This is a genomic window from Rhodanobacter panaciterrae (assembly GCF_014651895.1).
Lineage (GTDB): Bacteria > Pseudomonadota > Gammaproteobacteria > Xanthomonadales > Rhodanobacteraceae > Rhodanobacter > Rhodanobacter panaciterrae.
Window position 1 is genome coordinate 801582 of record NZ_BMXT01000001.1, and the last position, 55260, is coordinate 856841.

A 55260-nucleotide genomic window follows, 5' to 3' on the forward strand; every position below is an offset into this window, starting at 1 on the left:
AGGCTCGATCAGCGCCACCTTGCGGCGTGCATCCTCGAACGGCGACTCCTTCGAGGTGGGCAGCATCTTGATGCCGTCGATCTCGAAGGTGGGTGCCCCCCAGTCGGTGGGCACCAGCTTGATCAGCGAGCCGGCATAGCGCGCCACCGGCGCGAGCTCGTCGCCGTCCCAGTAATAAAGCGTGCGGTCTTTCAGCGTGTGCGGATACGGATAACGCTGACCGCGCCACTGCCAGGCATCCGTCTCCAGCAGTGCGTTGCCGTTCGAGATCCCCAGGTCGAGCGAGCCAGTCCATTCGCCCGCACCGGCATCGCGCGCGGCCAGCAGTGCCTCGGCAATCGGGCGCGTGAGCAGGGGACCGGAATAATGCGACACGACGGGCAATCTCCAGGAACAACGGCGGTTGGCCGCAAGGCGACGAAAGGACGGCATCGTAACCCACGGGAGTGGCCGGGGCGGTGAGGTGCCATTCGGGACTGGGCTTGCCAAGCCTCTTCTCAGTGTCCGCCGGCTGTCGTGGCTCGACGCTCCCCTTTTTCGCTGGGAAGTACGGGCCTATGCTGTGTGGACTGCGGCGAATGCCGCGTTGTTCGGGAGTTGTGCCATGACGAAGAAAGTCATTCAGTGGTTACCGACGCTTCTGCTGGCGATCGCGCTGCCGATGGCCGCGCAAGCAGCGGGTTCCGACAGTGCGGCGGTATCGAAGCAGGTCAGCACGGCCAGCGCACACGCCGGCATGGCGCTCGGCGCGGCGGATCTGAAGATGGCGCATGCGCATCTGCAGCATGTCATCAACTGTCTGGTCGGGCCGTCCGGCAAAGGCTACGACGCCCAGGAAGCGAACCCGTGCAAAGGCCAGGGCCAGGGCGCCATTGTCGATGCCAAGGGCGATGCCGCCAGCGAGTCCAAATTGCATGCGGCGCTGACCCAGGCCGAGCATGGCGTGAAGGCCACGACGCTGGATGGCGCACACGCGGACGCACAGCAGGCCATGGCTACCCTGCAAGCGAAATAGAGGGCGTCACAAGCACGGGTGTCTGCCCCGCTTTGACCCTTTAACCCAGCGACTGGTCGTAGACTCGACCAAACGCCCAGGCCAACTGCCGCCGCCATGACACATCCCACGGCATGTGACGAGTACGCGCATCAGCAGCGCTCGCCATGGGGCGAGCGCGATGCGTCCGACCGGCGCGCGATGCTCACCGAGATCCTGGCGCAGGTATCGATGGAGGCATTGCAGGGCGATACGCTGGAAGCAGTGCTGCAGCGGATCGTCGATTGCGTGGCGCGGTGCCTGCCGGTGGCGATTGCCAGCATCATCCTGCTTAACGACGACGACACGCATTTCGTGCAGGAAGTCTGGTCGGGTGGCATTGGACTCGAGTTGCCGATCGAGCTGCCGTGGCCGGTGACGATAGGCGCGGCCGGCCGTTGTGCACGCAGCGGCGAGGCCCAGCTCATCACCGACGTGCAAGCCGATGCGGACTATGTGCCCGGCAATCGCGATGTGAAATCGGAGTACCTGGTGCCGATCCGGCATCGTGGACACCTGCACGGGGTACTCAACCTCGAAAGCACCTCCGCGGATTTCTTCACGGCGGAAGTGTGCGCGATGTTCGACGCGGTCGCGTTGCAGATCGCCGGCACCGTCCATCTCGCGCGCGTGGTGCGCGAACTGGAGCTGGCCAACCGCAAGCTGGAGCAGCTGTCGATGAGCGACGGTCTCACCGGCATCGCCAACCGGCGCAGCTTCGACCAGCGCCTCGTCGAGGAGTGGCAGCGGCATGCGCAGTCGGGCGAGTCGCTGGCTTTGCTGCTGGTCGATGTCGATTGCTTCAAGGCACTCAACGACGCTTGCGGCCATGTGTTCGGCGACGAATGCCTGCGCGAACTGGCTCGGTTGTGTGCCGAGATCGTCGATGGCATGCAGGCCCACGTCTCGCGCTACGGCGGCGAGGAGTTCGTGTTGCTGCTACCGGGATGTGACCTGGACACGGCGCAGCAGCTTGGCGTGGATTTGTGCCGTCGTGTTGAGGCGTTGGCGATCGGCCATCCTGCGTCGGTCATTGCCAATCATATCACCGTCAGCATCGGTGTCAGCGCGGGGCGCCCGGATCCGAGGCAGCCACCGGAATCCCTGATCGCCGTCGCCGATCGCGCGCTCTACCTGGCCAAGGCCGGGGGCCGCAATGCTGTCGTCGCACGGTCCTGCATGTAACCGCGGGCGGCTCTGGCGCGTAATGCATCAGTGAGCAGGTTGGGCTTCGCCCGGCCGCCCCAATCTATGCACTATTCCCAATCTATCGGCGACGTTGTCGGTCCGGATCAGGTTATCGGTTCATGCCGGGGACGGTTGTCTGCAGCAGGAGAGGCTCATGAGCACGTACAGCAAGAACCCCGATGCCATCGCGAAGCTAACGCCGGAGCAGTATCGCGTCACCCAGCAGAGCGCTACCGAGCGACCTGGTACCGGCGAATATCTGGACAACAAGCAGCCAGGCATCTACGTCGACATCGTCTCGGGCGAGCCGCTGTTTGCTTCGTCCGACAAATTCGAATCGGGCTGCGGTTGGCCGAGTTTCACCAGGCCGATCGAGCCCGCGAACGTCAACGAATTGCGCGACGGCACGCACGGCATGATTCGCACCGAGGTGCGTTCGGCCCACGGCGACAGCCATCTCGGGCACGTCTTTCCCGATGGCCCGCGGGATCGTGGCGGTTTGCGTTACTGCATCAACTCGGCCTCGCTGCGCTTCGTCCACCGCGATGACATGCAGGCCGAGGGTTACGGCGATTATCTGGGTCAGGTGGAGGACGTGCGATGAGCAACGAACGTGCGGTGCTGGCGGGTGGCTGCTTCTGGGGAGTGCAGGACTTGCTGCGCCGTTATCCCGGGGTGATCTCCACCCGCGTGGGTTACACCGGCGGTGACGTGCCGAACGCGACCTACCGCCATCACGGCAGCCATGCGGAAGGCGTCGAAATCATCTTCGATCCATCCGCGCTGAGTTATCGCACGCTGCTGGAATTCTTCTTCCAGATCCACGATCCGTCCACGCCGAACCAGCAAGGCAATGATCGCGGCACGGCTTATCGTTCGGCGATCTTCTACACGTCCGAGGAACAGAAGAGGGTGGCCGAAGACACCATCGCCGATGTGAACGCTTCTGGCCTGTGGCCCGGCAAGGTGGTGACCGAGCTGGCGCCCGCCGGCGACTTCTGGGAAGCCGAGCCAGAGCACCAGGATTACCTCGAGCATTATCCCAACGGCTATACCTGCCACTTCGTTCGACCGGGCTGGAAGCTGCCTCGGCGCGAAGCGGCTGGCTGAGGTTCAACGCAAGATCAGGTTGCATTCTTTGGGATGCAACCAGGTACGTGATCAGAGTGTGGTGACTGCCCCGCCATGTGTACGATTGACGCGGCATGAGTTTCCCCGGGGCGCGGCGCATGTCGATTTCGGGAGCGCTCGTTCGACGCTAGAGTGAGGCCGCCGATCAGGCGGCATGAACCCGTCATCCGCGAGATCCATGCATGAGCAAAGCACTTATCGACAGCCCAACTGCGACGCCGCCACGCAGGCATGCGCATCACGACCGGCGCTGGCTGGCGTTACTGGTGCTGTGTCTTGGCGTTTTGATGATCGTGCTCGACACCACGATCGTGAATGTCGCGTTGCCATCGATCCAGACGGATTTGAAGTTCTCCGCGACGTCGCTGGCCTGGGTGGTGAATGCGTACATGCTGACCTACGGCGGCTTCCTGCTGCTCGGTGGTCGGCTCGGTGATCTGTACGGGCATCGACGCCTGTTCCTGCTCGGCATCGTGGTGTTCACCCTGGCATCGCTGGCCTGCGGCCTGTCCACCACGCAAGCTGCCTTGGTCATTGCGCGCTGTGTGCAGGGGCTCGGCGGTGCCGTGGTCACGGCGGTGGCGTTGTCGCTGATCATGGATCTGTTCACCGAAGCTGCCGATCGCGCCAAGGCGATGGGTGTCTACGGTTTCGTCTGCGCCGGCGGCGGCAGTCTCGGTGCGATGCTGGGTGGTGTGCTGACCAGCAGCCTGAGCTGGCATTGGGTATTCCTGGTCAACCTGCCGATCGGCATCGGTGTGATCGTGCTCTCCTTGCGCCTGCTGCCGGCGGTGTCGAGCGAGGCGGCATCACGGCATCTGGATGTGCTCGGTGCCGTGACCGTGACCGCGGCGCTGATGCTGGCCGTCTATGCGATCGTCAACGGCAACGAACTGGGTTGGACCTCGCAGCGCACGCTCGGGCAACTGCTCATTGCGATCGCCTTGCTGGCGACGTTCCTGCTGATCGAAACGCGCGTGAGCACGCCACTGATGCCGCTGCGGCTGTTCAAACTGCGCAACCTGGCGGTGTCCAATATCGTCGGCGTGCTGTGGGCGGCGGCGATGTTTGCGTGGTTCTTCCTCTCCGCGCTCTATATGCAGCTGGTGCTGGGCTACAACCCGATGGAAGTTGGGCTGGCCTTTTTGCCGGCGAACCTGATCATGGCCGTGTTTTCGCTGGGCATCTCGGCGAAGCTGGTGATGCGCTTCGGTATACGTCGCCCGCTGGCGTTTGGCCTGCTGATGGCTGCGGCGGGGTTGTTGCTGTTCGCGCGTGCGCCGGTCGGTGGTCATTTCCTGATCGATATTCTGCCCGGCATGGTGTTGCTCGGCCTGGGCGCAGGCATCGCGTTCAATCCCGTGCTGCTGGCTGCCATGAGCGACGTGTCTGCCTCCGAATCCGGGCTTGCCTCGGGCGTGGTCAACACTTCCTTCATGATGGGCGGTGCGTTGGGTCTGGCTGTTCTTGCCAGTCTCGCGGCTTCACGTAGCGAAGGCCTGCTGACGAGTGGTCAGCCGCCGCTTGTCGCGCTCGCCAGCGGCTATCAAACCGCGTTCCTGGTTGGCGCCTGTTTCGCTGCGTTGGGTGCGTTGCTCGGTGCCGCGCTGCTGCGTACGACCTCGGGCGTGACGGAAAGCGATCAGGTCGCGTCGATGCCTTGAATTCCAGTACCCACCCGGGCGCATTCCGATGCCGGAATGCGCCCTTTGGGACGTCGCTGTTTAACGCACGCCGCCGCCAGCAAGCAACTGCTCGCCGGTGAGCCAATACGAATCATCGGAAGCCAGGAACACCGCGATGGAGGCGATGTCGTTCGGCTGGCCGATGCGGCCCAGTGGCGTTTGCGCAACGGCGCCAGCCTCGAAATCCGAACCGATGAAACCGGCGGTGTGAGTGCCTTCGGTTTCGACCATGCCCGGGTTCAATGCGTTGACACGGATCTTGCGCGGGCCCAGTTCGCGTGACAGCACGCCGGTGATGGCGTCCACGGCACCCTTGGTGCCGGTGTAGACCGCGCTGCCCGGCGGCGTGATGCGGGTGACGACGGAGCCGATGTTGATGATGCTGGAGCCTTCGCCCAGATGCTTGCTGGCGGCCTGGGTGGTCAGCAGCAAGCCGAGTACGTTGACGTTGAAGTGCCGGTGGAAGTCTTCCTCGGTGATGCTTTCGAGCGGGGAGAATCCGTAGACGCCGGAGTTGTTGACGAGGATATCCAGCCGGCCGAACTGCGCGATGGCGGCATCGACGATGGCTTGCGCATCGGCGGCCTTGGAGACATCGCCGCGTACGGCAACCGCCTTGCCGCCGGCCGCGCCGATCTCGGCGACGACGCTTTCGGCGCCAGTCTTGCTGGAGGCGTAATTGACGACCACGGACGCGCCGGCGGCGGCCAGTGATTTGGCAATGGCCGCGCCAATGCCTTTGGATGCGCCAGTGACGATGGCGACTTTACCGGTGAGCTTGCTCATGACATTTCCTTTGGTGCGGGTTGAGAAAGGTTCTGTACTTCAATAGTTCGTAACTTATGAACTATAGAACTAGATGTCAAGGGCTGTTACCATCAAAACCATGAGGCCGCTGACTCACCCATCGATCGAAGACATCACCGTGGAGGGCATCCTGCATGCCCTGTCCGATCCGGTACGAGTGGCGATCTATGCGGAGCTGGCGGGTGCGACGTGCACCAATATCTGCTCGAACTTCCTGCAGATCAGTGACCGCAGCATCCCCAAGTCCACGCTTTCACAGCATTTCCGCGCGCTCCGCGAAGCCGGGCTGGTGCATAGCGAGCGGCGCGGTGTGGAAATGCACAACACCAGCCGTTGCATGGAGATCGAGCAGCGCTTCCCCGGTTTGCTTCCCGCGATCCTGAAGGCACATGGCGTCCAGTCCGCCGACCGCGTCCGCGCCGCCAAGCGCAAGCAGGCTGCTGCCAGGAAGCAGGGCGGCTGAACTCGGCGTCCCCCCGGGGCCAGTTCACTCGGCCCCATCAATGGCCGACGAACAGATCGGCATGAATCGACAGCCCGGACGGAGATAGGCATGCCTGACATGTCGATCCGGCAGCCTGCCATACGTTGCATGGATAGCCGTGGTGCTTGCAGGACGTGCCATCGTCCGGTGCCTGGCCCAATCAGCAGACGACAGGAGATGGAGCCATGCGATTCCTTTCAATGGTCAGGATCAACGAGAACAGCGGACTGCAACCGAGCGAGCGGCTGATGAGCGACATGGGCAAGCTTATCGAGGAGGTGACCAAGGCCGGAGTCATGCTCGACACCGCCGGACTCCGTCCGACTTCGGAAGGCGTGCGCGTGCGGCTATCCCACGGCAAGATCAGCGTGATCGACGGCCCCTTCACCGAGACCAAGGAAGTGATCGGCGGCTACGCGCTGATGGAGACGAAATCGATGGAAGAGGCCATCTATTGGACCGAGCGCTTTCTGAAGGTCCACGGCGACGAGTGGGACATCACCTGCGAAGTGCGCCAGCTGGAAACGCACCCAGAGCCTTGATGCGGTGTTGATGGCGGCTTGGACGTTCCAGGCATTCCGGTTCGCTTGATCGAATAACGTGTCCATGTCAGCAGCCAACGTGCTGCCGACATGGACGCCGATATCAATCCCGATAATCGAGTTTCGGATACCAGTCCGTGCCGCGCCCCTCGGGTGTCATGTCGAGGATGGTCCATATCGGCATCAGGTCGGGCGCGCCGCGCGCGTCCTGGCCGGGGTCGGCGCTTTCGCTACCCATCTCGCCGCTCCAGTAGTGGCGGATCGTACCGTCGCGACGGGTGAACACGTTGATGGCGGCATCGTCGCCGCCGTTTTTGTCGATACCGTGGTAATCGCGGCTGAAGTTGCCGTTGGTGTCGGCATACAGCTTGAGGTCGCGCCAGCCGCGTTCCTTCGCGAAGGCAGTGAGGCGCTCGATCGGCGAGCGCGCGACCACGGCCAGTGCCACGCGCTGGCCGATGTCGCGTGCCTCGCCGTTCCAGGCACTCAACAACGACGTGCACATGGGGCAGGGACGCTCACGCTGCGGGCCGAACATGTAGCTGTAGACGACCAGAGTCTGCTTGTCGCCGAACAGGCCGGCGAAATCGAGTGGCCCGAGTACGCCCTCGAAACGGTAGTCGCCGGTGACCTCGCCGCCGGGCGGCAGGGCACGGCGCTGCTCGGCGACGCGTTCGATGTGACGACGCAGTTCGATCTCCTCGATGAACAGCGCGTTGCGCGCATGGCGGTAGTCGGCGCTTTCGTTCGGGAAGCGCATGCTGTTGCGCTTCGCCAGTTCGGCAGCGGGAACAAGGGTGGGGGTTTGGGTCATGGTCGATCTCCTGTTGGGGCAGGTATCAGTCGCGGCGATTCAATCACGAGCAGGCGCACCGAGTGGGAACAGCGGGCGATACGGACGCGCCTCGTCGACGGCGCGCGCAAACGACGGCCGTGCCAGCAACCGCTGCCGATAGGCGATCACATGCGCGAACGAGGTGTCGATGCGATGCGTCCAGTCGGCATAGAACAGGAACGGTGCGGCGCCGCAGTCGGCCAGACTGAAACGGTCACCGGCCGCCCATTCGCGATCGGCCATGTACTTGTCGAGCCAGCTGTAAGCGGTGTCCAGCATCGCGCGTGCGTCGCCGACACCGCGGGCGTCGCGCTCCGCTTCCGGCCGCAGGCTGTCGAACACGATTTTCTGCTGCGGTGTCGAGATGTAGTTGTCGAAGAAGCGATCCATGCTGCGCACATCGAGCGCGCTGCGGGCATTGGTGGGCAGCAGCGACACTGGCCCGGGATGGTGCAGGCCGAGGTATTCAATGATGATGCTTGCCTCGACGATCGTGCGGCCGGCGTCGACCAGCACCGGCATACGCTGCAACGGCCACAGCGCTGCCCATTCCTGCAGTACCTGCGGCTGGTCCTGCGACAGCAGGCGCCATTCGAACGGCGTGCCATTTTCGTACAGCGCGACCAGCACCTTCTGGCAGTACGACGAGAACGGATGGGCGTAGAGGACGAGATCGTGCCCGGGCGTGGCGTGATGGCTGGACGACATGGTGGCTCCTTGAGTTGTGGCGGCCCGGAACGCTGATCCGGATCCGTTTTCTTCATCCTTGCGACGAACGGGCACGGCTGGAATCGACAGGGTCGGGAAATTTGCTTGTCGGTGCATTCCGGCCTTCGCCGGAATCCTGCCATATGTCTGTCATGCGCCCTGCCTAGGGTGGCTGGATGAGACACACACGACGTTTCTGCGGGCGGCATCTTGCCCCCACTCATGTTTGCGCCGCCGATCATGCTGGCTGCGGTGGTGAACGGTGACGCTCTCACGCCGTCGCTTCCTGTGCGGGGCCGGCAGCGTGATCGGCGGCCTTGTGCTTGCCGATGTACTGCGTGCGGCGCCAGCACAGACGATGCCGATGCGCATGGCGATGCCGACGCTGGCGGCGCCGAAGATGTCGCTGGTGAATCCGGCCACGCTGGCACGTTTCGTCGACCCGCTGCCGGTGCCGCCGATTGCCTGGCCGGCGGGCCGACGCACGCATCCGGCGTATCCCGGCCGTATGCTGCCGTATTACCGGATGGAGATGCGCGCGTTCAGCGCGCGCCTGCATCGCGATCTGCCGCCGACACCACTGTGGGGTTATGACGGCCGTTCACCTGGCCCGACCTTCGAGACGGTGCGCGGCGAGCCGCTGCTGATCGAATGGGTCAATGCGCCGCCGACGAAGCATTTTCTGCCAATCGACCACAACATTCACGGGGCTGAGCGCTCGAAACCGGCCGTGCGCGCGGTAACGCACGTGCACGGCGCGCGCGTGCCGGCCAGCAGCGACGGCTGGCCGGAGGACTGGTTCGTGCCGGGTCATTCGGCGTTGCTGCACTATCCAGGCGCGCAGGATGCGGCGAGCCTGTGGTACCACGACCATGCGATGGGTATCACACGGTTGAACGTCTACGCCGGGTTGTTCGGTGCGTTCAATGTGCGCGATGCGGAGGAGCAGGCGCTTGGCCTGCCAACAGGAGACTGTGACCTACCGCTGATCCTGTGCGACCGCCTGATCGCACAGGACGGCCAGCTGTATTACCCGGCCTCCGATGATCCGTCGGCGCCATGGGTATCGGAATGTCGCGGCAACGCCGTGTTGTGCAATGGCAAGCTCTATCCCTATTTCGAGGTAGAGCCGCGGCGTTATCGTTTGCGTCTGATCAACGTGGCCAACACCAGCTTCTTCGATCTGTCGTTGTCGCAGGGACATGTGTTTCAGCAGGTCGGCAGCGATCAGGGGTTGCTGGACGCACCGCTGCAGCGCTCGCGTATCGAACTCTATCCGGCCGAGCGCGCCGATGTCGTAGTGGACTTCACGGGCATGGCAGGGCAGGCGATACATCTGCGTCAGCAGTCCGCGGAGATCCTGGAATTTCGTGTGCGCGATCGCGGGCGACACGATGCGTCAGTGTTGCCGGCCACGCTGCGGCCGGTGCCACGCATGGATCCAGCAATTGCGGTGCGTGATCGCATGCTGACCGTGGGCGAACAGGACGACGCCAGCGGCAACCCGATGATGATGACGCTCGGCGGCAAGATGTGGTCCGATCCGATCACCGAAAAGCCGAAGCAGAACACGATTGAAACCTGGAGCTTCGTCAACCTGACCGGCGACGCGCATCCGATCCATCTGCATCTGGTGCGCTTCCAGGTGATCGATCGTCGTCCGTTCGATCTGTTCGCGTGGAACGCCCACCGCATCGTCAAGTACACCGGCCCGGCGCAACTGCCGCCGCCGCACGAGGCGGGCTGGAAGGACACCGTACGAGCCGATCCCGGCATGGTCACGCGCATCGCGATGCGCTTCGAAGGCGAGCCCGGCCGCTATGTGTGGCACTGCCATTACCTCGAGCACGAGGACAACGAAATGATGCGGCCGTATGAGCTGTTGCCTAGCTGATTCGCCGGTTTTCTGCAATTGCGTATGGCGTGAGTTGCGCGCACGCGATCGAGCGCCGTAGCCGTAACGTCATGTTCGGCACGTGCGCTGTCGCGACAATGCCAATGTAGCGTCATCTGCGCGGATCACACTGCCGGCGGCTCGCGGAGCGCCCTGCGCACGCAAGCCAGCAATCAGGGGGAACACTCGATCGTCAGCAGGAGATCCAAGTCATGCCCACAGTGTTTGGCTACAAACGTTTGAAACCGCTCTTCATCGGTGTGCTGGTTGCCAGCGTTGCCGGTGTTGTCAGCGCACAGACCACTCAACCCGACAAGGGCGCGACGTACCGCAAGCAGCTGCCGGCCGCTGGCGCGCAGCATCAGCCTGGCTTGCCCGGTGGTGTCGTCACCTTGCATCGTCCCACGCACGCTGGCGACCGCAGTGATCTCACGGTGACGCCGATCAAGCACGTGATCCTTCTGATCGGTGAAAACCGTACCTTCGATCACGTCTATGCCACCTACCAGCCGCCGCGTGGCCAGAGCGTGCGCAACCTGCTGTCCGAAGGCATCGTCAATGCGGACGGTACGCCAGGGCCGAACGTCGCCCTCGCGCGTCAGTGGCAGGCATCGAACACGGGTGCCTATTCGCCGGCGCCGACCCGCACGTCGCCCTATGCACAGTTGCCGGCCATGAACACCGGCGGTGCGCCGACCCAGGCGCCGTTCGCGTCGGCGGCGCAGGCACAGTCGATCGAGCCGGCACTGCCGCAGGATGCCTACGCCGAGCTCGCCGAAGGTGGCACCGGCCTGCCCAGCCACGTCATCGACACACGCTTCCCGAGCCAGCTGCCGAACGCGCCGGTCGACATGCATGCATCGCTCAGTGGCAACGACTACGCCAACAGCCCGGTGCACCGCTTCTTCCAGATGTGGCAACAGCTCGACTGCAACGTGCAGGCCGCTACCCCGCGCAATCCGAGCGGTTGCCGCAACGATCTGTTCCCCTGGGTCGAGACCAGCATCGGTGCCGGCAACGACGGTGCGCCGCAGCCGGCCGGCTTCAACGAGCAGAGTACCGGCGAAGGTTCCACGGCCATGCAATTCCTCAATATCGCCCAGGGTGACGCGCCGTACTTCGCCGAGCTGGCGCGCAACTACGCGCTGAGCGACAACTTCCACCAGTCCGTGATGGGCGGCACCGGTGCCAACCACATCATGCTCGGCTTCGGCAGCCTGATTTACTACGCCGACGCGCAAGGCCATCCGGTGTTGCCGCCGGCGAACCAGATCGAGAACCCGAATGCACAGCCGGGCACCAACAACTGGTATGTGCAGGACGGTTACGGTGGCGGTTCCTACGTCAACTGTGCCGACGATGCGCAGCCAGGCGTGGCGCCGGTCAAGTCGTATCTGCATTCACTGCCTTACCGCACCTTCCGCGGCACCGACTGCAAGCCGGGGGCGTACTACCTGGTGAACAACTACAACCCGGGCTACCTCGGCGATGGCACGCCTGCGCCATTGGGCAGCCAGCAGTTCACCATTCCACCGACCATGCAGGACAACCTCGCACTGCTGCTGGAGCGTCATCGCGTCAGCTGGAAGTATTACGGCGAGGGCTGGGGTGACGGCAAGGAAAACGGCGAGGCTGGCACGTTCTGCAACATCTGCGATCCGTTCCTGTACTCCACCCAGGTGATGACCAATCCGGATCTGCGCCAGAACAACCAGGACATCAACGACCTCTACACCGACATCCAGAACGACACGCTGCCTGCGGTGTCGATCGCCAAGCCCGACGGCATTCTGGACGGCCACCCGGCCTCTTCGAAGCTGGAGTTGTTCGAGGGCTACGTGAAGAAGATCGTCGAGATGGCGAAGGCGAACCCGAAGGTGTGGAACGACACGGTGATCATGGTGACGTTCGATGAGGGTGGCGGTTACTACGACTCAGGCTATATCCAGCCGATCGACTTCTTTGGCGATGGCACGCGCATCCCGCTGCTGGTGGTTTCGCGCTACTCCGAAGGCGGCCGCGTGGTGCACACGTACTACGACCATGTGTCCTTCGACAAATTCGTCGAGGCCAACTGGGGCCTGCACGAGGCGATCTCGGCACGCAGTCGCGACAACCTGCCCAACCCGGTCGCGCGGAGCAGCGACCCCTATGTGCCGGTCAATGCGCCGGCGATCGGCAACCTGATGGACATGTTCGACTTCCATCCGTCCGATACGACGGTGGCGGCAACCAAGGACTGAGCCTCGTGCGGATCGCGCCCTGCCTGTCTGCAGGCAGGGCGTTTCGTCGGTTCCGGCGTCCGGCATGATGCGGATGCCCATTTTTTCCAAAGGCTGCGGAGCACGTTCCAGTCATGACTGATTTCATCCGGCATGCCCGGCGACCTTGCCATCGCGCCGTCGTGAGGCGCAATTTTATTCTGGTAATGCTGTTGTCAGCGGCCGGCTTCGTCAGCTCGCCGGGTCATGCCGACCCCGGCGATTTCGCGGCGATGCCGGGGCTGTGGAAAGTGGTGAAAACGCCGGTCGATCATGGTCACCGTGGCAAGCCGGTGATCGAATGGCATTGTGTGAACGAGGGTGACGATCCCTGGGCCACTTTCGCCAGATTTTCCCTGCCTGCACTCGCCCCGTGTCAGATCGGCGAGCAGCATCGGAGCAGCACGGCCCTGGCATGGGCGGTGAACTGCAGCGGAAATCCGCCGTTACATGGCCGTGGTCATGTGGACTTCGAATCCGCGGAGCACTACACGGCCGGCATCGTGCTGCAGGATCGTGGTGAGATCCTGCAGGTTGAAGGTCAGCGCCGTGCGGCATGCACCGGGCCCAGCGACTGAGGGGGAGGTGCCGCCACGGTCGACATGCGGTATACCCGATACACAGTGCCCATTGCTGTTTCAGTCAATCGGCATCGTTGGGTGCAGGGAACATCAGGATGGTGATTTCCTTGCCTTCGGGAATTTCCAGGGTCGGAGTGCCAAGGGCAGCGATGCGACCCTTGAAGGCATCCAGGTCCTCGCGCTGACCGAGTGCGGAGCGACCATTCACCGCCCAGACGCGGCTGCCCTGTTTCCAGCGTGCCAGCGCTACGTCAAGCTGCGGCGTCACCAGTGCGGTAGTTCCGATCGGCACACTGCCTTTGGGGCGCAGCACGGCGAGCATGGTGGGTGCGTTCGGATCGCCGGTGAATACGGTATCGCCGGGATGCACATGGGCGGCCAGCATAGCGGCGGCCATGTCCCAGCGAGGTTTCGTTTCGGTCTTGTAGACCGGTGCAAGATTGACCATGCACAGCAGCATCAACACGGTCGCCGCGACTGGCAGGATGCGACGCGGCAGGGTGGCGGCGCCGATGCCGGCCAACACGAAAAACGGTGCGGCGCTCCACAGGATATAGCGTGGCAGCAGCATGGATTTGAGCAGCGAGATCGCAAGCAGCAATAGCGGCAATACCGCGAAGCCCAGCAGCAGCACGCGCCCTTCCAGCCGGCCGCGCATGCGCCATAGCCCGACGGCTCCCAGCATCGCCACCAGGAAGCCAAGCAAGGGCACGACCGTGGGCAGCACACTGAATCGAACCACGGCGGCCATGCGCATCAGATACGCGCTCTTGGCCGCGACCTTGAGGTTTTGCCAGCTCAAGGGAGGAATCCAGTCGAACTTGTGCAACATCTGGCCATCACTCGCAGCCAGAATCGCAGCGTAGAAAGGCACGCAGCACACGAGGATGATCGCCGCGCTCAGCAGCCAGTTGCGCCGGAAGCCAAGACGCAGGTCGGGTGACGGTTCCAGGCGCAGACTGCGCCAGATCAGAAACAGCGAAGCATTGGCGGCGATCAGCCAAGGTGCCGCATCACTGAGCACATCCAGTGCGCCGATCGTGCCGAACACATAAGACGCCCAACCGCATACGTCGAAATCCGGATGGCGCATATCCAGTGAGGCTCGCGCAGGATTCTGTGCCAGGCGTACCAGGCCCCACAGTGTGATGGTGATCAGCAAGGTGACCAGCGTGTAGGAGCGGGCTTCCTGGCCGTACTGCACCTGCAGCGGCGACAGCGCCATCAGGAGCCCGGCGACGATGGCGGCGCTGCGGCCGCCGACGCGCCGTGCAATGGCGAACACCATGCCAACAGACAACGTACCGAACAGCGCCGAAGGGATTCGCAACATGGCGTTGGCCGGGCTGAACTGCGAGATCAATTGCAGCAGCAGGAAATAACTCGGCATATGCCGGTTGGAGTTACTGTCCGCGATCAGTTGGCCTGTGCTGAGATGGATCCGTTGAAAGGTGAGTGCCTCGTCGAGCCAGAACGGCTGACGTGCGATATGCAGCAGTCTGGCCAGCAGGCCGATGCACAGCACCAACATCATCCATGCGATATCACCTGCCGGCCATTTCGGGATGGCGCCGGTTGGCCTGTTGTCGTCCGGTGCGGGCGAGTTCATGGGTGGATGCCATAGCGATTGAGCGCGGGCGATCATGTGCAAGCATGCATCGTGATCGTGAGACGAAATATTTCACCGACATGGCAATGCAGCGATCCATCCCGGCCGAGATGTGAAAGCTAACGCGAACAAGCTCGATCGGTTGTCAGCACGAAATTACGTGCTCGTTCGCGTTCAGTCTGGCGTCGGGCGAACGGCATGGATGGGTGCTACTGCCGACACGATCTTGTCTCGATTACGCGATGAAACGGGGGAAGCCTTTTTTCAGTCGGCCGCCTGCCCCGTGTTTGCGGGAGTGTTCTCCAGCGAACGGCACAATTCCCGCAACGCCTGTTGCAATTCCGCGGGATCGCGCACCGATTTGCGCGCTGCCCCGACGGCTTTGCGTACGGTGCCCGGCGTTTCGCCCCGATCGAGCAGTGCGACCGCTGGCGCCCGGCACGCCACGAGCGCATCGACCCAATCCGCCGGCTGGTTGGCAGTGAAGTGCCGCGTGACCAGGCGGCTGGCCCGGAATGCCGGCGCGATCTGTTCCACTGACACGATGGCGGCCACGAAATCATCGGATCGGCGTGCGGGCGTCGCCGGATCCAGCGCATCGGCAAGGATGGCCAGAGCGTTGGCGATCCGTCGCCGCAGCACGGTGGTTGATCGCACGGGCAGCACGAACCAGGCGGAGGCGACGCCGATGATCGCCCCGATCATGATTTCTTCCAGGCGGGGCCACAGGATGAGTGGTGCCGACGAACCCGAGTAGCCCTGCAGCAGGGCCAGCGCAAGGGTGACGAACAGCGCCCACCACGCGTAACCCAGCGGACGCAGCCACAGGCCGAGGAAGACGGCGACCAGGATCAACGCGACCGTGGTCATGTCGTGGGATCCGAGGTGGACAGTGAACGTCAAGGCGAGCAGGGTGCCGGTCGCGGCGCCCAGCACGCGCAGCATGCTCTTGTATGCAACATCCAGCCGGCCGCGGTTGCCGCTGTTGACGATGACGGCGGTGAGCACGATCCATGCCCAGCGCTCGGCGAAGAAGAGGTAGCCGAGCGCGAAGGACAGGCTGAGCGCGACGGCCATCTGGATGGCCATCCGGGTACTCGCGATCGGGCGCAGCGAGCTTTCGTGTGCTGGCGTCGGTGTCGGGTGTTCCGGTGTGCGCATTGGTGGCAGAACGCGCAGGCGACGGGCCAGCGCATGCAGCACGCCCACCCATAGTAAAGCCAGCAGCGCGATGAGTATCGGTACCAGCGACGCCGGGATGACGCTGGCTGGTGCCGCCTGAATGTGCGGTGTGGTGAGCAGCACCACGAACGGCAGCGCGATCAGCGAGCCGGCTCGTTGCGCCATCGGCCCGAACCGGCGCAACCAGATCGACACGAACATGCCGCAGACGAAGACCAGTGCGCCGAGCCACGGCACGCGATGCAGCAGGATGCCGACGCCGACCGCGACCATGCCCACGACGGGCAATGCGATGGCTGCCTCGATGCGACCGCGCAGGTCGCGGTCGAGCTGGCTGCGCGAGAGCGAGAGGCACAGCACCACGGCCAGTACCGCCGGGCCCGGCCCCGGAGCAAACGCCAAGGCGCATAGAAGCGTGGCGATGGCGGCCAGCATGGTCACGCTGGCTTCCCGCAATGCACGCAGGGCTGCGTCAACAGGTGCTGTTGTGCGTGACGGCGTTGCCATGGCAGTGGAAGTCATTCGTGCAACAAGGCGATCGGTGAAGGAGTGGAGCGCAACTTTCGCATGCCTGCTCTCGATGCGCGCTCTAGTGCACTGCCGCCGACACGTCATTGACCAGACGCACCAGGCCGCGCATGTCGAAGTTTGGCGGGTCGAGGGTGGAACCCAGCCGCACGATCACCAGTCGCCTGGATGGCACGATGACGATGCGCTGCCCGTTCATTCCCGAGGCGAAGTACGCATCGCCAGGCATGCCGGTGATGATGTGGCTGCCGTCCGCTGCGGTGCCCGTATTGGTCCAGAAGCCGGCGCCGTAGATGCTGTCGAGCGTCTGCTTGCTGACATAGGCGCTCCATCCTTCGGGCAGGATGCGGCGGCCGTCGAGCATGCCATCGTCGAGGTAGAGCTGACCGAAGCGCGCCCAGTCGCGGGCGGAGGCGTAGATGCGGGTGGAGCCGACCAGGGTTTGCGCGCCATCGAATTCCATCAGCACGTGCTGCATGCCGAGCGGATCGAACAGCTCGCGACGCGCAAAACGGATCAGGCCGGGCGCGCCGCCACCGACGGTGTCGCGCAGGATGCTGCCCAGGATCAGCGTGTTGCCGCTGGTGTATTCCCACTGTGTTCCGGGTGGGATGCGCAGCGCAGCATGTGCGGCGTACGTGGCCATGTCTTTCTGCAGGAACAGCATGGTGGACACCGGATCGAAGCCGCTGTCGTCCTCGGTGAGGTCGAGGCCCGAGGTCATCCGTGACAGCTGGTCGAGCGTGATGGCATGACGCGGATCGGCGGGTGCACTCCAGCTCGGCACGGGTGCCGGTGCGTGCATGTCCAGCTTGCCCTGCCGGACCAGGATGCCGAGCAGGGCGTTCACTACCGACTTGCTCATCGAGTAACCGAGTTGCGGCGTATCCGGGTGGACGCCGGCGGCATAGCGTTCGGCGATGAGCTTGCCGTCGTGCAGCACCACGATCGCGTGCACGTTGCGGTGAGGCCCGCTGGCTGGTTCTGCAAAGGCACGTGTCAGCGCGTCGACGATGGCGGGGTCGGTGTTGACGACGGGCGGCGCGGAGGTCGTTGCAGCTGACGCCACTTCACGCGCAGCCTGCAGGGTTGCCGCATCCGGTGTCATCGTGGGCAGCGCGCAGCCGTAGCCGGGGTAGTAGGTCGCTACGCTGGTGAAGCGGCCATGCCATTGTGCGGTCACGGTTCGTTGCGTGGTGTCGACGGCATAGCGCAGGTGCGGCAGCAGGATTCGCATGCCTTGCATCGGCGCGATGTTCTCGGCAAACACCCGATCCGGCGCGAGGCCGGAAACGAACACGTCCGCGCATAGCGTCTGTGCGACGCTGGCGGTGGCGACCTGCAATGCCCGGTCCGGCCGCTTCCACGCGATGAGTCCCGCCATCACTGCCACCAGTGCGAAGGTGATGAGGAATTTCCACCGGATCATTCCTTTCATGCGCTTCGGCACAGGATTCCTTTATGCGTGGTAGATGAATGTCTTCGGATGTAGCGGCAGGATTCTGCCGGCCCGTGCGTCGCGTGTCGACGCCACGCTAGCCGATTCTTCGTGACTCTGGCAGTGACAGGTCTCGACAGCTCACGGGCTGACGCGCCCAACGCCTTCTTGTTCTGCTTTTCGATGTTGCCCGTTACGGGGTCCGATAGACGTGCCATTGGCGGTGCGGCTGTGTTTCTTCTATGTTGGCGCATCCCACACGCCAAAGGCGCGCAACATGACCGCATCGCTGGAGCACCCCGAGCACCTCAGGCGCAGCCTGTCCAACCGGCACCTGCAACTGATCGCCATCGGTGGTGCCATCGGCACGGGCCTGTTCATGGGCTCGGGCAAGACGATCAGTCTGGCCGGGCCGTCGATCGTGCTGGTCTACCTGATCATCGGCGTGATGCTGTTCTTCGTGATGCGCGCGATGGGCGAGCTGCTGCTGTCCAACCTCGAGTACAAGTCGTTCATCGACTTTTCCACTGACCTGCTCGGACCATGGGCCGGCTTCTTCTGCGGCTGGACTTACTGGTTCTGCTGGATCATCACCGCGATCGCCGACGTGATCGCGATCGCCTCCTACGCCCAGTACTGGTTTCCGGGGCTGGCGCCGTGGATTCCGGCGGTGCTGTGCGTGCTGTTGCTGCTGAGCCTGAACCTGGCCACGGTGAAGTTGTTCGGCGAGATGGAATTCTGGTTCGCGCTGATCAAGATCATCGCGATCTGCGCACTGATCGTGACCGGCTTCGGCCTGGTCGCGTGGGGTTTCCGCTCGCCATCGGGGCACGTGGCGTCGGTGGCCAACCTGTGGAATGACGGCGGTGTCTTCCCGAAGGGGCTGGGCGGCTTCTTCGCCGGCTTCCAGATCGCGGTGTTCGCCTTCGTCGGTATCGAGCTGGTCGGCACTACCGCCGCCGAGACGGCCGACCCGAGGCGCAACCTGCCCAAGGCGATCAACTCGATTCCGGTACGCATCATCATTTTTTACGTGCTGGCCCTGCTCGCGATCATGGTGGTGACGCCGTGGCGCATGGTCGAGCCGGGCAAGAGCCCGTTCGTGGAGCTGTTCGTACTGGCCGGCATCCCGGCTGCTGCCAGCCTGATCAACTTCGTGGTGTTGACCTCGGCCACTTCGTCGGCGAACAGCGGCATTTTCTCCACCAGCCGCATGTTGTTTGGTCTAGCCGAGGAGAATCATGCGCCGAAGGCGTTTGCCCGGTTGTCGCGTGCGGCAGTGCCGTCGCGCGGCCTGCTGTTTTCCTGCTTCTGCCTGCTGTTGGGTGCGGCCCTGATCTACCTGATCCCAGACCTGATCACCGCGTTCACCCTGGTCACCACGTTGTCCGCGATACTTTTCATGTTCGTCTGGTCGCTAATCCTGTTCGCTTATATCGCGTATCGGCGCAAGCGCCCGCAACTGCATGAAGCGTCGGACTACAAGATGCCCGGCGGCGTGTTCATGTGCTGGGTCTGCCTGGTGTTCTTCGTCTTCGTGCTGGCCCTGCTCAGCCTGCGGGACGATACCCGCCAGGCGCTGCTGGTCAGTCCACTTTGGTTCGTGCTGCTGGCGGTGGGTTATCTGTGGAAGGGGCGCCGGGCACGGCGTGTGTGATTCGATGCATTGACTGGAGCGACAGTGTGATCCGACGGTGCATGAGATGGTTCGTGCTGTTCGTGCTTGCGGCGTTAGCGGGTGACGCCGTGGCGGCCGGTGCGGCGATGCCGGCGCATGCGTCGTTCACCATCGACTCCGCGCTGCTCAAGGAAGTCCGCCGCATCAACGTCTACACACCGCCCGGCTACGCCGCGGCGAAGAATGCGCGTTACCCGGTGCTGTACATGCCTGACGGCGGCATGCAGGAGGACTTTCCGCATGTCGCCACCGATGTCGACTCGGCGATCCGTGCCGGCGAGATGCGGCCGATGATCGTGGTCGGCATCGAGAACACCGAGCGGCGTCGCGACATGACCGGCCCGACCGATGTCGACAGCGATCGCAAGATCGCCGTGCATGTGGGCGGCTCGGTGGCGTTTCGTGCGTTCATCGCGAACGAGTTGATGCCGCAGGTGCGTCAGCGCTATCGCACAAGCGACAAGACAGCGATCGTCGGCGAGTCCCTTGCCGGCCTGTTTGTCGTCGAGACATTCTTGCTGCAGCCGAAGTTGTTCGATACGTATATCGCGCTCAGCCCCAGCCTGTGGTGGAACAACATGGCACTGGCACACTCCGCTGCCACGCGCCTGAAGGCAAGGCCGGGTTTGACCGGAACGCTTTATTTCGCCACCGCGAGCGACGACGATATCGGCGATGCCGGCGAGGTCCTGCAAGCGGCATTGCGCGCGAATGCGCCGCATGGGCTGATCTGGTTTTACCAGGCATGGCCCGACTTGCACCACAGCAACATCTATATCAATGCTTCGCCCAGGGTTTTTCGCCAGTTGTTTCCGCCGGAATAGCGCCTGGACACAACAGCGCATGGAAACGCCTCGATCGGCGCTCGACGCCAGCCAACCAGCGTCCTAGTATCGAACGGCGACCACGTGCCGCATCAATCCTGCGGGAGTAGTGCACATGAAACGTCTGCTGATCGGAATTGTCGTTGTTGTGCTGATGGTGGTCGTACTCGGCGTGGGCGCGCTGCTGCTGGTCGACGTCAATCACTTTCGTCCCCAGATCCAGACCACGCTCAGCAAGGCGCTGGGCCGCGAGGTGACGCTGGGCAAGCTGCATGTAGCGGTGTGGGAAGGGTCGCTCGACGCCGACGATATCCACATCGGCGATGATCCGGCGTTCGGCACGCAGCCGTTCATCAGTGCGCACTCGCTCGAACTGGGTGTGCGCCTGTGGCCGCTGCTGCTGCACCGCGAACTGCAGATCACCTCGCTGACGCTGGATCAGCCCAGCGTCAGCCTGTCGCAGAACCGCGACGGCAACTGGAACTTTGCCACGTTCGGTGGCCGCGGTGCGGCGGCCCCGACTCCCGCGGCAACCCCGGCCAATACGCCCAGCCAGCCGCTTGCGTTCAGCGTCGACCAGCTGCGCATAAAAGATGGCCGCATCGACGTTGCGCGCGCCGTCGGCGGCGCACGCAGCTACCAGAACGTGCAGTTGAGTGCTGACCACGTCGGTCTCGGTGCCGCCTTCCCGTTCTCGATGAGTGCAGCGATTGCCGGTGGTGGAACGCTGCAGCTCGACGGCAAGCTCGGTCCGTGGAACGCAACCAATGCGGTGCTGACGCCGGTCGATGCACACCTGGTCATGCACAACCTGGACCTGGTCGGCGCCGGACTGATGAGCAGCAGCGCTGGCGTCGGCGGTGTGCTCGATATCGACACGCGCATCAACTCGGACAAGGGTGCGCTGCAATCGAAAGGCGGTATCGATGCGCGTCAGCTCAAGCTGGTGGCTGCGGGTTCGGCCTCGCCGCGGCCGGTGCGCATCGATTATGAAGCCAGCTACGAGCTCAGCAGTGGCCGTGGCAGCATCGACCATTCCACACTGGGCATTGGCGCGACGCATGTAACCATCAACGGCAGCTTCGACAACCGGCTGAAGGTCATGCAGCTGGACCTGCACATCAATGGCAAGCAGTTGCCGGTCGATGACCTGGAGCCGTTGTTGCCGGTCTTCGGCGTGGTGCTGCCGAAAAACTCCAGTCTAAGCGGCGGCACTCTGGGCGTGGACATGCATGCGCAGGGCCCGCTCGACGCACTGGTGATTACCGGCCCGGTGACCCTGGACAACTCCCGCTTGAACGGTTTCAGTCTGGGTTCGAAACTCGGCGGTGCGTTGACCCTGGCCGGGATCAAGACACCGAAGGACACCGTGATCCGGCATGCCGACGCAACGTTGAATATCGCGCCGTCGGGCATCCGCTCCGACCCGGTCCATGCGGACATCGTCGACCTTGGCAACATCGCCGGGCAGGGCAGCATGGGGAAGGACGGGCAGCTCGACTTCCGCATGCTGGTCAAACTTGACCAGGCTGTCACCGGCGGAGGTCAGGGTGGTCAAGGCATCGGCGGCCTGCTCGGCAATTCGGGCGCGGGACGCTTGCTTGGTGGCGTGCTTGGCGGCGCCAGCGCGCAGGGTATCGGCGTGCATGTGACAGGCACCGCCAGCGCGCCCAGCTTCAAGATCGACCCGACCGCCGTCACTGGCCTGCTCAAGGCGGGTCTTGCGGGCTCGAAGAACACGGGCTCTCCGGCGATGGGTACGGGCACTTCCAGCAAATCGACCAGCAAGAAAGATGTGCTCAACGGTTTGCTGCAGGGCGCGCTGGGCTCGAAGAAGGGACACTAGGCGTGTTTGTCGTCCGGCGCAGCGCATGGCCGACCGCGCTGGATATTCGTGGTCGATGCCTACACATTGACAGGATCTGAGATTTTCGGAGGTTCCCATGGCAACGGGTTGGGCAGGCGATGGTGCCGTGCAAGACCAGATCGACGCCACGGTCAACGACGCGGTGCAACGCGCACGCCAGCAGTTGCACAAGGGCCCTGGGCTGATGCGCTGCGAGGAATGCGATGTGCCGATTCCAGCGGCGCGGCGCAAGGCCGTACCGGGTGTGCGTTTGTGCGTGGCCTGCCAGGAAGCGCATGACGAAGAGAGCCGCGGCGCCGGCCTCTACAACCGTCGCGGCAGCAAGGACAGCCAGTTGCGCTGAGCAGCGTTAGGGCGAGTGCCTTCGGCCACGCTGCGCTAGACGTTCGTTTCCAGTCGCGTGGCGATGCGTACCTCGCCAGTCAGCACCTTGTGGATCGGGCACAGGTTGGCGATCTGCAGCAGGCGCTCGCGCTGTTCCTCGGTCAAGGATCCCTGCAGGGTGATCGCGCGCGCGATGTCGTTGCCGGTCGCGGGTGTGCCGTCGGGATTGAAGCGCAGCTCGACGCCGACGCCGGTCAGCGGCCACTGCTTGCGTGCCGCATACATCTGCAAGGTGATCGCGGTGCAGGCGCCGAGCGCGGAAAGCAGCAAGTGATGCGGTGACGGCCCGGCATCGGCGCCACCCGCGTCGGCTGGCTCGTCCGCCAGCCAGCTGTGCCCTGACTCATCGGTCAATGTCACCGTGAACGGCGTGGAGCCGGTGACGGCGCGGACGGTCGCAAGGGTCATGGGCGTGTTCTCAGGTCGGGTAGATCCACTCATCATCGTCTCATTCACATGCAGGTGCCAAAGGAAGGTCCTGGCTGCCGCGCGCCCGCATGGTGTTGATCAGCGGCAAGCTTTGCCTTGCGCTACTATCGCGCCGTGCCTGACTGAACGGTATGTGGGCCGGTTCCAAGGCAACACTTCGAATGAACGCGTGCGAGCTTCGACGGTGTCGATCCGACGTGGCGAGCCGCAGATCAGCAGGATGCTCAATGGTTGATCTCCGACTGGAGGTTTACGTCCATGGCAGACAACAAGTCTTTCCCGATATTGTCGATTTCCGGAGTCGACTGGAATGACCCGCAACTGGGGTCGCTACTGAACAAGTCCGGGGACTGGCACCTCGACAATCGTGGTTCGGCACCGCCATTGGACCTGCATATCCATTTTGGATGGGGTGCCGGCGTTACCAAGCCGGCCGTGCTGGTCTGGCAGAACGACGAAGCGATGGTTCTCCAGACCGGGTTCCCGCTGGGGCAAGGTGAGCATGTACGTGTGGACCGGCCGCAGGAGTCCGGCACGGAAACCCTCTGGGGTGAGGTTCTCGCGAGTCGGCCAGGGCAGCGGGCCGACGACCAGGCAAACGGCATCCAGGTGCACTGGTTGCGCATGCGCTGAGCGGGAGTGGATCTGCAAACCAGAGTGTCGTGCTGTGCGGCAACGCGCTTCAGGTCCACTGCCTGCGGTGTCCTGGTTTGACCGGCGCGTGGCATCTGCATCCGGGTCGGCAGCTACGCAAAGGGGAGGAAGTATGGCCAGGTTGCGATTGGTGATTTTCCTGCTGCCAGGGTACCTGTTGCTGGCTGCCTGCGCCACGTATGGTTGGCATGGCGACCATGCCACACCGTTCGACACGGCCCGGAAGAATTGCGATGCCCTCGCGGCGGCTCAGTCAGCAGGGCAGGCACGCGACGCCACCTTCGATGCCTGCATGAACGGGGAAGGTTGGCAGAGGCGCTGACGGCGGCCGCCGCGGCCCGGTAAGCTGGCAGTGGAATGACTGCTGCCGGTCAATCCCGCACCCTTGTGGCATGGTCGCGGAGTATCGTTGGCACAACCGCTTTTCATAACCGTGCTTGCCGGGGAGGCACTGGCCATTTCCACCTCATCGAATCAATCCGAACTTGCGCCTGGCATCAACTACTTCTTTGCCGTGCTGCCGGATGACCTCGCGAGGTCCGAGATCGCCGGCGTGGGCGAGCGTTTCCGCAAGTCGCACCGGGTCAGCGGATCGCCGGTTGGCATCTACGGGTTGCATCTGTTGCTGTGCCCGATGGGCAAGCCTGAGCGCTTGCGGCAACCCCTGGAAAGTGCGTTGCTGGCTGCGGCCGGCGAGGTGCGTGCCAGCGGCTTTGTCGCCGCCCTGGATTCGGCGATGCGTTTCAGCGCCAAGGACGGTCAGTTCCCGTTCGTGCTGTGTGCGGACACCGCCACCACCGAGTCGGCATTGCAGCTGCGCAAGGCGATCGCCGCAGCGCAGGCCCGGGTTGGGCTGCAGGTAAGCGGAGTCTCCAGCTTCCTGCCCCACGTGACCCTGTTGCACGGGCACGCGGTCGACGCGATCGAGGAATCGATCGCTCCGATTCACTGGCACGTGCGTGAGTTCGTGCTGATACGCAGTTTCTTCGGCCAGTCCAAATACGAAGTGATCGGGCGTTGGCCGCTGGCGATCGAGTCTGAGCCCGAGATGCATGATTTGCTGGCGGAACTGGCCAACATGCCGGAGCTGCCCCAGCTTCCAGGCGAGGAATAGAGGGCTGCGCGATATCCTTGATCGCACAGCTCTACGTAGCTTAGCCGGCAGTCGACTCGACGAAGGTCACCATGTTGCCGTCCGGATCACTCACCGGAACGAAGCGCATGAAGTGGGTGGCGGTCTGTGGTGGGGCCGCGTCGATATGTCGACCCTGCAGTCCTGCCAGTACCTTGTCGAGGTCGTCGACGATGATGCCAACCGTGGCTGAGCCCGCATGGTTCTGCTGGTCGGCAGAGTCGTGCCTGGGCAGCACCTGGATCGTTGTGGATTTGGCGATCTGCCATTCGGCGCAGGATGCGCTCGGGCGGTTGTCGGGTGCACGACCGAACAGACGGGCATACCAAGCGCTGGAGGCAGCGAAATCGCTCACGGCAACAGTGGCGAAAACCGGATGTGCGTTCATGACGTGTCTCCGCGGTAACAGGTACAGATTTAGCGCCTTGTAGATGTCGGGCGCGTGAAGGGCGGAGTGACAGGCCTCATCTTCCCATGTTGCGCGCCGATTTTGCGCATCCGTGGCTCGGCCAGGCGCGCACTGGTCCGTATACTCGCGGCCTGATCGAATGAACTGCCAGGATTGACCGATGTCCCAGATTCCCGCTTGCCCGTTATGTGCCATGGAAAACGTCTACCCGGACGGCGACAACCATGTGTGTGCCGATTGCGGCCACGAATGGCCGATCATGGCGAGCGCGGATGCGACAGACGCCAGCGTGGTGGTGCGGGACGTCAACGGCAACGTGCTTAACAGCGGCGACACAGTGACGGTGATCAAGGACCTGAAAGTGAAGGGTTCGTCGATTCCGCTGAAGCAGGGCGGCTTGATCCGCAACATCCGCCTGGTCGACGGCGACAATGAGCACATCGAAGGCAATTCGGACAAGATCAAGGGTCTGGTGCTGAAGGTCTGCTATTTGAAAAAAGCCTGACGGCTGAGGAATCTGCCTGGTGCGCCGAAGGCGCGCCCCGTAACGGGATGGAGGTGCCGCTGCCGGCTCTTACGGCAAGGGCATGTCGTTCATCACCGACCGGTTACCACCCTGTCGCTTGGCGCCGTACATCGCATCGTCGGCATGCCGCATCAACTGCCTGTCTTCCTCGCCATGCTCTGGATAGACGGCTATTCCGATGCTCGACGATATATGCAGGCAGTGGCCGCCCAGTTCAAACGGTTGCTCAAGTGCGAAACGGATTTTCTCGGCGACCGACGTTGCGTGCTCCGGCTGGCTGATGCAGTTGAGCAACACCACGAATTCGTCGCCGCCGATGCGACCGACGGTGTCCGACTCGCGCAAGCAGTGGCTGATCCGAGTGGCGACTTCGCGCAGCAACAGATCGCCGACGTCATGGCCAAAGCTGTCGTTGACCAGCTTGAACCTGTCCAGGTCGAGATAGAGCACAGACAGCCTCGTCCTGTCCCGGCGGACCCTGGCCAGCGCGGTACGCAGCCGGTCGTGGAACAGTTCGCGATTGGGCAGGGCGGTAAGCTGGTCGTGTCGCGCGATGTATTGCAGCCAGGTTTCGGTCTGCTTGCGCTCGATCGCCGCGGCCACCTGGGTGGAGACGAACTGCAGCAGGGCCTTGTCCTTTTCGGTGTAACGCACGTCGCCCGAATAACTCTGCACCACTAGCGCGCCGATGACGCCGCGTTGCGTGCGGAGCGGCACGCCGAGCCATTCCAGCGAATCGCGGCCGACGATGGGTCCGACAAACTCCGACAACGGAACCTGGATATCGGGTGTCAGCAGCAAAGCCTTGCCGCTGCGGATCACTTCAGCGCTGAGTGTGCCGGTGTCCAGTCTGCGCGGGGCAGGTGCCTCGTCAAACTGGTCGACGAAGTAGGGGAAGCTCAGTTCATCCTTCTCAGCGTCGTACAGGGCCACAAAGAAATTGCTGGCCGGCAGCAGTTTGCCGACGATCTGGTGGATGTACCGGAACAGTGCCAGCAGATCTTCGGCCGAGTGAGCGGCTTCGGAGATCGCGTGCAGCGCCACCTGCATCGACTCGGCGCGCTTGAGTTCAGTGATGTCACGCGCCACGGCGATCCGCATGCCATCGGCTGCCGACCAGCGTGCGGACCACATGATGTGAATGACCTGCCCGTCCTTGCGCACGTAACGGTTCTGAAAATGCGGCTTGGGCTGCCCGGCCATGATCTCGTTGGCCGCCTGCAGCGTACGCGCGCGATCGTCGGGATGGACCAGTTCGATCATCGGCCGTCCGATGATCTCTTCCGGCGTATAGCCGAAGATACGCTCGAACGCGGCACTGACGAAAACGTAGCGACCTTGCACATCGACCACACAGATCGCGTCGAGCAGGAGGTCCATCACCTTGCCGAGCGGAACGTTGGTGCCGGGCTCCGTCACTGCAGGCGACATGGTCATGCGCCTCTTGCCAGGAGGCGGCATACGGATCGAGCGTGGCCTGTACAGATCATGGTCCTATCCTAACGCGCCGCCGCAGTTGCTCAAGCAGGCATGGAAGGACTGTCACGAGAACACTCACTTGTGCGAACGAGGTAACACTCTTGCTGCCGGAAGCCAGTTGGCGGAAAGGGATGTATCATAGATGAGAGTGATTGTCATTGGCGTTTCCAGCCAACTCGGTTAAAGTTTGCGGGACTCCCTTGTCCGTGCAGACCTTATGTCACTGTCCCATCAATTTCTCCGCACCACCCGCGTCGTCCATCTCTATCTCGGTGTATTTACCGCGCCGATGCTGCTGTTCTTCGCGATCACCGGTGGGTTGCAGAGCTTCAGCTTGCATGAGACCACTCGCGGAAGCAGCTATACGCCGCCAGCGTGGCTGGCGAGCATGGCGCAACTGCACAAGAAGCAGACCACGGTGGTGCCGGTGAAGCGGCCGCGGCCGCCGGAAGCGCAGGTCGTTACGGCGATTCCTGGTGCTGCGATCGTGATGCCGTCACCAGTGAGCTCTTCAACGGAGGCGCGGGCGACAACGCCATCGAGCGAGCCGCTCGAGCGCGCCGAAGCGAAACCGAAAAAGAACTTGCTGCCGATGAAGATTTTCTTCGGCCTGGTATCGCTGGGCCTGCTCATTTCGGTGTTGAGCGGTCTGTACATGGCCTGGCGCTTCACCCGCAAGCCAGGGCTTTTCGGCACGACCCTGTTCGCCGGAATCATCGTGCCGCTGCTGCTCCTGCTGTTCTGAACGCAGGTTGCGAACTGAGACGAAGACGGCGGCCCTCAAGGCCGCCGTCTTCGTCTCGCCATACCGTCATTCCAGTACGCCAGATGCCTCAGGCGATCGTCAGCGTGACGTCAATGTTGTTGCGGGTGGCGTTGGAGTATGGGCACACGATGTGCGCCTTCTGCACCAGCGCCTCGGCATCGGCGCGCGGCAAGCCGGGAATCGAGATGCTCAGCTCGACCTCGATGCCGAAGCCGGTCGCGATCGGGCCGATGCCGACCTGGCCAGTCACCTGCGTATCGGCGGGCAGCTGAAACTTCTGCTGGGCCGCCACGTACTTCATTGCGCCGAGGAAGCAGGCCGAGTAGCCGGCAGCGAACAGTTGCTCCGGGTTGGTGCCGTCGCCACCCGCGCCGCCGAGTTCCTTCGGCGTGGTCAGCTTGATGTCGAGTACGTTGTCGGACGAGGTGGCGCGACCGTCACGACCGCCGGTGGCGGTAGCTTTGGCGCGATACAGGACTTTTTCGATGGACATGGGTGTCTCCTGTTGCGTGGGTGGTTGGGTTGCCGCTTATATATAGTTGGCTATTAAATAGCGCACTATTCAAATAGGAAAAAGAGATGAATCGATCAGGCCTCGCCAGACAGCCTGCTGCGCAGATCCTGCAACTCGTCTTTGAGATGCTTCAGTTCGCTGGGCGTGCACTGACTGGCGCAGAACACCGATTCCTGCACCTTGCCAGCCTTGGCCTGCAAGGCCTTGCCGCGCGCAGTCAGGGTGATGACGACATGCCGCTCATCCTCGCGTGAACGCAGCCGCGCCACCAGTCCGGCGGTTTCCAGACGCTTGAGTAGTGGCGTCAGCGTAGCCGAGTCCAGAAACAGCCGCGCACCGATCTCCGACACGCTCTGGCTCTCGTCCTGCCACAACACCATCATCACCAGATACTGCGGATAGGTGAGGCCCAACGGCTTGAGCAGCTTGCGATACACCTTGTTCATCGCAAGCCCGGCCGAGTACAAGGCGAAACACAGCTGCGCATCCAGCTTCGGTGTGGACGCGGCGATAACCGATGGCGATGGACGGGAGCTGCTCATGGCTGCGCATATTAAATAGCGCGCTATATAATTGCAAGCGACTTTGATAATTACTTTCCTGTGCGTTCGTCCGCTACGATCCTGTCCAGCCACCATGAGGTCTGTCCATGAACCGTCGAATGAAATCCCTTCTGCAACTGGGCGCTGCAGCCATCTTCGTATTTGCCGGCATCAACGTGCGGGCGAAGGACGCACATGCCCCTGCTCAGCGTGAAGTGCTTGGTGCAGTGGATGCATTGTTCGATGCCATGGCGAAACATGACGTGGACGCCTCGCGCAAACTCATCGTGCCCGGCGCCAGCTTCGTGGTGCTGAAGCCCGATGGCACTGTGGCGATGGAGCACGACAGTGACTATCTGGATTCGTTGGCCAAGCACAAGGAAGCATTCCGCGAACGCATCTGGAGCGCGCAGGTCACGGTGCAGGGCGACATTGCACAGGTGTGGGCACCGTACGACTTCCACCTCGACGGCAAACTGTCCCATTGCGGCATCGACAGCTTCAGCATGGTGCGCACTGTCGAAGGCTGGCGCGTGGCCGGTGTGAGCTACACCGTGCAGAAAGTGGGCTGTACGCCGAGTCCGCTGGATACGAGGAAGTAGCGGCCGACGATTGATGCATTCGGAAACAAATGGAACAGGGCGGCTATTCCCGAACACCCAGCAGCTGACCTGTTTCGTATGTCAGTGGACAAGCGGGGCCAGGACATGACCTTGATGGCTCATCGCGTACTCAGCCAGTTTGCCTTGCAGGAAGGTGGCCGAATCCACGACGCGTCCATCCTGAAACCGGATCGTGTACTTGGTCCCCGACATCGACGAACCCGTGCCGCAGTAGGTAATGAAGTCTTCGGCCGTCTTCACGCGGCTGCCGGCAAAGCGCAGTTTCAGGCGCATGTGGTCGGCGGCGTGAGTGGCGTCATATTCAGTGCCGTTGCGGATGAAGGCCGCGCCCTGCAAGGTGGCCACCGAATCGATCAGGTAGGCAATCTTCTGTTGCTCGATGTCCTGCTGAGCGAACGCCGGCAGTGCCAGCAGGGCTAACAGCAATATGGCCGCGATCATCTTGTGCACGGGTTCGCTCCGTTGCCGCCGGTGATGTGCCGTTGGCGTTGTGTCGGGTGGGTATTGCGCCGGTCGTTCAAAGCATGCCTTCGATCGGCATGAACCGGAGCATGTACACCTCCAGTCGGCGTTTCGTGCTGGCCTTGGGGTCGCGATGATAGTTGACCAGCTTGCCGTTTTCGCTGTCCTGCCATTGCATGCGCCCGCCGTGCGGTTCGCTCAGCGTCACGTGGTAGGCGCTGTTGGGCTGGATGGCGGTGTCGAAGAAATTCGTCACCGCCACGGCCAGCGCCGGGCAGTCGACGATGAGGCCCATTTCGGTGTTGAGCAGTTTCGAGCGCTGGTCCATGTTCATCGAACCGATGAAGACCAGCTGCCCGTCGACCACGATCGCCTTCGCGTGCAGGCCGACGCCGGAGGATGTGCCTTTCGAGGTCGCGGGCTGTTCCCCGCTGGCGGCGGCGGGACGCAATTCGTACAACTGCACACCGCCTTCGAGCAGCGCGCGGCGGTAGCGCGAGTAGCCCGCATGCACGGCGGCCTCATCGGTGGAAGCGAGCGAATTGGTCAGCACCTTTACGGTCACGCCGCGGCTGACCATGTCGGTGAGGTAATGCGTGCCGTCATCGCCGGGGATGAAGTAAGGCGAGATCAGCAGCACGTCCTGCTTCGCCTGATCGGTCATCGACTTGATCTGCGGGCCGATGCGCAACGCACGCGTTTCTTCCTTGCTGGCATCGATCTTTGCGGGCTGGTCGGCGACCAGCGTGGCCGAGCCCCAGAACCATGCACCGGGACGATCGCCGGAGGGGCCGTTGGGCAGCTTGTCCAGGGTCGCCTGTGCGTAGTCGCTCTGCGCGAACTTGCGCGCGTCGCGGCCCAGGTCCACGCGTAGCTGCGCCAGGTCGTAGTGGCTGGCGTGCTTGCCCTGAAAGGCCTGGACCGGCAGTGCGGCGTCGCAGTTCCAGTATTCGTCGAACGCATGCGAGGCTTGTTTCACCACCGGTCCGATCGCGATCAGATCGAGGTCGCGGAAGTTGGTGTCGTTGCTGGCGTCGAAATACGCATCACCGATGTTGCGACCTCCGACGATCGCCACGTTGCCGTCCACGATGTACGACTTGTTGTGCATGCGACGGTTGAGCCGGTGCGCGTCAAGCAGGAACTGCGTGGTCTTGGATACGAGCGACGGCTTGCGCGTATGGAACGGGTTGAACAGGCGGACTTCGATATTCGGGTGCGCATCCAGCGCGTCCAGCATGTCGATGGCGTTCGTCGCACTGATGTCGTCGACCAACAGCCGTACGCGCACACCGCGATCCGCCGCTGCCAGCAGATGCTGCGCCACCAGACGGCCGGTCGCGTCGTTGTTGAAGATGTAGTACTGCAGGTCGATCGAATGCTGCGCGTGGTCGGCCAGCGCGACGCGGCTCATCAGCGCGTTGTTGCTGAGCGTCAGCAGACGGAAGCCAGACTCGTCGACGTGCTGGTTCGCTTCGGCACGTATGTAACGTCCGCTCGGTGTGGTGGTGGCCGGAGGCAGTGCTTTCGATGGCTGTTTGACATAGTCGGTGCGCAGCGTGGAGCAGGCACCCAGCAGTCCGACCATCATCAGAGTGGCGATGACGCCCGTATGTCGCGCTTTCACTTTCACGTGGGTGTCCTTCTCTCCAAACGGGATCCAGAACGGCCACCGCGTCACGCGTGCGTCCATCTTGGAGACGCAAACGCCATTACGCTGGCCCGATGGCTGGATCCGGATTCGGGCACGTTGGCACTGTGCCCCCAGGTTTGTGAACGTGGCGCGAGACAGGTCGCTGCCCGGTTCAGTTCCTGACAGTTACCCGGCGATACAGCCCGTCGAAGCTGGTCTGCCAACTCTTGCCGTTGTCGGTCGAGTTTTCCCAGTGTTGTCGCACGCTGCCGTCGTTGTTCGGGGTCCAGGTGATGCGCTCACGCTGGACGATGCCGGTTTTCGGGTCTGGTCTGTCCTGGCGACCCTCAAGCACCATCGCACCATTGACCAGGTTGCCGCTCAGCATCAGTCGGGTGCCGCCATTGTCGACCCAGTACTGTTCCCAGCGATCCAGTGCGGTGTTGTAGATGTTGAAACTCTTGCCGTTGCTGCCACCGGCACCAGTCCAGTTTTCCATGATGACGCAGCCGTCGAGGATGGCATCAATGCGGCTGTGTCCTGCAGCCTTGCCGGCCGGGTTGGTGACATCCCACTCACCGATCCAGAAATTGAACTGGTGGTGCTTTGCGTCGGTGCATGTCGCTGCCCTGGCTGCCGGCGGTGGTGCACTGGATGCTGCTGTCTGTGTCCATGCGGGCGAGGACAGTACGAGCAGGCACGGCAGCAGATAGCGGATCGGAGACGACATGTCGGTGAGCTCGTTGGAGAGTGGCGCCAGCATCCGCTCAGACGGGGCGATGGGCATTCTGCGGTGCAACAGCAGCGCGTCAGTTCAATGGCGCCATCATCACCAGTTTGTCGACGGCGTAGCCGCGCTGTTGCACCCGTTGCCTGATGCTTTCGAACAGCTCGCGCGGCATTTCCTCATGGCGAGAGAGTATCCACAGGTATTTCCGGTTGGGGCTGCCGACCACGGCCCACTGGTAGTCGGCAGCGACCTCGATCACCCAGTAGTCGGCCCACGCCTGCGGCAGCCAGGTCAGCCATGCGGGCACAAAACGTACCTTGAGCGCGGCGGGCTGGTCCGGCGTGATCTTCGCTACGCCATCGACGCTGGCGATGCCATCGCTGGTACGACAGGTGTTGTGCACGTGGATGCTGCCATCAGGATTAGGTGTGTAGGTGGCGATGACGGCGTCCAGACACTTGCGCTGGAAATACATCGGCAAATGCGCGATCTCGTGCCATTGGCCGGTATAGCGCTGGAGATCGAGCACAGGTACCGGCTGGTTGGGCAGCGTGACGGCCATCGCTGCAGGCAACGTAGTGGTCAGTAGTGCTGCCAGCAGCAGTGAACGGAGCATGCGGTTTTCCTCGCGCGATGATGCAGCGTATCAGTGCGTTCACGAGGATGGGTGAACAGACTGGGCGTGGAGGTGAGTGCCGCCTGCGCGGAACTTGGTTCAAACATTCCAGTCACGGACTGTCGACCCGGAGGCCTCTATATCTGGATGCGCCTGCAATGCTGCAGTGGCAAAGAGGACACAGCGTGGACAAGAATCGCACCGAGGGTACCAAGCACGAAGTCAAGGGCGCCGTGAAAGAAGTGGTCGGCAAGGTCACCGGCAACAAAGCCAAGGAAGTCGCCGGCAATCTGGAAAAGAACGCCGGAAAAATCCAGAAGGCAATCGGCAAGGCCGCCGATGATGCACGACACGCTGCGGACAAACGCAACCATTAGTTCTGGCGTGCATGTCGTCCACCCATTGAATAGGGTGTGGCGGTGTCGAGGAAGCGGGCGCCTGGCGGCGTCCGTTTTTTGTCTGGTCTGAGGGATTTATTGATGAAGGGTAGCCCGCACGCCGGCCTGGGCATACCATCGGCTTCCTCCGCATCCACCACTTCCCAGGAGATCGCGTGCAGCCGATCATCTCTGTCAGACAGCTCAGCAAGACATACGCCACGGGATTCCAGGCACTCAAACAGATCGATCTGGAAATCCGCCAGGGCGAGATCTTCGCACTGCTGGGTCCGAACGGTGCCGGCAAGACCACGTTGATCAGCATCATCTGCGGCATCGTCAATCCAAGTGAGGGCATGGTGCTGGCCGATGGGCACGACGTGGTGCGCGACTACCGCGCGGCGCGCGCGAAGATCGGCCTGGTGCCGCAGGAACTGACCACCGACGCGTTCGAGACGGTGTGGAACACGGTCCGTTTCAGTCGCGGCCTGTTCGGCAAGAGCGCGAACCCGGCGTATGTCGAGAAGGTGCTGAAGGATCTGTCGCTGTGGAGCAAGAAGGACAGCCGGCTGAGGACACTGTCCGGCGGCATGAAGCGGCGCGTGATGATCGCCAAGGCGTTGTCGCACGAGCCGCAGATCCTGTTTCTGGACGAGCCCACCGCCGGCGTCGACGTGGAGCTGCGCCGCGACATGTGGGCGATGGTGCGTGCGCTGCGCGCCAGCGGCGTCACCATCATCCTGACCACGCATTACATCGACGAGGCCGAGGAAATGGCCGACCGCATCGGCGTGATCAACAAGGGCGAACTCATCCTGGTCGAGGACAAGGCCGAGCTGATGAACAAGCTCGGCCGCAAGCAGCTGACACTGCAGTTGCAGAGTCCGCTGCAGGCCATTCCGGCGGCATTGTCCGGCTATGCGCTGGAACTGTCGGCCGACGGACACCAGCTGGTCTACACGTTCGACGCGCAGGGCGAGCACACCGGCATCGATGTGCTGCTGCGCCGGCTCGGCGAAGCGGGTATCGATTTCAAGGACCTCAAGACCAGCCAGAGTTCGCTGGAGGATATTTTCGTGAACCTGGTGAGGGAACGCGCATGAACATCTATGCCATCCGCGCGATCTACTTTTTCGAAATGGCACGCACCTTGCGCACGTTGCTGCAGAGCATCGTCTCGCCGGTGATCTCCACTTCGCTGTACTTCGTGGTGTTCGGTTCGGCGATCGGTTCGCACATGACCGCGATCGGAGGGGTCAGCTACGGCGCCTTCATCGTGCCGGGACTGGTGATGCTGTCGTTGCTGACGCAGAGCATCTCGAATGCCTCGTTCGGCATCTACTTCCCGAAGTTCGTCGGCACGATCTACGAGATCCTGTCGGCGCCGGTGTCCGCGTTCGAGATCGTGGCCGGCTATGTCGGTGCGGCGGCGAGCAAGTCGATCATCCTGGGTCTGATCATCCTGGTCACCGCGCGGCTGTTCGTCACGTTCGAGATCGCGCATCCGCTGTGGATGCTGACCTTCCTGGTGCTCACCGCGCTGACCTTCAGCCTGTTCGGATTCATCATCGGCATCTGGGCGGACAACTTCGAGAAACTGCAGTTGGTGCCCTTGCTGATCGTGACGCCGCTGACCTTTCTCGGCGGCAGTTTCTACTCGATCCACATGCTGCCGCCGTTCTGGCAGAAGGTCACCCTGTTCAATCCAGTGGTGTACCTGATCAGCGGTTTCCGCTGGAGCTTCTACGGTGTGTCCGACGTCAGCCTGGGCATCAGCGTGGGCATGACCCTGATATTTCTCGCCGTGTGCCTCGCGGTGGTGTGGTGGATCTTCCGCAGCGGCTATCGGCTGAAAACATAAGCGGAGAGAAGCTCAGGTCAGTACGGTATGCGCGTGGAACGGCAATAGCGTGGCGCCGGTGCGCGCAACTGCTGGCTCCGCCAGTGCCAGCTGTTCCTTGCTGGCGTCGAGCACTACCAGAATGCGGCCTGCCGCAATCTCGTCCTTGAACTTGCGGCTGACCACGTCGGGTACCTCGAAGCCGACCAGTTCACCGATCCAGCTGCCGAACACGGCGCCTGCCACGGTGATCGCCGCCGCGCCGGCGAAAGTCACGCCCAGCGGTGGTACGGCTACGGCGATGAGCCCCAGCAGCAGGCCGGTGCCGCCGCCGCAGGCACCGCCACGCAGCGCGGCGGGATAGAAGTCGTTGCGCCCCTGCATCAGGTGATCGGGGATTCTTTCCAGCTCGATGTCTTCGCGCGCAACCAGCGAGATGTCGCGATCATCAATGCCGGCTTCCTGCGCTGCGGCCATGGCGGTTCGCGCGGCGGTCAGGTCGGGCGTGCTGAAGACGCATCGGGTTTTCATAGATGCTCCCTCCGTGTGCCGGCTTGGCATCAGTCGCGCCGGGCAATCTCGGTTCGGGTGTGTCGCGCGGGCACAGGCCGGTAGTGACTGATTTTTGTCGCAACGGCGTCACCGGCATGTGACCGTGTTGTTATCGGAGAGATACCGGCCAGGTCAGCATCGGCCGGCCGTTTGTTCAATGAGCCCGTATCGGCACGCCATTCGCCATCACGTCGCCGCGCCGATAGCTCAGCAGGCGGCCGCGGAACGGCGCGATGTCGCGTGCATCGAAACGGCTGCGCAGTTCGATGACGGTGAAACCCTGATCGGCGAGTGCGCGGGTGAACGGTGCGCTGTTGCCGCGGCCGGGGTCGGTGATCAGCACCTCGGCGTCGGGCAGGGCGTGTCGATGCACCATCGCGGCGAGCAGGTCGGCGTGTCCGCTCTCGTACAGGATGTCGCTGCCGATGATCAGGTCGAAGCGGCCCAGCGTGACATCGGGCACTTCCCAGCGCAGGTCGCAGTAAGTGATGGCGAGCAGCCGATTCTGCGCGCTGTTGTGGCGCAGGAACGATTCGGCCAGTGGATGGTGATCACTGGCGGTGATGTCGGCACTGCGCTGCTGCAGCACCAGGCTGGACAGGCCCAGTCCGCAGCCGAGTTCGAGGATGCGCTTGCCGACGATGTCGTGCGTGCACATTGCCTCGGCCAATACGCGGCCTGCCGGCCACACCTGTCCGAACAGGCTCCACTGCGCGGACGAGATGCCGATGCGGTCAGCTTGCTGATGCGGATCGGCAAACTGCTGCAGGTCGCTCAGTGCGCGGATGCGGTAATCGTGGCCGCCAAGGCAGACTACGAGTTCGCGAGTGGTATAGCCCGGCATGGGGCGCTCCCGTGAGGGCATCGTCCCGTCGGCAACACTCGGCCAGCGGGATGAAGCGTGAGGTGGGAGCGGAACGGCGATTGCCGTCGCGGCGCTGAAGAGGATCGGTAGCACGACCATCCTATCTGCAATGCCTGTACGAGATGGTCAGGCCGGTTCAGCTTGGCGCGGGATGAACGAATGGCGCACAGGCAAGTCAAAGCCCCGATGAGACACAGAACGGGAAAGCTCGTGAGCAAACAGGCATCGGCAGGTAGCTGGATCGGAGCGGTGGTCGTGGTATTGGGCGTCGTGGCGGCGGGCGCGTATCTGGCACACAAGGCCATGCATCCGACTACGCCGCAGACGGAGTCAGCAGCTCCGGCATCGACTGCCATCAGCGCTGCCAGCGAGCAGATCCAGCATCCGATCGAACAAGCGCAAGCAGGGCCGGTGGCTGCCTCGACCGCTGCGTTGCCGGCACTGGATAACAGCGATGCGAGCGTCGCCGCCGCCCTTGCCGTACTGGCTGGCGGTGGTGACCTTTCGTCACTGCTGGTGCGCCAGCAGATCATTGCGCGCATCGTGGCGACCATCGATGCGCTGCCGCGTCGCGGCTTGAGCACCTACATGCTGCCGGTGCATCCGCCGAAAGGCGCGGTCATTACGCAAGACAGCAATGGCACGACGGTGATCGGCGCGCAGAACGCTTCACGCTACGCGCCCTATATGCGGATCATCGAAGGCGCCGATCCGCAGGCGCTGGTGGCCTGGTACGTGCACACGTATCCGTTATTCCAGGAAGCCTATCGGCAACTGGGCTATCCGAAGGGCTACTTCAACGACCGGCTGATCGTGGTGATCGACGATATGCTGACTGCGCCGGAACCGACCCAGTCGCCTACGCTGGTGCATTCGAAGGCGTATTACGTCTATGCCGATCCCACGCTGGAATCGCTGTCGGCCGGACAGAAGTTGCTGCTCCGCGTCGGCCCTGCCAATGAGGCGAAGATCAAAGCCCAATTGCGCGCGATCCGCGCGCGCTTGATCGGGCAGACGCTGCCTTCGGCATCTGCCTCGACGGAATAAACCTGACCGCGAACGCCGTAGTAGACAGCGCTCCCCATTCCACCGGCATACTTGCTTGGTAGAGGCGGCAGGGCCGTCGATCATCAACGTGCATGGGATGGTTCGATGAGCATCATTCGCGAGAGCAAACATTTCGATGGCACGCGCAACGCGGTGCGGCCACTGGAGCGCATCCACAACGTGCGTGAGGCGGCCAGGGATTTCCGGCGCGAGCTGCTGGCGCAGTCGAAGGTATTGTTCTACCGCTCGTTCGAGCTGGTGCGGGTGCCGTATCCGACCAAGTACGCCTATCTCAATGCCTTCAATTCGTTCTCGCCGTACCTGCATCTGGTCAACCGGTTGTTCGTGATCCAGTTCCAGTCGGCCGAAGGCATCAAGACCCTGCTGGCCTCGCCTTCGGACTGGGAGCACCAGAAGGAGACGCCGTTCTTCACCCAGCTGGGCAAGCAGAGCGGGCCGTTCGAGAGCATGGTCGAACGCCTGATCTTCCGGAAGACCAACACCGTACTGAACTGCCTCGCCAGCATCGGCCTGCGCCCCGAAGATGTCGATTACCTCACCTACGACCACCTGCACACGCAGCGGGTGACGCGCTGGCTCGGCGACGACGATCAACCGGCGATCTTCCCCAACGCGAAATTGCTGGTGATGCGCGAGGAGTGGGAGAGTGCGCAATCGCTGATCCCATGGCAGAACCAGTGGTATTGCCCGGACGGCATCAAGCACGTGCCGGCGAACAAGGTGGTGCTGCTCGATCGCGACGTGTTTCTCGGTGAGGGCGTGGCGCTGGTGCGCACCAAGGGACACACCGAAGGCAATCATTCGATTGTCGCTTCCACCGACGGCGGTATCCATGTCACCAGCGAGAACGGCGTGTCGCTGGACGCGTACGCGCCGCTGCATTCGCGCGTGCCCGGCGTGGCCGAGTTCGCCCGCTATACCGGCGCGGAAGTGATCCTCAATGGCAATACGGTGGAATACGGCGTGGATCAGTACATCTCGATGATCCAGGAAAAAGAAATCGCCGGGCCATCGCCACGTTTCGACGGTTATCCGAACATGGCGCCCAGCTCGGAAGCGCAGGGGCACTGGCTGTTTCCGCGCACGCATCCCACCGTCAGTGTGGGTGATCTGCACTACGGCACGTTGCAGCTGCCGACGCGTGCGTAAGCGGCGTGGCCACCTTGTACGGAAACTGAAAAGATGAAGACTTATCTCGTCACCGGTGCTGCCTCCGGCATCGGCGCACAACTGGCCATGGCGTTGCTGCAGCGTGGCGAGCGTGTCTGCGCGGTGGACATCAATCCGGCGCCGTTGGAATCCCTGAAGGCATTTGCGGCCACACCCGAACAGCTGTGGGTCACCTCGCTGGATGTGCGCGATGCATCAGCGTGGGATGGCTTGCTCGACCAGCTGAAGCAGCGCTGGGGCCAGCTCGACGTGCTGGTGAACGTGGCCGGCGTACTCAAGCCTGGCTATTGCCATGAGTCGACCGCGGCCGAAGTGGACTTCCATATCGACATCAACACCAAGGGCACCATCCACGGCACCCGCGCGGCGGCACGGCTGATGAAGGCGCAGGGCCACGGCCATATCGTCAACATCGCCTCGCTCGCCGGTATTGCCGCGATCCCCGGCCTGTCGCTGTACAGCGCGTCCAAGTTCGCAGTGCGCGGCTACACGTTGGCGGTGGCGCAGGAGCTGCGCGATAGCGGGGTCAAGCTGACCGTGGTTTGTCCCGATGCCGTGCAGACGCCGATGCTGGATCTGCAGGTGGACTACGAACAGGCCGCACTGACATTCTCCGGCAGCCGCTCGCTGACCACGCACGAAGTCGTGGACGCGATCCTCGATCGCGCACTGACCCGGGCGCCACTCGAAATCACCTTGCCGGCCAGCCGCGGCTTCGTCAGCAAACTGGCCAGCTTCTTCCCTGGCTTGAGCGCGCTGGTGCTCGATGGGTTACTCAAGAAGGGTCGACAGAAACAACAGCAGGCCAAGCAACACTAGTCGGGCTTTGCTCCTTACGAAGGCCGGGATGGGTCGATCTTCAACATTCCACGCGTGTTACATGGCATCCATGGTTACTCGAAAATCCCCAACCGATATTCCACAGCTCGACCTGCTCGGCGACGCATATGCCAGGCCTGCCGAGGTCCATCGCCTGTTCCTCGCGCTGATTCCCGATGAGTCGGTGCGTGCCCGCCTAGCCGCTGCGGCAGACACGCTGAAGATCCAGTGTCCGGAACTGCGCGCCCGCTGGGTCAATCCCGCCCGTTATCACGCCACGCTGCATTTCCTCGGCGATCACTCGATGCTGCAGCCGGACATCGTCGCCGCTGCGAAAGCAGCAGCGGACAGCATCCGCATGGCGCCTTTCGAGTGGACGCTGGATCACGCAGCGGGTTTTCATGGACGCCAGCCGCCGTGTGTATTGCGCAGCTCGCTGGTTCCCGAGCCGCTGCAACGGTTGTGGCAGGACCTGCGTCGCGCGTTACTGCTGGCCGGGCAGGGTGGGCATCTGGAGCGAACGTTCACGCCGCACGTCACGCTGGCCTACAGTCACGCCGTGCTGCTGCAGTCTACGGCGATTGGGCCCGTGATGTGGCAGGTTGATCAGCTCGCTCTGGTGCACAGAGTGACGGGGCGGTCAAACCACGAAGTGCTCGCGTGCTGGCCTTTATGGAGAGCGTAGTAATTTACGCAGGTCGATCTGTGACAGCTGGCGCGTTGCTTCCACCGACGTGATTTTGATTGCAGCAGGTATTTTTCAAGCGTATAAAATTACGATATTGTTCTATCGGGGTCGGGCATGGCCGGCGCCGTATGGTTGAAGTTTGTTCAGCAGCTTTCATCAGATTCGGAGGATTCATGAAAAGGCAGGGATCAGCAAAAATTTGCATTGCGTTGGCGATGGTTGCGTCATCGCCATTTATTGGCGCTGTGGCACAAAGTATCACGCCGGAAAACGTGACTAGTTCGCCGCTCTATTTTCCAAATATCGACAAGAACCATGATGGCTTCATCAGCCGCTCCGAGCTGCCGAAGGATTTGCACGATCTGCGTGCGCATTTCGATCAATATGACCTGAATAAGGATCATCGACTTTCGTCTGCGGAATACAGCACCTACCTGAAAACGCTGGCTGCCGGGGCTTGCAATAGCGCACGGCAAAGCACGACGGAAGCAAATTGCAGTCAAACTTCTGGTATGGGGTCACAGCCGGATGCTCGGCCCGACATGGGAACGGTGTATTTGCCCCCTCCGCCACCTCCGAGCGGAGGGCATTGATGGTCTTCACTGCTCAGGGATATTTCTTTCCATCCTTGTGCGTATAGCCTGCGGGCTCCGGATCGATATGCAGGTCGATGTCGGAATAGCTGCAGGTGTCGTCGGCACAATGGGGGTCGATATCCAGATAGACGGCCACAATTGCACCACGGTTGATCATGTGGTGGTCGTCAAGCACGTTTCTGCGGAAAGCCGCACTATCACCGGCGCGCAGCAACTGCTCGCCGGCTCCGGTCACCAAGGTCAATTCTCCCACCAGGACGTACACGAATTCCTCCTCGCGGGAGTGGCAGTGCGCTGGCTCGACCACACCTCCGGCGACAGGTGCACCAGGTGGACGCTGAAATCGGTCAGGCCCCAGCCTTGCCAAGTCCCTGCCTGATGCGTCCGCTCGCGGGCTCATCGAAAGGTGCCGAAGAGTCTGAGCCGGTGCGTTCAGGGGCAGCAGACACATCAATTTTTGGCATGACGATCTTCATGCGACGGCGAGATGCCAGCGGACAACTATTGTGCAGTCACAGAGGGTGTAGCGCGTTCGCGGTGGGGCTTGCTGGTCAGCTCGTTTTGACACGACTCGAGCCGGAATGGTCCAGCCGGCTCATCAACGTAAGGCAGGCTTCGTCTATGACGCGTTTCTGCGTGGCCTTGTTTGGCGCCGGTTGCCACGCGATCACCGAATGCCAGTAAATACTGGACTTCAACATCGCCATGAATATATCGGCGATGGCGCGCGGATCAACCTTGCCCAGCTTGCCGGCCTTGCCGGCCTCGCTGAACCAGCGGAACAGCCCGTTTTCCTTCTCGCCGAACTGCGTCATCAGGGTCAGGCTGCGTTCTTCCGAGCGCATGCACTCGACCATCAGCACACGGCTCAGTCGAATGAAGTCGGGATCGCAGATCAGCTGCATTTCCAGTTCGGCGATTTCGCGCAATTGCTCGGCGAAGTCGCGCTTCTTGTCGTAGTGCAGTTTGCCGAGCGGTTCGACCCGCTCGATCAGCAGCTGCAGTACCGCCTCGAACACCGCATCCTTGGATGGGAAGTGCTTGTACAGCGTGCGCTTGGAGACCTCGGCGCGGGTGGCGATGGATTCCATGCTGGCGCCGGCCAGCCCTTGCTCGGCGAGTTCGGCGATGCCGGCGTCGAGCATGGCGTTGCGCTTGTTGAGGCTGCGGTTCAAGAGCGGCTCCTGCGAAGTACACGCGGTAGTTTACTTTCTTTCAACGTCGGCATAAAGTACACGACATCGTTTACTTGTTGAGGAGTCCCATGATGGCAACCAGCTTGATCATTGTCGGTGTGCTTGGCCTCGTGGTCGCGGCGTGGCGTGTGCTGACGCATCGTGCGCCGGTGGAGGCAGACCATGCCGGCGCGGTCGCCTGGCGCAACGGCCGCTTCCGCAATGTGGCGGATACCCGAGCCGGCAGTCTGCGCGCCGTGATGCGTGAGTTCTGGCTCAATCGCGGCATCCGGCGCAAGCCACGCAATGCGTTGCCGGTGACGCCGGTGCGCGCCGATGTACTGAGCGGCCCGGCCTCGCAGTCGCTGCGGGTGACCTGGCTCGGTCATTCCACAGCGCTGATCGAGATCGACGGTCTGCGCCTGCTCACCGATCCGGTGTTGAGCGAACGTGCCTCGCCGCTGCCGTTCGCGGGACCGAAGCGCTTCACGCCGCCGGCGTTGACGGTGGCGCAGTTGCCGCGGATCGACGCGGTGCTGCTGTCGCACGATCACTTCGATCATCTGGATCGCCACACCATCCGCGCGCTGGCCGGCAAAGTCGAGCGCTTCTACACGCCGCTGGGCGTGGGCAAGCGGCTGATCGCCTGGGGCGTGGATGCTGCCCGCGTGGTGGAACTGGACTGGTGGCAGCAGGCGAACTTCGGCCCACTGACGTTCGCGGCCACGCCGGCGCAGCATTTCTCCGGTCGTGGCCTGCGTGACGGCAACTCGACGTTGTGGGCATCGTGGTGCGTGCTCGGCACGCGCGAGCGTCTGTTCTTCAGCGGCGACACCGGCATGCACGCGGGCTTTGCGCAGATTGGCGAGCGCTACGGGCCGTTCGATCTCACCCTGATCGAATGCGGCGCGTACAACGAACTGTGGCCGGACGTGCACATGCAGCCGGAGCAATCCATCGCTGCGCATCAGCTGGTTCGTGGTCACACGATGATGCCGGTGCACTGGGGCACGTTCGATCTGGCCATGCATCGCTGGGACGAGCCGGCCGAGCGCATCCGCGCGCTGGCGGTGGAGCAGGGCGTGCGGCTGGTACAGCCGCGACCGGGCGAAACCGTGCGTCCGGATTCCGTTTTGCAGGCACCGTGGTGGCGTGCGTTCGAAACCGACGCGGCACGTGATCACGCACCGAACATCGCTCAGGAACACGCTGCATGAGCGCCTGAATCACGCGGGATTCGCGCCACAGCGATGCCTTTACATCGTCCGCGCTACGATGACGACATCGACGTTGATGTCGCCGGGAGTTCGGTGTGATGGCACGTTGGTCCTGGTTGGGCGCGGTTGCGATTTTCTGCACGGTGTCGATGCAAGGAGGCTCGACCACCGCGCTGCCTGTGCGGGCTGACCGCGCGGCGACTACCGGCATGGTGGCGCAGATCGCGCTGGATGGCCCGATCGGTCCGGCTGCGGCGGAATACTTCGACGATGCCTCGCAGCGTGCGCTGGCCGACGGCGCGGTGGCGATCGTGCTGCGGCTGGATACACCCGGTGGCCTGGCCGATTCGATGCGGCAGATCATCGCCAGCATGCTGGCGTGCAGGCTGCCGGTGCTGGTCTACGTCGCGCCGGGCGGCGCGCGCGCGGCCTCGGCTGGCACCTACATCCTGTATGCCGGGCAGATTGCAGCGATGGCGCCGGCCACGCATCTGGGTGCGGCGACACCGATCCAGCTGGGCGGTACCACATCGATGCCGGGCGCCACTGACAAGCCGGCCGCATCCAGCTCTTCGGTGGAAGACCAGTCGGCCGAAGGCGACGACGCCGAGTCGCACAAGGCACTAAACGATGCGATCGCCTACATCCGCTCGCTGGCACAGCTGCGCGGACGCAATGCGCCGTGGGCGGAACAGGCCGTGCGCGGCGCGGCCACGCTGACCGCCAGCGAGGCGGCGCAACAACACGTGATCGATTTCGTGGCGACGGACGTTGCCGACCTGCTGGCCAAGGCGGACGGTCGCCAGGTGCAGGTGGGCGATCGCAGCGTCACGCTGCAGCTCAAGGGTGCGACCGTGCGCGACTACGCGCCAGGTGCGCGCACACGTTTCCTGGCCATCATCACCAATCCCACCATCGCCTACCTGTTGCTGCTGGGCGGCATCTTCGGCCTGGTGCTGGAGGCGCTGCATCCCGGTGCGATGTTGCCGGGCATCGTCGGTGGCATCTGCCTGCTGGTCGGCCTGTACGCGTTGCAGTTGTTGCCGGTGAACTACGCCGGGCTGGCGTTGATGGCGCTTGGCGTCGGCTTGCTGGTGGCCGAAGCGGTCAATCCCAGCATAGGTGCGCTCGGTGCCGGCGGGCTGGTTTCGTTCGTGATCGGTTCGGTGATGTTGATGAAGGCGGGTGTGCCGGGTTACGGCGTCAACCTCGGCGTCATCGGTGGCCTGGCCACTGGCGCGGCTGCCTTGCTGGCGCTGATCGTCTGGCTGGTGCTCGGGTCGCGACGTGCACATCAGGTCAATGGCGATGTCGTGATGATCACCGAGTCCGGTGAACTGCTGGAGCCGGTGAGCGCTGGCGGCGAGGCCTGGATGATGCTGCGCGGCGAGCGCTGGCGTGTGCACTGCGACAGCGCACTGCCGACTGGCGCGCGAGTGCGTGTGGTGCGACGGCAGGGACTGCTACTGTGGGTCGAGCCAGGGTGATCCATGTGCCCGCAGCCATTGGCGTGCGACAACGGCTCGCCCCGTTTCACGATGATTGCTTGATGATTCAGGGAGATGATCATGTTCGGATTTGTCGGAATACTGGTAGTCCTTGGTGTGATGCTGCTGTTCTCCGCGGTCAAGATCCTGCCGGAGTACCAGCGTGGCGTGGTGCTGACGCTAGGCCGCTACACCGGCACCAAAGGGCCGGGGCTGGTGCTGCTGATTCCTGCAGTGCAGCGGATGATCCGGGTCGATCTGCGCGTAACCGTGATGGACGTGCCGCCGCAGGACGTGATCTCGCGCGACAACGTGTCGGTGCGCGTGAATGCGGTGGTCTACTTCCGCGTGGTGGAACCCGACAAATCCGTGCTGCAGGTGGAGAATTTCCTGCAGGCGACCAGCCAGTTGGCGCAGACGCGGCTGCGCTCGGTACTGGGCCAGCATGAGCTGGACGAGATCCTGTCGCAGCGCGATTCGATCAACCACACCTTGCAGACGATCCTCGACGAGGCCACCGACCCATGGGGCATCAAGGTCGCCAACGTCGAGATCAAGGACGTCGACCTCAACGAGACGATGGTGCGCGCGATCGCCCGTCAGGCCGAGGCAGAGCGCGAACGCCGCGCCAAGGTGATCCACGCCGAAGGCGAGATGCAGGCCGCCGAGAAACTGCGCGATGCCGCCGCGATGCTGTCGCAGCAACCGCAGGCACTGCAGCTGCGCTACCTGCAGACGCTGGCCGACATGTCCAACAACGGTAAATCCTCGACCATCGTGTTCCCGCTGCCGCTGGATCTGATCCGGCCGTTGATGGAGGCGTTTCCATCGAAGCGGGATTCGGGTACAACGGACTGATTTACCCGCACGAGCAAACCACATGGATGCAACACGTTCCTCTGGAAGTCTGGTCTGCGTTGGCCTCGGCATGACCCTCGGTGCCCACCTCGGCCCGCTGGCGCGCAGCCACATCGAACAGGCGGACGTGGTGTTCGCCGCGCTTTCCGATGGCGTGGTCGAGTTGTGGTTGAACAGGATGCATGCGGATGTGCGCAGCCTGCAGCCGTATTACCGAGAAGGCTGCTCGCGCATGGATACCTACTGGCAGATGGTCGGCGCGATGCTCGCCGAGGTGCGCGCGGGCAAGCGGGTATGCGGGGTGTTCTACGGCCATCCCGGCGTGTTCGCCTGGGTGCCGCACAAGGCGATCGAAATGGCCCGCAACGAGGGCTACCACGCGCACATGGAGCCGGGCGTATCCGCCGAGGATTGCCTGTATGCCGATCTCGGCATCGATCCGGGTGCTTATGGCTGCCAGCATTTCGAGGCCAGCCAGCTGCTGTTCTACCAGCGGCGCATTGATCCGACCGCCTATCTGATTCTGTGGCAGGTGGGGGTGGTCGGGGATCAGTCGATGACCCGCTTCTCCACCAACGCGGCGTATCGCCAGGTGCTGGTCGATGTGCTGGCGCGCGACTACCCGTTGGACCACGAGGTGATCATCTACCGCGCCGCCACGTTGCCGATCGAGCGGCCGCGCATCGAGCGGATCGCGCTGGGTGTCTTGGCGCAGGCGAAGATCGGCATGGCCGAGACCATAGTGATTCCGCCGGCGCGCCCCATGCAGGCCGATCCCGAGATACTGGCGCGGCTCAACGCGCTGGATCGAGCCGTTGGCATGCCATCCTGAAGGTGCACGCCCCATGCACTAGCCTCCCCGATGGCGGGCACGCTAAGCTGCTGAGGCTGGTTCAATAGGGGCAATTCAACACGTTGCAGCACGCGTCCATCGACGAGTCTGCGCGCGTGCAGATATATCACTGATCGTTACAGGGGGTGGATCATGTTGGACGTTATCGATTTCATGGAAAGGATGGGCGGAGACGCGCAGCTCTCGCAGGCGTCGCCGAGCGAGTTGACTTTGGCCTTGGCTGACACCGGGATCTCAACCGAACTGCAATCGGCGATGCTCGCACGGGACGCGCAACAGGTTGAGATGCTGTTGGGAACGAAGGCGGTTTGTATGTTGGTGGCACCGCCGGGTCCTCCGGGCTTCGGACCACATCACGCACCGTTTCCGGTAGCGCCACCACCGCCCCTGCCTGAGGAAGAGTGGGAGCAATACCAGGGAGAGCACTGAGTACCGTGCGCTGAGCACGCGATGGCTAGGCGCCAGCGCGTGCCATTGCCTGATTAGTCGGTATCCTGCGGCTGGCGCTTAATGGCGCTGGCGGTGCGCAGGGGCTACACCTTGGCTTGCGGACGTGACACTCAGGTTGGCTTGGCCTGTGCCGGGTTCGGCATGATGCAGGGACGCGCCTTGGTTCGCTGGCGCGCAGCCACATTGAGCAATCGTGCGTGCCGATACATCACTTGAGGTTCAAGGGGGAGTCTTGTCAGACGTTATCGATTTCATGGAAAGGATGGGAGGAGACGCGCAGCTGTCGTTGGCGTCGACGGACGACTTGGCTGCAGCCTTGTCCACGACTGACATTGCACCCGAGCTGCAATCGGCGGTGCTCGCCAAGGATGTCCAACAGCTGGGTGTGTTGTTGGGAACGAAATTGGAGTGCGCCTTGCTGGTGCCGCCTGGCCCACCAGGCCCCCCCGGACCGAGCCCGATGCGGCCTGCGGTACCGCCGCCGCCGCCGGAGGAAGACGGTGAAGACGGAGACCCCACGGATTGTTCCGAACACGATGGTGCCGCCGAAAACCCAGCGCATCGGCGCGAGCCGCCGCGGGCTTAGTCGATGTCCGCATCTGGCACCTGGCGTCGAAGGGTGCTGATCGGTGCGATCGGCGGCGTTGCCCTGTTCGTTGGCGTGGCCTGTGCGGCCGCGCCAGCCAGCAGCTCTGACGATGCGGCGCTGTTGCAGCAGGCCGAGACACAGACATGCACATCGTCGCTTACCGAGCAGTGCGCGAACCTGCTGCATCGATTGGAGCAGGTATCCAGTCAATTGGCACCGGAACAGCGGCAACGCCTGCGTTACCTGCAGGCCTGGCAGGCCGCCTTTGGCGGCAATTACCAGAAATCGGACGCATTGATCGATGGCATCCTGGACGAGTCGCGGGATGCGGATCTGCGCTTTGAAGCCGCTATATTCCGGGTGAACTCGCTGTCGGAACAGTCCCGCTTCGAGGAGGCCTTTCGTCAGCTGAGCCAGTTGGTTGTTTCATTGCAGGAGGGGACGGGCATTGGTCAAGGCAACCAGGAACGAGGCTTTGCTGTGGCTTCTTCACTGTACGCGGAGGCCGGGCAATACGAGCTAGCCTCCTACTACGCCGAGGAAATTTTCAAGCGGGGCCTGGCGCGTGCCGGACACACCTGTGTAGGCGACCATACCCGGATCGCGGCGCTGTACGGTGGCGGCAAGTGGCAGGACATCGAGCCGCTAATCACGCAGGGCATCGAGGTCTGTATCAAGGAACGCAATAACCTCTACGCCAACGGCATCCGCTACTTCGCGGCCAAACTGGACCTCAACCGCGGACACCCCGAGCAAGCGATTGCGTTGCTGCGGAAACACTACCCTGTGGTGCAGCGCGATGGCTATGCGCCGCAGCTCGCACAGTTCGATGCGTTGCTGGCAACCGCTTACAGTGAGACCGGGCAGCTGGAACTAGCTCGTGAATCGGCGCTGGCCGCGGTTGCGCACGGCACCCACAACAGCTATGCCGAGCCCATCAGCACGGCTTACCGAATTCTGTATCAGGTGGCCAAACAGCAGGGTGACGCCGCCTCGGCGCTGACTTACCACGAGCAATACATGGTCGCCGACAAGGGCTATCTGGACGAGGTCAGCGCGAAGGCGCTCGCGTTCCAGACGGTGCAGCAGCAAGTCGTGGCGAAAAAGCTGCAGATCGACACGTTGAACAAGCAGAATCAGATCCTGCAATTGCAACAGTCGCTCGACAAGAGCGCCTCGGAAACAAACCGGCTCTACATCATCCTGTTGCTGACCGTACTGGCCTTCATTGTCTTGTGGACTTACCGGATCAAGCGCTCACAGCTGCGTTTCATGAAGCTGGCTCGCCGCGACGGCCTCACCGGTATCTTCAACCGGCAGCATTTCGTCAGTTCGGCCGAGCAGCAGCTGCAGTACTGCAAGAAATCGGCGCGGCAGGCCTGCCTGGTGCTGATCGATCTGGATCACTTCAAGATCGTCAACGATACGCATGGACATGCGGTAGGCGACCGCGTGCTGAAGCGCGCCGTGGCGGCATGTCAGGAGCATCTGCGCTCCACCGATATCTTCGGTCGCCTCGGCGGCGAGGAGTTCGGCATCGTGCTGCCCGAATGCACACTCGATCAGGCGCTCGGCCGGGCCGAACAGATCCGCGTGGCGATCGCCTCGGCAGCCAGCGGCGAAGACGCGCCTGGCATTCCGATCTCTGCCAGTTTCGGCGTGGCCTCGATTGTCCGCTCGGGTTACGAACTGCGCCAGCTGCTGATCGATGCGGACGATGGGTTGTATCGGGCCAAGCGCGAAGGTCGCAACCGGGTCAGCGTGTGCGACGACACGCAGCCGCGTCAGCGAGTCGCTGGCGTGGCAACCGATCGCGCGTAGGAGCGTTTCGAAAAACTTCACGCACCATCATTCCGACGCAGGCCGGAATGATGGTGCGGCGCTTATTCGGCTTTCTTCTCCGCCTGCGGTTTTGCCAACGACGTATCCAGCCGATCGAAGTTGACGATCGCGTTGAAGACCAGCGGATAGCTGCCGATGGTTTCGCCGCGCCAGATCGGATTGCTGGCAAACAGCAGCACGTGTCCCTTGCCGTAACGGGCATCGACCACGGCAGCACGCTCGGCCATCTCGTCGCCGCCGTCGAGCAGGCCGGAAATAAGCAGGTGTGCGGCGTCGGCGTAGCGCAGGATCACCTGCGGACGCTGCCCGTCCGGAATCACCCACGGGTTGTTGCGCATCTGCTCGGCGTTCAGCGACAGCGCCTGCCACGGCTTGACGTCGGGCAGCGCGGGCGGATCGATCGAGGCGCGTCCTTCCGGCGTGTCGGTGTCATGCGGGCCACCGCGTCCGGTCGGGCGCTGGAAGTCCTTCGCGTTCGGCAGTCCCTTGTCGCCGGTGATCAGGTTGGACACGGCGAACGACTGGCCGGCCGCGCTGTACAAGGCCAGCTCGTCGCGGGTGTAGCTGGTGGCGATCGGGCTGTGGCGATCGACGAACTTCGCCTGCAGCACGCTGCCGACGACTTTCAGTTTGCTGCTGGGGGTGACGAACACGCCTGGCGCGAGGCCGATGTCGATCGCGAATTTCGCGGTGTCCTCGGCGGTGATCAGCAGGCCGCCGGCCTGCACGAACTGTTTGAGGTGGGCGACGCCGCTGGCGCCGAGGCCGGGGCGGATATCGTCGGTGGCATCGATGTGGCCGAGGTTGGGCGTCAACGCCGTGGTCTTCCACGGCATCGGATTGCCCCACATCGGCAGACCATCGATGATCTGTTGTGCACTGGTGCCGCCGATCGGGCCGAACAGGATCACGTCGTACTTTGCGCGCAGGTCGCCGGCCTTCGCCACGTCCTGGGTGCTGATGTAGCTGTACGGCACGTGCAGCTTGTCCAGCGCCATCCGCCACCAGCCTTCGGTCTGGGTATCCAGCCAGGTGTGCATCAGCGCGATGCGCGGCAGCTTCGCGGCCGGCATGTCGATGGCGGCCAGCCCTTGCGGTACTGCGATCGGCTCGCTGACTAGGCTCATCGGCGCTTTCAGGATGGCGTTGTCGGTGACGCGCACCACCTGCACGTCGAACAGGTCGCCCATCGACCAGCCGGTGTCGTCATACGGATGCTGCTGCGGGTCCTTCGGCGACCAGTACTGGCGATCGAGCAGGGTGTCGGCGATGCGCGAATACGGCTGGTCCATGCGCACCACGTAGCTGCCGGCGGCGAAGGTGCGCGAGGTGGCATTGCCGGTCTTGCCGTCGCTGTCCTTCACGCCAGGCAACGTCACCGTGACGGGCGCCGAGAGACGGCTGACTTCCGCATGCTGCAGTTGCATGACCCGCAACAGCTGCGCCTGCGAGCCGCTGCGCCGGTCGTCGGCCGGGAACACATAGGCCGACGGGCCGGCCTGCTGCGGCTTCTCGATCGAACGTTTGCTCTTCAGGTAGAAGTTCTTCAGGAACAGCTGGCTGTTGCCCGAGAAATAATTCAGCGCGGTGAGCAGGCCGGTCTGTTCGTAATTGTTGTTGTCGCGCTGCGACCAGACGACTTCAGCCATCGGCGGATTCGGCCTGTACCAGGTGCGCTGATAGTCGGCCGGATCGAGCGTGCGCTTGACCGTGTCGGCGCCGTCGTTGCCGAAGGTTTCATACAGCCGGCTGATGCCGTTGTGCATGGCGGCGATGAACATCAGGTAGCCCGGGCTCCAGGTATCGAAGTCGCCGTGAGTGAACACACCGGGCATGCCGAGCGTGGTCAGCTGCTGCACGTTGTCCCAGCCCAGCTGCTGCCACTCGCCGGTGAGGATCGGATCGATCCAGGCGTTGTACGGGCCATCGCCCACGGTGTTGTCGTACAGGAACGGCACCGACTCGTGCAGGTCGTGCAGCACCTGCGCATGCCAGCCGACATAGGTATCGGCCACGTTGCGGGTGAGGTTCAGCGTCATCCCCATCGCGTCGCGGTTGTTGTCGTGCGCGACGTAGTGGCCCCAGTACATCAACGGCGGATAGTTCTCGCCCGGATGCGCCAGGTGCCAGTTGTACAGATCCACCATGCGGTCGCGGCCGTCGACCTCGACCACCGGCGTGATCAGGGTGATCACGTGCGAGCGGATGTGCTGGATGTACGGTGCGTCGTCCACCGCGAGGCGATACGCCAGTTCCATCAGCGCGGTCGGTGCGCCGGTCTCGGTGGAGTGGATGGTGCCGGTGATGTAGTAGACCGGCGTGGACTGCGCGATCAACTGGTCGGCGGTGGCGTCGTCCATGTTGATGCTGCGCGGGTCGGCCAGCTTGGCCAGGCGTGCCTTGTTCGCGTCGATGTCGGCCAGCAGGCTTTCGTCGGCGATCGCCACCGCAATCATCTCGCGGCCTTCCTCGCTCTTGCCGATCGAGAACACCTTTACCCGCGGACTGGCCGCGGCCAGCGCGCGGAAGTAGCGATAGACGTCGGCCGAGTAGGGCAGGTAGTTCGGTGCGCCGGAAATATGGCCGAGCACTTTCTCGGGCGTCGGCACGCTGGCCGAGGCGGGCAGGTAGTCGGTCAGCGGCGAGTTGAACGAGGGGTCGGTGGTGAACTTCAGGATCTGGTCGGTATAGGCCTGGTCGACCGGCTGGCCCGGCGCGCGGGCGTAGTCGGTTGGCTTGTTCGCGTCGGATGCGGCACAGGCGCCGAGGGTGCCGAGCACCAGCAGGGTTCCCAAGGAAACCCGGATGGACATGCGCATGATGAGTCTTCCCCAGTGGCTGGTGGCAGCCGATCGCTGCACTTTGCCAGAGCCCGGGCGGTCGTGTGTAGGCCATCGGTTGGGTAGGGATTTGCGATAAACCTGCCGCGTTTTCTTGCCGACTGGGTGGGGTGGCGAATAGTGGCGGGTCGCCCATGCCAAGCGGCACAGGTTCGGCGGCGGCGTTCGGGAGCACAATCGGCGCTACCTTGCCCCTCACTGCGGAGATACGTCATGCGCCACACTGTGCTTGCTGTGTTGTTGGCCCTCGCGCTTCCTGCGGTTGCGCTGGCTCATGGGTCGGATATGAAAGGTGGCGCAACCAGCGCCGCGGTACAAAAGGCGGTCAGCGACCCCGCCCGCGCGGCCGACCAGTCGAACGATGCCCGCCGCAAGGTCGCCACCGTGATGGCCTTTGCCGAGGTCAAGCCGGGCCAGAAGGTGGTGGAGCTGATTCCCGGTAGCGGCTACTTCACCCGTGTGTTCAGCGCGATCGTGGGTTCGCAGGGCCACGTCTATACGGTGTGGCCGAACGAATACGCGAAGGAGGACGCCGACGACGTGGCCGGCTCCAGCAAGCTCGCCGCTGATCCGCACTACGCCAATGTCAGCGTGCTGACCCAGCCGGCCAACCAACTGAGCGCACCGGAACCGGTCGACCTGGTGTTCACCTCGCAGAACTATCACGACTATCCCGACAAGTTCATGGGCAAGGTCGATCCCGCCGTGCTCAACAAGCAGGTGTTCGACGCGCTCAAGCCCGGTGGCCTGTGGGTGATCATCGACCACGTCGCGCCGGCTGGTTCCGGCATGGCCGATACCGACACGCTGCATCGGATCGATCCAGCGATCGTGAAAAAGCAGGTGGAGGCGGCCGGCTTTGTGTTCGACGGCGAGAGCAACGCGCTGCGCAATCCGAACGATCCGCACACCATCAAGGTGTTCGACAAGTCGATACGTGGCCACACCGACCAGTTCATCTACCGCTTCCGCAAACCGGCGGCGAAGTAACCGCCACCAGCGCGGGCCGCGTGCGCTCACCACGCGGCCTGCTTGAGCTGTGACGGCGATTGGCTGCACCATCGGTCATCGCGGCGGGATACCTGCCGTAGGCGCGATGCGGACAGGAATGCTGTGAGTCCCACTGAAACCACTTCGTCGGTACCGGATCCTGCTGATCCGCCACCCGTGCGTCCAGCTGAGCCCGATGCTGCCGATTGCTGCGGCGAAGGCTGCGTGCGCTGCGTGTACGACGTTTACGAAGAAGCGCTCGAACGCTACCAGGCTGCGCTTGCCGCGTGGCGTGCCCGCCACCCCTGAATTGCATTGCCCAAGGAAGCGCCATGTGGATTGCTGTTACCCGTGAAGTCAGCCCTGCCCTCGGCAACTGCGAGTTGTCGTATGTGCCGCGCGAGGCGATCGATGTGGCCAGCGCCAGCGCGCAGCATCGCGATTACCAGCGTGTGCTGGAAACACTCGGCTGCCGCCTGTTGATGCTGCCAGTTGAAGCGGAGTTGCCCGATTCGGTCTTCGTCGAGGACGTGGCGATCGTGCTGGACGAGGTCGCGGTGCTGACCTGGCCTGGTGCGCTGTCGCGCCGCGCCGAGGTGACCAGCGTGGCCGAGGTGCTGCGTCGTTTTCGACCGGTGCTGGCGATCGAGGCACCGGGTACGCTGGATGGCGGCGACGTGCTGCGTGTCGGCCGCACGCTGTACGTCGGCGAATCGGCGCGCAGCAATGCAGAGGGCATTGCGCAGTTGCGCGAACTGCTGGCTGGCCATGGCTACGCCGTGCAGGGCGTGCCGACCCACGGTTGCCTGCACCTGAAATCAGCGGTGACCCAGCTCGACGACAACACCTTGTTGCTGCAGCCCGCGTGGGTGGATCGCGAGCTGTTTGCCAGATTTCGCATTATCGAAGTCGACCCTGCCGAACCACACGCGGCCAATGTGCTGCGCATCGGCGACGCGCTGGTGATGCCGGCCAGTTTCCCGCGCACGCGGCAGCGGCTGCTCGATGCGGGCTTCCACGTGATCGCTGTCGACGTCTCCGAATTGCAGAAGGCCGAAGGTGCGGTGACCTGCTGCAGCCTGGTATTTCGCGCGGACGAGTGAGTGATGAAGATTCGCTACTGCCTCGCCCGCCCACATGATGCGCTGGCCATCGGCGTGCTGGCGCGCCGCGTGACCCGACGCTGGATCCTGCCGGAGCAGCCGGCCAGTGCGGCCGAGGCGCTGCTCTATGGCATGGGCGCAAGACTGATCCGGCAGAAGATTCGCGATGGCCAGCGCTTTCATCTGGCCTGGCTGGACGATGATCGCCTGGTCGGGGTGGCGGCGATGCGCGACGACTCCCATCTGTTCCAGTTCTTCGTCAGCACCCGCCTGCACGGCCATGGCATTGCGCGTCAGCTGTGGCAGCGCACGATGCGCGATGCGATACGCCGCGCCGGTACGCGCCATTTCACCTTGAAGGCCTCGGCCATGGCGGTGCCGGTGTACCTGCACTTCGGCTTCGTGCCGAGCGGCCCGTTGCTGGTCAGCGATACCGGCCTGGTCACCCAGCCGATGCATCTCGATCTGCCGTAACGCCGGTGTGCGCGATCGTCTTCGGGCGAGGTCGTTGCGATCGCCGATGACTGCCTGGCGCGAGCTTGTGCTGTCGACCAGTTAGGCTAGGTCGATCCATTCCTCATCGATCCAAGGAAAAGTCCGTGACCGACACCATATACACCAGTTCCATTCCCGTCTTCAAACAGATGCTCGGCGGCCTCGCCGCGATCCTGGCCAAGGCCGAGGCGCACGCAGCGGAGAAGAACATC

General features: G+C 63.2%; 59 protein-coding genes (2 of these 59 running past the window's edge). 38 read left to right on the top strand and 21 right to left on the bottom strand.

Annotated elements, in window-relative coordinates; translation table 11 throughout:
- Positions 1–432 carry the start of a class I SAM-dependent methyltransferase gene (locus tag IE071_RS03615; protein WP_189439785.1) on the bottom strand. 468 nt of this gene lie to the left of the window's left edge, so only the first 432 of its 900 coding nucleotides appear in the window; the start codon lies at positions 430–432; its stop codon lies beyond the left edge, outside the window.
- A gap of 172 nt (positions 433–604) precedes the next feature.
- On the opposite strand from IE071_RS03615, the gene IE071_RS03620 reads away from it, so the two are divergent.
- The 5 genes from IE071_RS03620 to IE071_RS03640 all read left to right on the top strand — a co-directional run bounded on the left by IE071_RS03620 (position 605) and on the right by IE071_RS03640 (position 5016).
- Positions 605–1015 carry a hypothetical protein gene (locus IE071_RS03620; RefSeq protein WP_189439786.1) on the top strand — a complete coding sequence of 137 codons (411 nt, stop codon included), beginning with the start codon at positions 605–607 and terminating at the stop codon, positions 1013–1015.
- A 96-nt stretch (positions 1016–1111) separates the two neighbouring features.
- A complete protein-coding gene (locus IE071_RS03625; RefSeq protein ID WP_189439787.1) occupies positions 1112–2218 on the top strand; it encodes a sensor domain-containing diguanylate cyclase in 1107 nt (368 codons plus the stop codon).
- Between the two features lie 157 nt (positions 2219–2375).
- Positions 2376–2825 (top strand): peptide-methionine (R)-S-oxide reductase MsrB, encoded by a 450-nt coding sequence (gene msrB / locus IE071_RS03630; RefSeq protein ID WP_189439788.1) that lies wholly within the window; start codon positions 2376–2378, stop codon positions 2823–2825.
- Positions 2822–3331: a peptide-methionine (S)-S-oxide reductase MsrA gene (gene msrA, locus IE071_RS03635; protein WP_189439789.1), complete on the top strand. Its 510-nt coding sequence runs from the start codon at positions 2822–2824 to the stop codon at positions 3329–3331. Before msrB ends, msrA begins: the two co-directional genes overlap by 4 nt.
- A gap of 203 nt (positions 3332–3534) precedes the next feature.
- Complete coding sequence (locus IE071_RS03640) at positions 3535–5016, top strand: DHA2 family efflux MFS transporter permease subunit (protein WP_189439790.1); 1482 nt, start codon at positions 3535–3537, stop codon at positions 5014–5016.
- Between the two features lie 60 nt (positions 5017–5076).
- On the opposite strand, the gene IE071_RS03645 is transcribed toward IE071_RS03640, so the two are convergent.
- Positions 5077–5823: a glucose 1-dehydrogenase gene (locus IE071_RS03645; RefSeq protein WP_189439791.1), complete on the bottom strand. Its 747-nt coding sequence runs from the start codon at positions 5821–5823 to the stop codon at positions 5077–5079.
- A 100-nt stretch (positions 5824–5923) separates the two neighbouring features.
- On the opposite strand from IE071_RS03645, the gene IE071_RS03650 reads away from it, so the two are divergent.
- Together IE071_RS03650 and IE071_RS03655 are read left to right on the top strand one after the other, a co-directional pair.
- Complete coding sequence (locus tag IE071_RS03650) at positions 5924–6307, top strand: ArsR/SmtB family transcription factor (RefSeq protein WP_189439792.1); 384 nt, start codon at positions 5924–5926, stop codon at positions 6305–6307.
- A 206-nt stretch (positions 6308–6513) separates the two neighbouring features.
- Entirely contained in the window at positions 6514–6870 is a 357-nt protein-coding gene (locus IE071_RS03655; protein ID WP_189439793.1) for a YciI family protein, read from the top strand.
- A gap of 103 nt (positions 6871–6973) precedes the next feature.
- Here the strand turns inward: IE071_RS03655 and IE071_RS03660 are convergent, their stop codons facing one another.
- Together IE071_RS03660 and IE071_RS03665 are read right to left on the bottom strand one after the other, a co-directional pair.
- On the bottom strand, positions 6974–7684 hold the full coding sequence (locus tag IE071_RS03660; RefSeq protein ID WP_189439794.1) for a DUF899 family protein: 711 nt from the start codon (positions 7682–7684) through the stop codon (positions 6974–6976).
- Positions 7685–7723: 39 nt separating this feature from the next.
- Positions 7724–8413, bottom strand: coding sequence for a glutathione S-transferase family protein (locus tag IE071_RS03665; protein ID WP_189439795.1), 690 nt, complete (start codon positions 8411–8413; stop codon positions 7724–7726).
- 262 nt (positions 8414–8675) lie between these two features.
- Between IE071_RS03665 and IE071_RS03670 the strand changes: the two genes are divergently transcribed.
- From IE071_RS03670 to IE071_RS03680, 3 genes are all read left to right on the top strand, one after another.
- Positions 8676–10307 (top strand): multicopper oxidase family protein, encoded by a 1632-nt coding sequence (locus tag IE071_RS03670; protein ID WP_229792729.1) that lies wholly within the window; start codon positions 8676–8678, stop codon positions 10305–10307.
- Between the two features lie 212 nt (positions 10308–10519).
- Positions 10520–12550, top strand: coding sequence for an alkaline phosphatase family protein (locus IE071_RS03675; RefSeq protein ID WP_189439796.1), 2031 nt, complete (start codon positions 10520–10522; stop codon positions 12548–12550).
- Positions 12551–12663: 113 nt separating this feature from the next.
- Positions 12664–13146: a hypothetical protein gene (locus tag IE071_RS03680; RefSeq protein WP_189439797.1), complete on the top strand. Its 483-nt coding sequence runs from the start codon at positions 12664–12666 to the stop codon at positions 13144–13146.
- 64 nt (positions 13147–13210) lie between these two features.
- Here IE071_RS03680 and IE071_RS03685 read toward each other — a convergent pair whose 3' ends face one another.
- The 3 genes from IE071_RS03685 to IE071_RS03695 form a co-directional block, all read right to left on the bottom strand.
- A complete protein-coding gene (locus tag IE071_RS03685; protein WP_189439798.1) occupies positions 13211–14758 on the bottom strand; it encodes a glycosyltransferase family 39 protein in 1548 nt (515 codons plus the stop codon).
- A 264-nt stretch (positions 14759–15022) separates the two neighbouring features.
- Positions 15023–16375 carry an FUSC family protein gene (locus IE071_RS03690; protein WP_229792825.1) on the bottom strand — a complete coding sequence of 451 codons (1353 nt, stop codon included), beginning with the start codon at positions 16373–16375 and terminating at the stop codon, positions 15023–15025.
- 154 nt (positions 16376–16529) lie between these two features.
- Positions 16530–17906: a serine hydrolase domain-containing protein gene (locus IE071_RS03695; protein WP_189439800.1), complete on the bottom strand. Its 1377-nt coding sequence runs from the start codon at positions 17904–17906 to the stop codon at positions 16530–16532.
- Positions 17907–18183: 277 nt separating this feature from the next.
- On the opposite strand from IE071_RS03695, the gene cycA reads away from it, so the two are divergent.
- From cycA to IE071_RS03715, 4 genes are all read left to right on the top strand, one after another.
- Positions 18184–19563, top strand: a complete 1380-nt coding sequence (gene cycA, locus IE071_RS03700; protein WP_189439801.1) for a D-serine/D-alanine/glycine transporter — start codon at positions 18184–18186, stop codon at positions 19561–19563.
- 41 nt (positions 19564–19604) lie between these two features.
- Positions 19605–20408 carry an alpha/beta hydrolase gene (locus tag IE071_RS03705; RefSeq protein WP_189439802.1) on the top strand — a complete coding sequence of 268 codons (804 nt, stop codon included), beginning with the start codon at positions 19605–19607 and terminating at the stop codon, positions 20406–20408.
- 115 nt (positions 20409–20523) lie between these two features.
- The gene (locus IE071_RS03710) at positions 20524–22254 is read left to right on the top strand and encodes an AsmA family protein (protein WP_189439803.1); all 1731 of its coding nucleotides are present in this window, start codon (positions 20524–20526) and stop codon (positions 22252–22254) included.
- Between the two features lie 97 nt (positions 22255–22351).
- A complete protein-coding gene (locus IE071_RS03715; RefSeq protein ID WP_189439804.1) occupies positions 22352–22618 on the top strand; it encodes a DksA/TraR family C4-type zinc finger protein in 267 nt (88 codons plus the stop codon).
- Positions 22619–22653: 35 nt separating this feature from the next.
- Here IE071_RS03715 and IE071_RS03720 read toward each other — a convergent pair whose 3' ends face one another.
- Entirely contained in the window at positions 22654–23067 is a 414-nt protein-coding gene (locus IE071_RS03720) for an OsmC family protein (protein ID WP_189439805.1), read from the bottom strand.
- Positions 23068–23346: 279 nt separating this feature from the next.
- On the opposite strand from IE071_RS03720, the gene IE071_RS03725 reads away from it, so the two are divergent.
- A complete protein-coding gene (locus IE071_RS03725) occupies positions 23347–23721 on the top strand; it encodes a hypothetical protein (protein WP_189439806.1) in 375 nt (124 codons plus the stop codon).
- Between the two features lie 430 nt (positions 23722–24151).
- On the top strand, positions 24152–24856 hold the full coding sequence (locus tag IE071_RS03730) for a 2'-5' RNA ligase family protein (protein ID WP_229792730.1): 705 nt from the start codon (positions 24152–24154) through the stop codon (positions 24854–24856).
- Positions 24857–24896: 40 nt separating this feature from the next.
- Here the strand turns inward: IE071_RS03730 and IE071_RS03735 are convergent, their stop codons facing one another.
- Positions 24897–25262, bottom strand: a complete 366-nt coding sequence (locus tag IE071_RS03735) for a VOC family protein (RefSeq protein WP_189439807.1) — start codon at positions 25260–25262, stop codon at positions 24897–24899.
- A 181-nt stretch (positions 25263–25443) separates the two neighbouring features.
- Here IE071_RS03735 and IE071_RS03740 point away from each other — a divergent pair, with 181 nt between their 5' ends.
- Complete coding sequence (locus IE071_RS03740; RefSeq protein WP_189439808.1) at positions 25444–25788, top strand: zinc ribbon domain-containing protein YjdM; 345 nt, start codon at positions 25444–25446, stop codon at positions 25786–25788.
- Positions 25789–25857: 69 nt separating this feature from the next.
- Here IE071_RS03740 and IE071_RS03745 read toward each other — a convergent pair whose 3' ends face one another.
- Positions 25858–27246 (bottom strand): sensor domain-containing protein, encoded by a 1389-nt coding sequence (locus IE071_RS03745; protein ID WP_229792731.1) that lies wholly within the window; start codon positions 27244–27246, stop codon positions 25858–25860.
- A gap of 259 nt (positions 27247–27505) precedes the next feature.
- Between IE071_RS03745 and IE071_RS03750 the strand changes: the two genes are divergently transcribed.
- Positions 27506–28033: a PepSY domain-containing protein gene (locus tag IE071_RS03750; RefSeq protein ID WP_189439809.1), complete on the top strand. Its 528-nt coding sequence runs from the start codon at positions 27506–27508 to the stop codon at positions 28031–28033.
- An 88-nt stretch (positions 28034–28121) separates the two neighbouring features.
- Here the strand turns inward: IE071_RS03750 and IE071_RS03755 are convergent, their stop codons facing one another.
- Together IE071_RS03755 and IE071_RS03760 are read right to left on the bottom strand one after the other, a co-directional pair.
- Complete coding sequence (locus tag IE071_RS03755) at positions 28122–28547, bottom strand: organic hydroperoxide resistance protein (RefSeq protein WP_189439810.1); 426 nt, start codon at positions 28545–28547, stop codon at positions 28122–28124.
- A 95-nt stretch (positions 28548–28642) separates the two neighbouring features.
- A complete protein-coding gene (locus IE071_RS03760) occupies positions 28643–29110 on the bottom strand; it encodes a MarR family winged helix-turn-helix transcriptional regulator (protein WP_189439811.1) in 468 nt (155 codons plus the stop codon).
- A 119-nt stretch (positions 29111–29229) separates the two neighbouring features.
- Between IE071_RS03760 and IE071_RS03765 the strand changes: the two genes are divergently transcribed.
- A complete protein-coding gene (locus IE071_RS03765) occupies positions 29230–29712 on the top strand; it encodes a nuclear transport factor 2 family protein (protein ID WP_189439812.1) in 483 nt (160 codons plus the stop codon).
- An 81-nt stretch (positions 29713–29793) separates the two neighbouring features.
- On the opposite strand, the gene IE071_RS03770 is transcribed toward IE071_RS03765, so the two are convergent.
- The 4 genes from IE071_RS03770 to IE071_RS03785 all read right to left on the bottom strand — a co-directional run bounded on the left by IE071_RS03770 (position 29794) and on the right by IE071_RS03785 (position 33174).
- A complete protein-coding gene (locus tag IE071_RS03770; protein WP_189440883.1) occupies positions 29794–30174 on the bottom strand; it encodes a DUF5329 family protein in 381 nt (126 codons plus the stop codon).
- Between the two features lie 76 nt (positions 30175–30250).
- Positions 30251–31828: a phospholipase D family protein gene (locus tag IE071_RS03775; RefSeq protein ID WP_308427759.1), complete on the bottom strand. Its 1578-nt coding sequence runs from the start codon at positions 31826–31828 to the stop codon at positions 30251–30253.
- Between the two features lie 172 nt (positions 31829–32000).
- Positions 32001–32558 (bottom strand): hypothetical protein, encoded by a 558-nt coding sequence (locus IE071_RS03780; RefSeq protein ID WP_189439813.1) that lies wholly within the window; start codon positions 32556–32558, stop codon positions 32001–32003.
- A gap of 79 nt (positions 32559–32637) precedes the next feature.
- On the bottom strand, positions 32638–33174 hold the full coding sequence (locus tag IE071_RS03785) for a lipocalin family protein (protein WP_189439814.1): 537 nt from the start codon (positions 33172–33174) through the stop codon (positions 32638–32640).
- 185 nt (positions 33175–33359) lie between these two features.
- On the opposite strand from IE071_RS03785, the gene IE071_RS03790 reads away from it, so the two are divergent.
- The 3 genes from IE071_RS03790 (at position 33360) to IE071_RS03800 (ending at position 35412) form a co-directional block, all read left to right on the top strand.
- Positions 33360–33551 (top strand): CsbD family protein, encoded by a 192-nt coding sequence (locus IE071_RS03790; protein ID WP_189439815.1) that lies wholly within the window; start codon positions 33360–33362, stop codon positions 33549–33551.
- Between the two features lie 176 nt (positions 33552–33727).
- Positions 33728–34654 carry an ABC transporter ATP-binding protein gene (locus IE071_RS03795; RefSeq protein ID WP_189439816.1) on the top strand — a complete coding sequence of 309 codons (927 nt, stop codon included), beginning with the start codon at positions 33728–33730 and terminating at the stop codon, positions 34652–34654.
- On the top strand, positions 34651–35412 hold the full coding sequence (locus IE071_RS03800; RefSeq protein ID WP_189439817.1) for an ABC transporter permease: 762 nt from the start codon (positions 34651–34653) through the stop codon (positions 35410–35412). The genes IE071_RS03795 and IE071_RS03800 overlap by 4 nt, the downstream gene beginning before the upstream one ends.
- Before the next feature lie 12 nt (positions 35413–35424).
- Here IE071_RS03800 and IE071_RS03805 read toward each other — a convergent pair whose 3' ends face one another.
- On the bottom strand, positions 35425–35922 hold the full coding sequence (locus tag IE071_RS03805) for a hypothetical protein (RefSeq protein WP_189439818.1): 498 nt from the start codon (positions 35920–35922) through the stop codon (positions 35425–35427).
- Between the two features lie 175 nt (positions 35923–36097).
- On the bottom strand, positions 36098–36787 hold the full coding sequence (locus tag IE071_RS03810; RefSeq protein WP_189439819.1) for a class I SAM-dependent methyltransferase: 690 nt from the start codon (positions 36785–36787) through the stop codon (positions 36098–36100).
- Positions 36788–37018: 231 nt separating this feature from the next.
- Here IE071_RS03810 and IE071_RS03815 point away from each other — a divergent pair, with 231 nt between their 5' ends.
- The 5 genes from IE071_RS03815 (at position 37019) to IE071_RS03835 (ending at position 41146) form a co-directional block, all read left to right on the top strand.
- On the top strand, positions 37019–37855 hold the full coding sequence (locus IE071_RS03815; RefSeq protein WP_189439820.1) for a DUF3014 domain-containing protein: 837 nt from the start codon (positions 37019–37021) through the stop codon (positions 37853–37855).
- 105 nt (positions 37856–37960) lie between these two features.
- Positions 37961–39025: an MBL fold metallo-hydrolase gene (locus IE071_RS03820; protein ID WP_189439821.1), complete on the top strand. Its 1065-nt coding sequence runs from the start codon at positions 37961–37963 to the stop codon at positions 39023–39025.
- Positions 39026–39058: 33 nt separating this feature from the next.
- Positions 39059–39865: an SDR family NAD(P)-dependent oxidoreductase gene (locus tag IE071_RS03825; RefSeq protein WP_189439822.1), complete on the top strand. Its 807-nt coding sequence runs from the start codon at positions 39059–39061 to the stop codon at positions 39863–39865.
- A gap of 61 nt (positions 39866–39926) precedes the next feature.
- On the top strand, positions 39927–40550 hold the full coding sequence (thpR, locus tag IE071_RS03830) for an RNA 2',3'-cyclic phosphodiesterase (protein WP_229792732.1): 624 nt from the start codon (positions 39927–39929) through the stop codon (positions 40548–40550).
- 176 nt (positions 40551–40726) lie between these two features.
- Positions 40727–41146, top strand: coding sequence for an EF-hand domain-containing protein (locus IE071_RS03835; RefSeq protein WP_189439823.1), 420 nt, complete (start codon positions 40727–40729; stop codon positions 41144–41146).
- Positions 41147–41159: 13 nt separating this feature from the next.
- Here the strand turns inward: IE071_RS03835 and IE071_RS15820 are convergent, their stop codons facing one another.
- Positions 41160–41414, bottom strand: a complete 255-nt coding sequence (locus IE071_RS15820; RefSeq protein WP_229792733.1) for a cupin domain-containing protein — start codon at positions 41412–41414, stop codon at positions 41160–41162.
- Between the two features lie 286 nt (positions 41415–41700).
- Positions 41701–42324, bottom strand: a complete 624-nt coding sequence (locus IE071_RS03845; protein ID WP_189439824.1) for a TetR/AcrR family transcriptional regulator — start codon at positions 42322–42324, stop codon at positions 41701–41703.
- Positions 42325–42413: 89 nt separating this feature from the next.
- Between IE071_RS03845 and IE071_RS03850 the strand changes: the two genes are divergently transcribed.
- From IE071_RS03850 to IE071_RS03875, 6 genes are all read left to right on the top strand, one after another.
- Positions 42414–43541: an MBL fold metallo-hydrolase gene (locus IE071_RS03850; protein ID WP_229792734.1), complete on the top strand. Its 1128-nt coding sequence runs from the start codon at positions 42414–42416 to the stop codon at positions 43539–43541.
- A gap of 149 nt (positions 43542–43690) precedes the next feature.
- Positions 43691–45028 carry an NfeD family protein gene (locus IE071_RS03855; protein WP_229792826.1) on the top strand — a complete coding sequence of 446 codons (1338 nt, stop codon included), beginning with the start codon at positions 43691–43693 and terminating at the stop codon, positions 45026–45028.
- Between the two features lie 81 nt (positions 45029–45109).
- Positions 45110–45886, top strand: a complete 777-nt coding sequence (locus IE071_RS03860) for a slipin family protein (RefSeq protein ID WP_189439826.1) — start codon at positions 45110–45112, stop codon at positions 45884–45886.
- Positions 45887–45908: 22 nt separating this feature from the next.
- Positions 45909–46718: an SAM-dependent methyltransferase gene (locus IE071_RS03865; RefSeq protein ID WP_189439827.1), complete on the top strand. Its 810-nt coding sequence runs from the start codon at positions 45909–45911 to the stop codon at positions 46716–46718.
- A gap of 153 nt (positions 46719–46871) precedes the next feature.
- A complete protein-coding gene (locus IE071_RS03870) occupies positions 46872–47168 on the top strand; it encodes a hypothetical protein (RefSeq protein ID WP_189439828.1) in 297 nt (98 codons plus the stop codon).
- Positions 47169–47778: 610 nt separating this feature from the next.
- The gene (locus IE071_RS03875) at positions 47779–49599 is read left to right on the top strand and encodes a tetratricopeptide repeat-containing diguanylate cyclase (protein ID WP_189439829.1); all 1821 of its coding nucleotides are present in this window, start codon (positions 47779–47781) and stop codon (positions 49597–49599) included.
- Between the two features lie 62 nt (positions 49600–49661).
- Here IE071_RS03875 and IE071_RS03880 read toward each other — a convergent pair whose 3' ends face one another.
- Positions 49662–52439 carry a M14 family zinc carboxypeptidase gene (locus IE071_RS03880; RefSeq protein WP_189439830.1) on the bottom strand — a complete coding sequence of 926 codons (2778 nt, stop codon included), beginning with the start codon at positions 52437–52439 and terminating at the stop codon, positions 49662–49664.
- Between the two features lie 234 nt (positions 52440–52673).
- Here IE071_RS03880 and IE071_RS03885 point away from each other — a divergent pair, with 234 nt between their 5' ends.
- From IE071_RS03885 to IE071_RS03905, 5 genes are all read left to right on the top strand, one after another.
- The gene (locus IE071_RS03885; protein WP_189439831.1) at positions 52674–53450 is read left to right on the top strand and encodes a class I SAM-dependent methyltransferase; all 777 of its coding nucleotides are present in this window, start codon (positions 52674–52676) and stop codon (positions 53448–53450) included.
- A 177-nt stretch (positions 53451–53627) separates the two neighbouring features.
- Complete coding sequence (locus IE071_RS03890) at positions 53628–53759, top strand: oxidoreductase-like domain-containing protein (RefSeq protein ID WP_425503440.1); 132 nt, start codon at positions 53628–53630, stop codon at positions 53757–53759.
- Between the two features lie 23 nt (positions 53760–53782).
- Complete coding sequence (locus tag IE071_RS03895) at positions 53783–54553, top strand: dimethylarginine dimethylaminohydrolase family protein (RefSeq protein ID WP_189439833.1); 771 nt, start codon at positions 53783–53785, stop codon at positions 54551–54553.
- A gap of 3 nt (positions 54554–54556) precedes the next feature.
- Positions 54557–55027 carry a GNAT family N-acetyltransferase gene (locus tag IE071_RS03900; protein WP_189439834.1) on the top strand — a complete coding sequence of 157 codons (471 nt, stop codon included), beginning with the start codon at positions 54557–54559 and terminating at the stop codon, positions 55025–55027.
- A 125-nt stretch (positions 55028–55152) separates the two neighbouring features.
- Positions 55153–55260, top strand: partial view of a DUF1993 domain-containing protein gene (locus tag IE071_RS03905; RefSeq protein ID WP_189439835.1) — the 5' portion only. Its footprint extends 402 nt past the window's final position; the window shows 108 of its 510 coding nt (coding positions 1–108); it begins with the start codon at positions 55153–55155; the stop codon falls past the right edge of the window.

What these genes read in the sequence shown, in the direction of transcription:
- IE071_RS03620 (WP_189439786.1), top strand. Translation starts at nt 605, where the DNA reads ATGACGAAGAAAGTCATTCAGTGGTTACCGACGCTTCTGCTGGCGATC.
- IE071_RS03625 (WP_189439787.1), top strand. Translation starts at nt 1,112, where the DNA reads ATGACACATCCCACGGCATGTGACGAGTACGCGCATCAGCAGCGCTCG.
- msrB (WP_189439788.1), top strand. Translation starts at nt 2,376, where the DNA reads ATGAGCACGTACAGCAAGAACCCCGATGCCATCGCGAAGCTAACGCCG.
- msrA (WP_189439789.1), top strand. Translation starts at nt 2,822, where the DNA reads ATGAGCAACGAACGTGCGGTGCTGGCGGGTGGCTGCTTCTGGGGAGTG.
- IE071_RS03640 (WP_189439790.1), top strand. Translation starts at nt 3,535, where the DNA reads ATGAGCAAAGCACTTATCGACAGCCCAACTGCGACGCCGCCACGCAGG.
- IE071_RS03645 (WP_189439791.1), bottom strand. Translation starts at nt 5,823, where the DNA reads ATGAGCAAGCTCACCGGTAAAGTCGCCATCGTCACTGGCGCATCCAAA.
- IE071_RS03650 (WP_189439792.1), top strand. Translation starts at nt 5,924, where the DNA reads ATGAGGCCGCTGACTCACCCATCGATCGAAGACATCACCGTGGAGGGC.
- IE071_RS03655 (WP_189439793.1), top strand. Translation starts at nt 6,514, where the DNA reads ATGCGATTCCTTTCAATGGTCAGGATCAACGAGAACAGCGGACTGCAA.
- IE071_RS03660 (WP_189439794.1), bottom strand. Translation starts at nt 7,684, where the DNA reads ATGACCCAAACCCCCACCCTTGTTCCCGCTGCCGAACTGGCGAAGCGC.
- IE071_RS03665 (WP_189439795.1), bottom strand. Translation starts at nt 8,413, where the DNA reads ATGTCGTCCAGCCATCACGCCACGCCCGGGCACGATCTCGTCCTCTAC.
- IE071_RS03675 (WP_189439796.1), top strand. Translation starts at nt 10,520, where the DNA reads ATGCCCACAGTGTTTGGCTACAAACGTTTGAAACCGCTCTTCATCGGT.
- IE071_RS03680 (WP_189439797.1), top strand. Translation starts at nt 12,664, where the DNA reads ATGACTGATTTCATCCGGCATGCCCGGCGACCTTGCCATCGCGCCGTC.
- IE071_RS03685 (WP_189439798.1), bottom strand. Translation starts at nt 14,758, where the DNA reads ATGAACTCGCCCGCACCGGACGACAACAGGCCAACCGGCGCCATCCCG.
- IE071_RS03690 (WP_229792825.1), bottom strand. Translation starts at nt 16,375, where the DNA reads ATGCTGGCCGCCATCGCCACGCTTCTATGCGCCTTGGCGTTTGCTCCG.
- IE071_RS03695 (WP_189439800.1), bottom strand. Translation starts at nt 17,906, where the DNA reads ATGAAAGGAATGATCCGGTGGAAATTCCTCATCACCTTCGCACTGGTG.
- cycA (WP_189439801.1), top strand. Translation starts at nt 18,184, where the DNA reads ATGACCGCATCGCTGGAGCACCCCGAGCACCTCAGGCGCAGCCTGTCC.
- IE071_RS03705 (WP_189439802.1), top strand. Translation starts at nt 19,605, where the DNA reads ATGAGATGGTTCGTGCTGTTCGTGCTTGCGGCGTTAGCGGGTGACGCC.
- IE071_RS03710 (WP_189439803.1), top strand. Translation starts at nt 20,524, where the DNA reads ATGAAACGTCTGCTGATCGGAATTGTCGTTGTTGTGCTGATGGTGGTC.
- IE071_RS03715 (WP_189439804.1), top strand. Translation starts at nt 22,352, where the DNA reads ATGGCAACGGGTTGGGCAGGCGATGGTGCCGTGCAAGACCAGATCGAC.
- IE071_RS03720 (WP_189439805.1), bottom strand. Translation starts at nt 23,067, where the DNA reads ATGACCCTTGCGACCGTCCGCGCCGTCACCGGCTCCACGCCGTTCACG.
- IE071_RS03725 (WP_189439806.1), top strand. Translation starts at nt 23,347, where the DNA reads ATGGCAGACAACAAGTCTTTCCCGATATTGTCGATTTCCGGAGTCGAC.
- IE071_RS03735 (WP_189439807.1), bottom strand. Translation starts at nt 25,262, where the DNA reads ATGAACGCACATCCGGTTTTCGCCACTGTTGCCGTGAGCGATTTCGCT.
- IE071_RS03740 (WP_189439808.1), top strand. Translation starts at nt 25,444, where the DNA reads ATGTCCCAGATTCCCGCTTGCCCGTTATGTGCCATGGAAAACGTCTAC.
- IE071_RS03745 (WP_229792731.1), bottom strand. Translation starts at nt 27,246, where the DNA reads ATGACCATGTCGCCTGCAGTGACGGAGCCCGGCACCAACGTTCCGCTC.
- IE071_RS03750 (WP_189439809.1), top strand. Translation starts at nt 27,506, where the DNA reads ATGTCACTGTCCCATCAATTTCTCCGCACCACCCGCGTCGTCCATCTC.
- IE071_RS03755 (WP_189439810.1), bottom strand. Translation starts at nt 28,547, where the DNA reads ATGTCCATCGAAAAAGTCCTGTATCGCGCCAAAGCTACCGCCACCGGC.
- IE071_RS03760 (WP_189439811.1), bottom strand. Translation starts at nt 29,110, where the DNA reads ATGAGCAGCTCCCGTCCATCGCCATCGGTTATCGCCGCGTCCACACCG.
- IE071_RS03765 (WP_189439812.1), top strand. Translation starts at nt 29,230, where the DNA reads ATGAAATCCCTTCTGCAACTGGGCGCTGCAGCCATCTTCGTATTTGCC.
- IE071_RS03770 (WP_189440883.1), bottom strand. Translation starts at nt 30,174, where the DNA reads ATGATCGCGGCCATATTGCTGTTAGCCCTGCTGGCACTGCCGGCGTTC.
- IE071_RS03780 (WP_189439813.1), bottom strand. Translation starts at nt 32,558, where the DNA reads ATGTCGTCTCCGATCCGCTATCTGCTGCCGTGCCTGCTCGTACTGTCC.
- IE071_RS03785 (WP_189439814.1), bottom strand. Translation starts at nt 33,174, where the DNA reads ATGCTCCGTTCACTGCTGCTGGCAGCACTACTGACCACTACGTTGCCT.
- IE071_RS03800 (WP_189439817.1), top strand. Translation starts at nt 34,651, where the DNA reads ATGAACATCTATGCCATCCGCGCGATCTACTTTTTCGAAATGGCACGC.
- IE071_RS03805 (WP_189439818.1), bottom strand. Translation starts at nt 35,922, where the DNA reads ATGAAAACCCGATGCGTCTTCAGCACGCCCGACCTGACCGCCGCGCGA.
- IE071_RS03810 (WP_189439819.1), bottom strand. Translation starts at nt 36,787, where the DNA reads ATGCCGGGCTATACCACTCGCGAACTCGTAGTCTGCCTTGGCGGCCAC.
- IE071_RS03820 (WP_189439821.1), top strand. Translation starts at nt 37,961, where the DNA reads ATGAGCATCATTCGCGAGAGCAAACATTTCGATGGCACGCGCAACGCG.
- IE071_RS03825 (WP_189439822.1), top strand. Translation starts at nt 39,059, where the DNA reads ATGAAGACTTATCTCGTCACCGGTGCTGCCTCCGGCATCGGCGCACAA.
- thpR (WP_229792732.1), top strand. Translation starts at nt 39,927, where the DNA reads ATGGCATCCATGGTTACTCGAAAATCCCCAACCGATATTCCACAGCTC.
- IE071_RS03835 (WP_189439823.1), top strand. Translation starts at nt 40,727, where the DNA reads ATGAAAAGGCAGGGATCAGCAAAAATTTGCATTGCGTTGGCGATGGTT.
- IE071_RS03850 (WP_229792734.1), top strand. Translation starts at nt 42,414, where the DNA reads ATGATGGCAACCAGCTTGATCATTGTCGGTGTGCTTGGCCTCGTGGTC.
- IE071_RS03855 (WP_229792826.1), top strand. Translation starts at nt 43,691, where the DNA reads ATGCAAGGAGGCTCGACCACCGCGCTGCCTGTGCGGGCTGACCGCGCG.
- IE071_RS03860 (WP_189439826.1), top strand. Translation starts at nt 45,110, where the DNA reads ATGTTCGGATTTGTCGGAATACTGGTAGTCCTTGGTGTGATGCTGCTG.
- IE071_RS03865 (WP_189439827.1), top strand. Translation starts at nt 45,909, where the DNA reads ATGGATGCAACACGTTCCTCTGGAAGTCTGGTCTGCGTTGGCCTCGGC.
- IE071_RS03870 (WP_189439828.1), top strand. Translation starts at nt 46,872, where the DNA reads ATGTTGGACGTTATCGATTTCATGGAAAGGATGGGCGGAGACGCGCAG.
- IE071_RS03875 (WP_189439829.1), top strand. Translation starts at nt 47,779, where the DNA reads ATGTCCGCATCTGGCACCTGGCGTCGAAGGGTGCTGATCGGTGCGATC.
- IE071_RS03880 (WP_189439830.1), bottom strand. Translation starts at nt 52,439, where the DNA reads ATGCGCATGTCCATCCGGGTTTCCTTGGGAACCCTGCTGGTGCTCGGC.
- IE071_RS03885 (WP_189439831.1), top strand. Translation starts at nt 52,674, where the DNA reads ATGCGCCACACTGTGCTTGCTGTGTTGTTGGCCCTCGCGCTTCCTGCG.
- IE071_RS03895 (WP_189439833.1), top strand. Translation starts at nt 53,783, where the DNA reads ATGTGGATTGCTGTTACCCGTGAAGTCAGCCCTGCCCTCGGCAACTGC.
- IE071_RS03900 (WP_189439834.1), top strand. Translation starts at nt 54,557, where the DNA reads ATGAAGATTCGCTACTGCCTCGCCCGCCCACATGATGCGCTGGCCATC.